Annotated in this window: 34 protein-coding genes, 1 tRNA gene and 1 pseudogene; 18 read left to right on the top strand and 18 right to left on the bottom strand. The window is 68.6% G+C overall.

The window, feature by feature from the left end:
- Nucleotides 1-672: 672 nt before the first annotated feature.
- The 3 genes from RU01_RS23345 to RU01_RS09575 are packed head-to-tail and all read left to right on the top strand — an operon-like array spanning nt 673 to nt 3,749.
- Entirely contained in the window at nt 673-1,191 is a 519-nt protein-coding gene (locus RU01_RS23345; RefSeq protein ID WP_042574318.1) for a restriction endonuclease, read from the top strand.
- The gene (locus tag RU01_RS23340) at nt 1,169-1,687 is read left to right on the top strand and encodes a helicase-related protein (protein WP_042574317.1); all 519 of its coding nucleotides are present in this window, start codon (nt 1,169-1,171) and stop codon (nt 1,685-1,687) included. The genes RU01_RS23345 and RU01_RS23340 overlap by 23 nt, the downstream gene beginning before the upstream one ends.
- Before the next feature lies 1 nt (nt 1,688).
- The gene (locus RU01_RS09575) at nt 1,689-3,749 is read left to right on the top strand and encodes a heavy metal translocating P-type ATPase (protein ID WP_082043008.1); all 2,061 of its coding nucleotides are present in this window, start codon (nt 1,689-1,691) and stop codon (nt 3,747-3,749) included.
- A gap of 102 nt (nt 3,750-3,851) precedes the next feature.
- On the opposite strand, the gene RU01_RS09570 is transcribed toward RU01_RS09575, so the two are convergent.
- Nucleotides 3,852-4,487: a DUF305 domain-containing protein gene (locus tag RU01_RS09570; RefSeq protein ID WP_042574315.1), complete on the bottom strand. Its 636-nt coding sequence runs from the start codon at nt 4,485-4,487 to the stop codon at nt 3,852-3,854.
- Between the two features lie 84 nt (nt 4,488-4,571).
- Nucleotides 4,572-5,000: a hypothetical protein gene (locus tag RU01_RS23135; RefSeq protein WP_162245349.1), complete on the bottom strand. Its 429-nt coding sequence runs from the start codon at nt 4,998-5,000 to the stop codon at nt 4,572-4,574.
- Nucleotides 5,001-5,096: 96 nt separating this feature from the next.
- Between RU01_RS23135 and RU01_RS09560 the strand changes: the two genes are divergently transcribed.
- From RU01_RS09560 to RU01_RS22825, 4 genes are all read left to right on the top strand, one after another.
- A complete protein-coding gene (locus tag RU01_RS09560; protein ID WP_371829995.1) occupies nt 5,097-5,423 on the top strand; it encodes a hypothetical protein in 327 nt (108 codons plus the stop codon).
- A gap of 278 nt (nt 5,424-5,701) precedes the next feature.
- Nucleotides 5,702-6,607, top strand: a complete 906-nt coding sequence (locus tag RU01_RS09555; protein WP_229746301.1) for a LysR family transcriptional regulator — start codon at nt 5,702-5,704, stop codon at nt 6,605-6,607.
- A 69-nt stretch (nt 6,608-6,676) separates the two neighbouring features.
- A complete protein-coding gene (locus RU01_RS09550) occupies nt 6,677-7,849 on the top strand; it encodes a TDT family transporter (protein ID WP_082043007.1) in 1,173 nt (390 codons plus the stop codon).
- A gap of 247 nt (nt 7,850-8,096) precedes the next feature.
- Complete coding sequence (locus RU01_RS22825) at nt 8,097-8,249, top strand: hypothetical protein (protein WP_156148856.1); 153 nt, start codon at nt 8,097-8,099, stop codon at nt 8,247-8,249.
- Between the two features lie 28 nt (nt 8,250-8,277).
- Here the strand turns inward: RU01_RS22825 and RU01_RS22085 are convergent, their stop codons facing one another.
- The 3 genes from RU01_RS22085 to RU01_RS09530 all read right to left on the bottom strand — a co-directional run bounded on the left by RU01_RS22085 (nt 8,278) and on the right by RU01_RS09530 (nt 10,569).
- Entirely contained in the window at nt 8,278-8,913 is a 636-nt protein-coding gene (locus RU01_RS22085) for a uracil-DNA glycosylase (protein WP_162245516.1), read from the bottom strand.
- 419 nt (nt 8,914-9,332) lie between these two features.
- Nucleotides 9,333-9,404 (bottom strand) — tRNA-Thr (locus tag RU01_RS09535).
- Between the two features lie 25 nt (nt 9,405-9,429).
- Nucleotides 9,430-10,569, bottom strand: coding sequence for a GGDEF domain-containing protein (locus RU01_RS09530; protein WP_042574313.1), 1,140 nt, complete (start codon nt 10,567-10,569; stop codon nt 9,430-9,432).
- Between the two features lie 245 nt (nt 10,570-10,814).
- Between RU01_RS09530 and RU01_RS09525 the strand changes: the two genes are divergently transcribed.
- Entirely contained in the window at nt 10,815-12,284 is a 1,470-nt protein-coding gene (locus tag RU01_RS09525) for a threonine/serine ThrE exporter family protein (RefSeq protein WP_442970492.1), read from the top strand.
- A gap of 3 nt (nt 12,285-12,287) precedes the next feature.
- Here the strand turns inward: RU01_RS09525 and RU01_RS09520 are convergent, their stop codons facing one another.
- From RU01_RS09520 to RU01_RS09505, 4 genes are read right to left on the bottom strand one after another with little or no spacing between them, the layout of a single operon-like run.
- The gene (locus RU01_RS09520) at nt 12,288-12,536 is read right to left on the bottom strand and encodes an MbtH family protein (protein ID WP_027506921.1); all 249 of its coding nucleotides are present in this window, start codon (nt 12,534-12,536) and stop codon (nt 12,288-12,290) included.
- Nucleotides 12,533-13,903: a lysine N(6)-hydroxylase/L-ornithine N(5)-oxygenase family protein gene (locus tag RU01_RS09515; RefSeq protein ID WP_082043004.1), complete on the bottom strand. Its 1,371-nt coding sequence runs from the start codon at nt 13,901-13,903 to the stop codon at nt 12,533-12,535. Before RU01_RS09515 ends, RU01_RS09520 begins: the two co-directional genes overlap by 4 nt.
- Before the next feature lie 33 nt (nt 13,904-13,936).
- Nucleotides 13,937-29,956, bottom strand: a complete 16,020-nt coding sequence (locus tag RU01_RS09510) for a non-ribosomal peptide synthetase (RefSeq protein WP_042574311.1) — start codon at nt 29,954-29,956, stop codon at nt 13,937-13,939.
- Between the two features lie 21 nt (nt 29,957-29,977).
- Complete coding sequence (locus RU01_RS09505) at nt 29,978-30,790, bottom strand: alpha/beta fold hydrolase (protein ID WP_042574310.1); 813 nt, start codon at nt 30,788-30,790, stop codon at nt 29,978-29,980.
- 147 nt (nt 30,791-30,937) lie between these two features.
- Here RU01_RS09505 and RU01_RS23130 point away from each other — a divergent pair, with 147 nt between their 5' ends.
- From RU01_RS23130 to RU01_RS09495, 3 genes are all read left to right on the top strand, one after another.
- The gene (locus RU01_RS23130) at nt 30,938-31,111 is read left to right on the top strand and encodes a hypothetical protein (protein ID WP_197074725.1); all 174 of its coding nucleotides are present in this window, start codon (nt 30,938-30,940) and stop codon (nt 31,109-31,111) included.
- Between the two features lie 72 nt (nt 31,112-31,183).
- Nucleotides 31,184-32,677 (top strand): trehalose-6-phosphate synthase, encoded by a 1,494-nt coding sequence (locus RU01_RS09500; RefSeq protein ID WP_082043003.1) that lies wholly within the window; start codon nt 31,184-31,186, stop codon nt 32,675-32,677.
- A 70-nt stretch (nt 32,678-32,747) separates the two neighbouring features.
- Nucleotides 32,748-33,446 carry an FAD-binding oxidoreductase gene (locus RU01_RS09495; RefSeq protein ID WP_231568654.1) on the top strand — a complete coding sequence of 233 codons (699 nt, stop codon included), beginning with the start codon at nt 32,748-32,750 and terminating at the stop codon, nt 33,444-33,446.
- A gap of 3 nt (nt 33,447-33,449) precedes the next feature.
- On the opposite strand, the gene RU01_RS09490 is transcribed toward RU01_RS09495, so the two are convergent.
- From RU01_RS09490 to dnaK, 4 genes are read right to left on the bottom strand one after another with little or no spacing between them, the layout of a single operon-like run.
- A complete protein-coding gene (locus tag RU01_RS09490) occupies nt 33,450-33,875 on the bottom strand; it encodes a heat shock protein transcriptional repressor HspR (RefSeq protein WP_042574307.1) in 426 nt (141 codons plus the stop codon).
- Nucleotides 33,875-35,059, bottom strand: a complete 1,185-nt coding sequence (gene dnaJ, locus RU01_RS09485; protein ID WP_042574306.1) for a molecular chaperone DnaJ — start codon at nt 35,057-35,059, stop codon at nt 33,875-33,877. Before dnaJ ends, RU01_RS09490 begins: the two co-directional genes overlap by 1 nt.
- A gap of 38 nt (nt 35,060-35,097) precedes the next feature.
- Nucleotides 35,098-35,664, bottom strand: a complete 567-nt coding sequence (grpE, locus tag RU01_RS09480) for a nucleotide exchange factor GrpE (RefSeq protein WP_442970491.1) — start codon at nt 35,662-35,664, stop codon at nt 35,098-35,100.
- Between the two features lie 44 nt (nt 35,665-35,708).
- Complete coding sequence (gene dnaK / locus RU01_RS09475) at nt 35,709-37,553, bottom strand: molecular chaperone DnaK (protein WP_042574304.1); 1,845 nt, start codon at nt 37,551-37,553, stop codon at nt 35,709-35,711.
- Between the two features lie 444 nt (nt 37,554-37,997).
- Between dnaK and RU01_RS09470 the strand changes: the two genes are divergently transcribed.
- Nucleotides 37,998-38,837, top strand: a complete 840-nt coding sequence (locus RU01_RS09470) for an ABC transporter ATP-binding protein (protein ID WP_042574303.1) — start codon at nt 37,998-38,000, stop codon at nt 38,835-38,837.
- Nucleotide 38,838: 1 nt separating this feature from the next.
- Entirely contained in the window at nt 38,839-39,969 is a 1,131-nt protein-coding gene (locus RU01_RS09465) for an ABC transporter permease (protein ID WP_042574302.1), read from the top strand.
- 5 nt (nt 39,970-39,974) lie between these two features.
- Here the strand turns inward: RU01_RS09465 and RU01_RS09460 are convergent, their stop codons facing one another.
- Nucleotides 39,975-40,691: an SDR family oxidoreductase gene (locus RU01_RS09460; protein ID WP_042574301.1), complete on the bottom strand. Its 717-nt coding sequence runs from the start codon at nt 40,689-40,691 to the stop codon at nt 39,975-39,977.
- Between the two features lie 150 nt (nt 40,692-40,841).
- Here RU01_RS09460 and RU01_RS09455 point away from each other — a divergent pair, with 150 nt between their 5' ends.
- Nucleotides 40,842-41,663: a hypothetical protein gene (locus tag RU01_RS09455; protein ID WP_042574300.1), complete on the top strand. Its 822-nt coding sequence runs from the start codon at nt 40,842-40,844 to the stop codon at nt 41,661-41,663.
- 24 nt (nt 41,664-41,687) lie between these two features.
- Here the strand turns inward: RU01_RS09455 and RU01_RS09450 are convergent, their stop codons facing one another.
- Nucleotides 41,688-42,902 carry a lipase family protein gene (locus tag RU01_RS09450; RefSeq protein WP_082043030.1) on the bottom strand — a complete coding sequence of 405 codons (1,215 nt, stop codon included), beginning with the start codon at nt 42,900-42,902 and terminating at the stop codon, nt 41,688-41,690.
- A gap of 286 nt (nt 42,903-43,188) precedes the next feature.
- Here RU01_RS09450 and RU01_RS09445 point away from each other — a divergent pair, with 286 nt between their 5' ends.
- A complete protein-coding gene (locus tag RU01_RS09445) occupies nt 43,189-43,746 on the top strand; it encodes a hypothetical protein (protein ID WP_042574298.1) in 558 nt (185 codons plus the stop codon).
- Between the two features lie 3 nt (nt 43,747-43,749).
- Here the strand turns inward: RU01_RS09445 and RU01_RS09440 are convergent, their stop codons facing one another.
- From RU01_RS09440 to RU01_RS23335, 3 genes are all read right to left on the bottom strand, one after another.
- Entirely contained in the window at nt 43,750-45,219 is a 1,470-nt protein-coding gene (locus RU01_RS09440) for a dynamin family protein (protein ID WP_042574297.1), read from the bottom strand.
- A complete protein-coding gene (locus RU01_RS09435; protein ID WP_042574296.1) occupies nt 45,216-47,111 on the bottom strand; it encodes a dynamin family protein in 1,896 nt (631 codons plus the stop codon). The genes RU01_RS09440 and RU01_RS09435 overlap by 4 nt, the downstream gene beginning before the upstream one ends.
- A gap of 161 nt (nt 47,112-47,272) precedes the next feature.
- On the bottom strand, nt 47,273-52,813 hold the full coding sequence (locus RU01_RS23335; RefSeq protein ID WP_052493200.1) for an IniB N-terminal domain-containing protein: 5,541 nt from the start codon (nt 52,811-52,813) through the stop codon (nt 47,273-47,275).
- A 308-nt stretch (nt 52,814-53,121) separates the two neighbouring features.
- On the opposite strand from RU01_RS23335, the gene RU01_RS09420 reads away from it, so the two are divergent.
- The 3 genes and pseudogenes from RU01_RS09420 to RU01_RS09410 form a co-directional block, all read left to right on the top strand.
- On the top strand, nt 53,122-54,924 hold the full coding sequence (locus RU01_RS09420) for an Hsp70 family protein (RefSeq protein ID WP_042574295.1): 1,803 nt from the start codon (nt 53,122-53,124) through the stop codon (nt 54,922-54,924).
- Nucleotides 54,921-56,861 (top strand): LuxR C-terminal-related transcriptional regulator, encoded by a 1,941-nt coding sequence (locus RU01_RS09415; protein ID WP_052493199.1) that lies wholly within the window; start codon nt 54,921-54,923, stop codon nt 56,859-56,861. Before RU01_RS09420 ends, RU01_RS09415 begins: the two co-directional genes overlap by 4 nt.
- Nucleotides 56,858-57,671: pseudogene (locus tag RU01_RS09410) on the top strand (hypothetical protein); the annotation flags it as partial. The gene RU01_RS09415 and the pseudogene RU01_RS09410, both read left to right, overlap by 4 nt.

Below are 57,671 nucleotides of genomic sequence, written 5' to 3'. Positions count from 1 at the left end.
GTATCGCTGAAGTGGTGAAACGAATGGTCAGAACGAGCTATCTCGAAGCATTTCTGCTGGTTCAATCCCGAAAGGAGGCTCTCGATATGCCCCTGAACCGAAGACCGCTCGCTTACAAGGCTTCGACGGCCCGATCAGGTGAATTCACCTGGACTCACGAAACCCGGTCTGAGCTGCGCGTTCGTCCATCAGCGTCCGCCCCGGTCCACCTCCGTCCGTCCCGACTTGTGACACTCTCGTGACACCGAGAATCCCCTACGTCGAACTCGACTAGTCCGTATTACCCTGGTGGACATCGTATCTCGTTGATCGACAAAGCAGCAGACGCGGGTCCAGCCGCATGACAGTTGCGGCCACGCGTCAATGAGTCGCGACTCGGCTTCACGATCGCGTCACTAGCAAACGCGGCTGAACGAAGGCCCACACCGGCCGAGTGCAATGCGTGGGAACGACCTCACCTCCGAGGACAACCCGCCAAGCTCGACCGGAGGTCTGCCGGAGCCGCAGAGGACGCTCGTCGGAAGCACTCGCGCCAGCTCACTCAACTAGTTTGATCCGCGCAACTCCTGGGTGGTGTGGCGCAGGATCTGCGCCCTAACGGTCCCGAGGAGTCATTCGAGTAGTTACGCGAGGGCGACAAACCAGTCGGTACGGCCAGCTGAAGTTCTCGGAATGGGCACATTCGCTGCCCTTTACGACACCTGCTCCGAAAACAATCACATCCGAGGCAGGCAGTTCGAGCGCATCTGCAAGTGGTACCTCGAGAACGACCCGTACTACCGACACACGGTTCGGGAGGTTTGGCTGTGGGATGACTGGGATCACAGGTGGGGCAGCGACGCCGGCATCGACCTCGTGGTCGAGGACAGTGTCGGGAAGGCCTGGGCGGTGCAGGTTAAGGCGTACAGCCCCGATCACGCCGTCACGAAGCGCGACGTCGACAAGGTCCTCTCCGAGTCGTCGAGGAAGTGGTTCGACTATCGCCTTCTCATCGCTACCACGGACCGGTTACACCACAGCCGGATCGGGCTGGCCGAAGCCATGCGCAAATATGACCTCCGCCGGGTCATCGCTTCCATTCGCGGGTGCTGCGAGCACAGAGATTCGCCGCCGAGATGCCCGACGTTCTCGACTGGATGCCTGCAGAAGAACGACCGTCCGGAACATTGTGACCGGGTTCGCCTCCGGTGATATGTCGTCCGTTGAACGCCACGTGAAGCTTCAGCGTCTCCGCCAACTCGACGACGACGAACGCGGCGTGCTGGCCAACGCCAGATGGCTCGCCGAGGGCGTCGACGTCCCCACCCTCGACGGTGTCGCCTTCATCGACCCACGAGGCTCGGAGGTCGACATCGTTCAGGCGGTCGGGCGGGCAATCCGGTTGGCCGAGAGCAAAACCGTCGGCACCATCGTGATCCCGGTGTTCATCGATACTGCCGCAGAAGGGTGCGGAATCGCGTCAGCTGCACGATCCGATGCGTGCAGGAACCGAGACCGAGTGAGACGGCACACCTTCCCACAGCCGACCGAGCGGCGTATGGTCTTGACTACATACCCCCTGGGGGTATCGACGCGGAGCAGGACACAGCGGGTAGCCGACCGCAGCGATGCGATTGACTACGGCACGTCCGAATCTCCGACCGGTACAGGGCATCGCACAGCAACACCTTTGAAATTGAGGAATTGACATGATCGAGTCATCACCGGCCACCGTCCGGACGGACAGTTCGCACGATCACGACCATCACGACATGGCCGGCGGCCACGGAGGCCACGGCGATCATGCAGGCCAGTTCCGCAGGTTGTTCTGGGTGATGGTCGTCTTGGCGGTTCCGGTGATCGCAGCGTCGGACATGTTCGCGATGATCCTCGGGTATTCACTTCCGCACAGCTCCTGGATCGGGTGGGTGTCCCCCGTGCTGGGCACAGTCATGTTCGTGTGGGGTGGCTCCCCGTTCCTCACCGGTGCCGTCAGCGAGATACGCGGCCGCACACCGGGAATGATGCTGCTGATCGCGTTGGCGATCACCGTCGCGTTCGTCTCGTCTCTCGGTGCGAGTGTCGGTCTACTCGATCATCAGCTCGACTTCTGGTGGGAGCTGGCACTGCTGATCGTGATCATGCTGCTGGGGCACTGGATCGAAATGCGCTCACTCGCGCAGACGACGTCGGCCCTGGACTCGCTGGCCGCGCTGCTCCCCGACACCGCGGAGCGGGTCGACGCCGATGGTGAGGTGACCGTCGTGGATCCGGCGCAACTGCAGGTCGATGACGTGGTGGTCGTGCGCCCCGGCGGCCGGGTCCCGGCCGACGGTGTCGTCGTCTCAGGGGCCGCGAGCATGGATGAGTCGATGATCACCGGCGAGTCCCGCACCGTGCGCCGCAGCGACGGGGACACCGTCGTCGCCGGCACTGTCGCCACCGACTCCGGGATCCGCGTGAGGGTGTCCGCCATCGGCGAGGACACCACCCTCGCCGGCATCCGGCGCCTGGTCAGCGACGCGCAGAACTCGTCGTCGCGGGCGCAGCGGATCGCGGACATCGCCGCGGCGTGGCTGTTCTGGTTCGCCCTCGGCGCCGCCGTTCTCACCGCGGCCGCCTGGACCCTCCTCGGCTCCCCCGACGACGCGGTCGTCCGCACGATCACCGTCCTGGTCATCGCCTGCCCCCACGCGCTGGGCCTGGCGATTCCGTTGGTGGTGTCCATCGCGACCGAACGTGCCGCACGCGGCGGCGTCCTGATCAAGGACCGCCTCGCGCTGGAGTCGATGCGCACCGTCGACACCGTGCTGTTCGACAAGACCGGCACTCTCACCCGCGGCGAACCCGCCGTCACCGACGTCGAGGCCGTGGACGGGCGCACCGTCGAGGAGGTTCTGGCGCTGGCGGCAGCTGCGGAAGCGGATTCCGAGCACCCGTTGGCACGCGCGATCGTCGCCGCTGCTGAGGGCCGTCGGCTCGATATCCCGTCTGCGCAGGACTTCCGGTCCTCACCTGCGGTCGGGGTGTCCGCGGTCGTCGACGGCGCCGCCGTACGGGTGGGTGGTCCGGCGATGCTCGAGCAGGAGCGCCGGGCCGAGCTCGGTGTGGCCGATCGGTGGCGGCGGGACGGGGCGATCATCCTGCATGTCGTCGCCGACGGCGCCGTGATCGGAGCGCTGAAACTGGCCGACGAGATCCGCCCCGAGTCCCGCGCCGCGGTGGCCGATCTGCACGCCCAGCGGGTGCAGGTGGTCATGATCACCGGCGACGCCGACGCGGTCGCCGCCTCGGTCGCCGGTGAGCTCGGTATCGACCGCTACTTCGCCGGGGTGCGCCCGGAGGACAAAGCGCAGCGGGTGGCGGACCTGCAGGACGAGGGCAGGAAGGTCGCGATGGTCGGTGACGGTGTCAACGACGCCCCCGCCCTCGCCCGCGCCGACGTCGGCATCGCCATCGGTGCAGGCACGGATGTGGCGATCGCGTCCGCGGGGGTGATCCTCGCCAGTGACGACCCCCGCTCGGTGCTGTCGGTGGTCGATCTCTCCCGCGCTGCGTACCGGAAGATGAAGCAGAACCTGTGGTGGGCCGCCGGATACAACCTGCTCTCCGTGCCCTTGGCGGCCGGTGTGCTCGCACCCATCGGGTTCGTACTCCCGATGTCCGTGGGAGCGATTCTGATGTCCCTGTCGACGATCATCGTCGCCGCCAACGCCCAACTGCTCCGTCGACTCGACCTCCGGCCCGGCACTGGTACCCCGCGGGACTGACCTGCGGCCCTCCGATACGACGCAGCCCCGCACCGACATCGGTGCGGGGCTACGTCGTTCGTCGAGCAGGACCCGAAACTGCGGTACCGGCCGGGTTCTCGGTCAGCCCAAGAGCTGCTGCATGCGGGAGATCTCGGCGTTCTGCGTCTCGACGATGGTGCGGGCCATCGCGACCGCGTCCGTGTTGGAGCCGTCGGCGATCTCCTTCTCTGCCATCGCGACCGCGCCCTGGTGGTGGGCGATCATCATCGTCAGCCACTGGCGGTCGAAGTCAGCACCCGACGCGGCCATCAGCGAGTCCATGTCCTGTGGAGTCATCATCCCGCTGCCCGATCCGTGGTCCATACCCTCCATCGAGCTCGCGTCCGACGACGGCGCCGGCTGACCCCACTGCACCAACCACGACGTCAACTGCTCCATCTCGGGTTTCTGGGCGGCGGCGATCTCCCCTGCCAGGGCGACGATCTCCGGGTTCGTCGTGCGCCCGTCGACCATGGTGGCCATCTCGACGGCCTGCGCGTGATGGGGATACATCATCGACGCGAACATGACATCGGCGTCGGTGAAGTTCGCTGCGGGATCCGCGGACTGCGCCGACGAGGACTCCATCGAGGTGGACGAGCCCATCGAGTGGCCCTCCATCGACGTGCCCGATCCGTCGTCGCTACACCCTGCGAGGAGGGCGATGCCGACCGCCGCGGCGGCGAGGACGGTGGTTGTTCTTCTGTTGATGCGCATGGAAGTACTCCTGAGGTGTGACGAACGAGAGACGAGGTGGATCTGCCTGCGATCCGCCGGAGCACCGTGGCCCCGGACTCCCCGTCACACCCGAAGAAATACCGACTTGTCCAGTGAGTACACCGCCCACGGGGGCGCACGACCTGCCCGAGCCACGATCGCGACAACACGGTCGGACGCGGTGTCCAGTGTCGGCATGGACTCGGCGGTCACGGTCGGCACCGACATCGCAGGGAAAGACGTGACCGTCCCGATGCACGGATGCACCATGTCGTGACCGCTCGGGCACGGCACGTGCGCCGCCGCCGTCTCGGCGTCGACGGTGTGTGTGTCAGCAGAGTGATGGGCGACCACGCTGTTCGGCTGCCCTGGTGCGGGCATCGCGTCATGGGCCGCGGCGGTGGGGACGGGCAGGGTCGTGTGCATCAGCACCACGCCGAGCGCGATCAGAACCGTCCGAAGCACCGAGAGCGCAGACGAGGCCGACGATCGTCGCCGAGCACCGTCACGCACGTTGCCACCGTACCAAGCAATACCCCCTACGGGTATCACCGAGGCCGAAGGCAGATCCTGACGCGCCGCCGACTCGGCACACAGATCATGGATGTCATGGCCGCGGCGATGGTGCCGGTCATGATGGCCACTCTTGCCGTCGTCGTGGCGTCGCAGATCGACGCAGTCCGCTCCGAAGGCTCCCAGCTGATTGCCGCGGTGCCGATCTTCGCGGTGCCGATCTTCGTAGCGTTCCTGGTCATCATGGCGGTTGTCGGATGGGCGACGGCCAGAGTGACCCGCCAGGACGTCCCGGATGCTCGGGCCTCGACCTTCTCCGGCGCCACCCGATTTCGTTGGTCGTACTGCCGCTGGCGCTCGCGCTGCCACCAGCACTGTCTCTTGCTGCCGTGGTCGTGGTGTCGCAGACACTGGTGGAGCTGATCGGAATGGTCGCCTACGTCCGACTCATCCCCTGCCTTGTCCCAGCTCACGCTGCGAGAGCACCGGTGAAGTTCGAAACAACTCGCACGAACCAAGGCAATCCCGGGTGACGAGAATTGGATAAGTGCAGGTGGCGTCAGTGAGGGTGAACGAACCACGGGATCCAGTGCCGCGACCCCGTTCCACTTCCCGCGAGCACTGAGCTCGAATGGGGACTTTCCCGTCAAACGCGCCCGTGGCCCCGTGCCCACTACGATCGCAGTCTCTACGCTGGCACCGTGCCCCTGCCGACCCATGTGACCGACCTGATCAGCTACGAATTATTGCTGTCCGTCGCCGAGCTGGGAAGCATCGGACGCGCAGGGGCTGCGCATGGCATGTCGCAGCCAGCGGCGAGCGCACGCCTGAAAGCACTCGAAAGCCGCGTCGGGGCAGCACTCCTGCATCGCGGGCAGCGAGGTGCCACCCTCACCGCAACCGGCGAACTGGTCGCCGGCTGGGCCGAGCGCGTCATCGCCGAAGCCGCCGAGCTCGCCACGAGCATCGCAATGCTGCGCACCGACCGCCACAGCCACATTCGTATCGCCGCGAGCCTCACCATCGCCGAATACCTCATACCGCGATGGCTCATCACACTGCGCTCCCACGACACTTCCATCACACCGACTCTCACCTCCGGAAACTCTGTCGACGTAGCCGCATCGGTGCTCGACGGCCGCGCCGACATCGGATTCGTCGAAAGCCCCGATCTGCCCAGCGGACTCCACTCGAAGGACGTTGCCCGCGACGAACTCGTCGTCGTCGTCGCCCCCGATCATCAATGGGTTCGACGAACGATCACGGCGAGCGAACTGGCCGCGACACCGCTGGTCACCCGCGAACCCGGGTCCGGCACACGTCTCGCGCTCGAACGTGCGCTCCGGACTGCAGGCCCACTCGCCGCGCCACTGCTCGAGGTGTCCTCCACCACTGCCATCAAAGCTGCCGTCATCGGCGGCCTCGCACCGGCCGTACTCAGCTCCCTCGCGGTATCCGCCGAGATCGCCGCCGGAACACTGGCCCGCGTTCACACAGAGGGGCTCGACCTGCGCCGGTTCCTGCGTGCCGTGTGGCCCGCGGGCCGTGAACTGCGAGGACCGTCGAGCGACCTGCTCGTCGTCGCCCTCAGATCCCCGCAGTCATAACCTGAGGTTGGGACCGGCCAGGTAATCGGTGTCTACCGGTGACGACTGTGTGCGAGGACGCTGGAAGTCATGACCACGACAGCTCTGCACCGCTCCTCCATCACGTCTCGGCGCGGCGACGATACCGAGCGGCCGCGCAAGTGGCCGGTGCTCTCCGACCTCGACCACCCGAGCCAGATCTTCGAACACATCACCCCCAACTGGTTCGCCTCGGTCATGGGCACCGGTATCGTCGCCAACGCCGCCGCCACCCTGCCCGCCCACATCCCCGGACTGCACGTGTTCGCAACGATCGTGTGGATCGCAGCGTCGGTCGCCTTGATCACACTCTCCGGTGCCTTCGCAGTGCACTGGATCCGACACCGGCAGTATGCGCGTGAGCACGCCGCGCATCCGGTGATGGTGCAGTTCTACGGCGCACCCCCCATGGCGCTGCTGACCGTCGGTGCCGGGACGATGCTGCTGGGCAAAGACGTCATCGGAGCGGTGCCCGCAACCGTGATCTTTGCCGTCTTGTGGACCGCTGGCACAGCCCTCGGGCTGATCACCAGCATTCTCGTGCCCTACCTGATGATCACCGCCCACGATCACCAGACCGCCGTCGCACTCCCGGCGTGGTTGATGCCCGTCGTACCGCCGATGGTGTCCGCCTCCACCGGTGCGCTGCTGCTCCCTCATATCGCGGACGGGCAATGGCGCCTGGCCATGCTGTCCGGTTGCTACGCGATGTTCGGGCTGTCACTGATCATCGGAATGCTGACCATGACGCTCATCTACGGACGGCTCGTCCACGGCGGAATCCCGCCGGTCCAGGCAGCACCGACGGTGTGGATCACCCTCGGCATGATCGGTCAATCGATCACCGCCGCGAACCTGCTCGGCAACGATGCACCCTTGGTGTTCACCGGCGAGACCGCCTCCGTCGCAACCGGCCTGCACGTGTTCGGCATTCTGTACGGACTGATCATGGGCGGCTTCGGCGTCTTGATGTTCATCCTCGCAACCGCCCTCACCATCCATGCCGCCCAGAAGGGACTGACATTCTCACTGACCTGGTGGTCGTTCACCTTCCCCATCGGCACGTGCGTCACCGGTGCCACTGCCCTCGGCGGCACTCTGGGGTCGGCCGCGGTCGAGGCCCTTGCAATCGGACTGTATGCGGCCTTGCTCGCAGCCTGGGGCACAGTCGCCGCCCACACTCTCCGCGGCAGCGTCCAAGGAAAAATTTTTCAACCCAGCTGAACCGACCGCGGGTAGTACCCACTCGGAACGCTGATACCGAACGAACGGCGTCGATCGATGAACACACCGAATGCAGACACACCGACTTCCGATACCCCGAGACGGGGCCGCCGCGGACGCATCTGGGCACGAGTCACCGAAAATTATCTGGCCTGGCTGTTGCTGATGGCGGGAACAGCTGCTGCGGGGCCCTTCTCACTGCCCTCGCCGGCGGGAGGGCTGGACCGTCGTCGCAGCGATCGCGACAGTGGTGCTGTTCGCGGGATGTTGGTTCTCCTATCGAGACGGTGCACGCCGGGGTGTCGCCGAACAACACATTGTCCAGTACCACCCCGACAGCCCGGACGAGGTGATCGACATCGACACCAACACCGGCGAACGCCAGCCCCACCAGGACTGACCGGTCGGAGGCAGCAGCACGATCCGCCCTACCTCAGCACAGTGCGGGGTTCAGGTGCCTTCTCCAGGTGCGTTGCGACCGACAGTGCTGCGTTGATCAACCGCTGGCGAGCAGCCGCCGGTGCGTGTGCGTTGCGAGCCGAGGGGTGCGGTGCCGCAATCACCGGGAGGAGGCGGGTGGGAGCAGATGCAGTGATGACGCGCATGTAGCCATCGAGAGCCTTCGCACCGAGAACGAAAACCACCTCCAGTTTCGGCAGCAAGGCCATGAGCTCGCCGACATATGGGCCCGCCTCACCGAGAACGGATGCCGTCGGCGATACCGGATGACCGGCGTCGTCGAGCACTGCCCACGGCACAATATTCCACTTGACGCACTGCACCCGGTCGATACCCGCGTCGGCGAACACCGATTTCAGCACGGGGTTCGTTCGATCTGGATTGTCGAACGAACACATGTTGGTCCCGCCCGGACGCATCGTCTTCGGCCCCGGAGACTCCAACAGCACCAGACAGCGAGCCGCGTCACCGCCGTCGTCGGGATCGAACAGTGGAATGGACCGTGCAGTGTCGATCCTCCATCGCAACACCGACGCATTGAGTGACCGGACCGGGGCATCGTGCGCTCGGGCATGCTTTCCGGACCACACGTCATCATCTGTCATACCGCCGCACTCACTGCTGACCACGCCACACGCACTGCTGGCCATGGGGAAACGCACCGTGAGCCGTAGACGCCAGCTCTCGGTGGCTCGCCTCGACGACCACTGCTGAGCGTTCGACGACTCCGCTGCCTGAACACACCTGTCAGATAACCACGACAGGTCGTGTGATGCCTGTTGTACCCGTCTTCTCATCGACTTCGATTCCAGATCGGGTCGGTTAGGGTACCCGCGTCCACCGAACGAGTTACGGATGAGTTGTGACAAGTCGTGACATCGAGCCGGATTTCGGTAGTTTTCGCAGGTGGCCGGACGGCCCTGGACCGTGGCGGACCTGCACGGACGTACCCGGGGGAAGTCGTGAAACGAGAGGTCAGATCAGGCTATTTCGGAGCATTCGTGCTGGTCAGAGGCATATCGAGAGCCTCCTTTCGGGATTGAACCGAAGACCGCTCGCTTACAAGGCGAGTGCTCTACCACTGAGCTAAGGAGGCATGCCCGGCGTACCGGGCGCCACCATCATAACGAGAGGCCTTCCTGCCGGCGCCCGCCCACCCCGTCGGTCCCGGAGCCGGCGACGCTGACCCTGTTCCCGCCTTGCCGCTTCGCCTCGTACATGGCGGTGTCGGCGCGGTCGAGCAGGCTGTTGAGCATCACGGCGGTGTCGCCGCGCGCCGTCGACAACGGTAGGGATGCCACCCCGATGGAGGCCGAAATGGGGGTCTCGTCGTCGTCTCGATGAATGGCGTGAAGGAGGTCCCGGGCGACCGCCGGCCCCCTCGACTCGTCGCCGACGACGACCACCAGGAACTCCTCGCCGCCGATGCGGGCGGACACGGCGTCGAACGACACTCGACCGATCCGTGCGGCCGCGCGGCGGAGAACATCGTCTCCGATGGTGTGGCCGAAACGGTCGTTGACCGACTTGAACGCGTCGAGGTCGAGACAGATCGCGGACACGACGGTGACGTCGTCGGCCGGGGTGAGCCGCGCAGTCCGGACCATGGATTCGACGTCCACGAGCATCCCCCGGCGGTTTCGCAGGCCGGTCAACTGGTCGTAGAAGGCACGGGCCGCATCGTCACGCAGTGCCGTGAAGAAGAAGTGGTTGAGAGAGGACGCCGCGAACAGGATCACGAGGACGGTGATGAGCGTGGACACCGCGGCGGACAGCGTCACGGTCGTGTCGACCACCAGGCGGGTGAACAGGCACAGCGCGACACCGAGAGCCAACAGTTCGTGGGCCAGGAACACCCGCACGCCGTGGAAGGCGTTGGCGTAGTTGCCGACGGTGACCAGCAGGGCGGCCGACATCACGACGATCTGTGAGGGCGGGAGCGCGAGGAGCACCGCCGCGATGCTCAGATCGGCGATGACGACGAAGCGCAGCGACCACTCTTCAGTGAAGAAGTGGCCACGTGCCCACGCCACGCCGAGCACCACCGACACGATCGTGCCGACGATGAACACCCACCACGGTCCGTCCGCTTCGCCCGAGGACAGCGAGGTCACCAGGTCCGCGGTGGTCTTCCCCGCGACGAGAAAGCACGCCGCGGCAATGAGGTAGGGCGCCGTCCGAAGGTAGGCGTGGGACCGGTGGTAATTGGCGACCCACGCGTAGTCGATCTCGGACGACCACCACTCGCGGAGAACACGCACTCGAACCAGCCTTGCATCGTGACGGACAACGGTGACGGGGGTCCCCACTCCGTCGCCTCGAATGGTATGCACGCAATGCCCGGTCGACACCATCAATGCCGGATAATGGCCCACATACTGTGGTTTTCACGGTCTTCACGATTGTTTCCACGATGCCACCTCGTGCAGGGAACACCCGGGGTCACCCGGTACCTTCGTCCTCGAACCACCGGACACGACAGCGGACCGAGAGAGGTATGAGCTTCCTGCAGGGCTTCACATCGACGTTACGACGCATGACGGGCGAACGACGCGCCATCGTCGACACCCCGGCGGGCGCACCCAGTCCGCTCCAGCCCATCGACCTCATGGACGACGCGAGCGTCGCCGAGGTGCTCGACCTCGCAGTCCGCGTCGGTGAGGTGACGCTGGCGGCCGGAACGGGTGCTATCGACACCGCGGCACAGGTACAGTTCATCGCCTCCACGTACGGCCTGTCGCGCTGCGACGTGGACGTCACGTACAACTCGATCGTCATCAGCGCTTACCGGGGGCCGACGCTGCCACCGGCGAGCACGATGCGCATAGTTCACTACCGCTCGATGGATTTCACCCGCCTAGCCGACGTCGACGCTCTGGCTCGCAAAATCCGTATGGAGGTGCCGACGCCGGCCGCCGCTCTGGCCGAGCTCAAGGAGGTCATCACCGCGCCCCACCCGTACAACCGGTGGATCGCCACGCTGGCATGGTCGGGAATGGCTGCCGCGATCTCGGTGCTCCTCGGCGGCGGTGTGCTCGTCGCGGCGGTGAGTTTCTTGACGACGATGGTGATCGACCGTGTCGGGCGCGTGCTGAACCGTGCCGGTCTGCCGTTCTTCTTCCAGCAGGTGGTGGGTGGGTTCATCGCCTCGGCGCCGGCGATCACGCTGTACAGCTTCCAGGATCAACTGGGCATCTCGATCTCGCCGTCGCAGATCATCGCGGCCGGCGTGACGGTGCTGCTGTCGGGGTTGTCGCTGGTGGGCTCGGTGCAGGACGCCATCACGGGCGCGCCCATCACCGCCGCCGCCCGGTTCTTCGAATTGTTGATGATGACGGGCGGCATCATCGCGGGCGTCGCTACGACGTTGCGGCTGGCCGCGATGCTGGGAGCCGAACTACCCATCCTGAGCAACGTCGCGCTTCCCGATATCGCGCAGGTGCCGACCAAGGTGCTCGCCGGCGCGTTCGCCGCGCTGTTCTATGCGCTGGCCTGCTACGCGGAACGCAGGGGCCTCACGGCAGCGTTCATCGGCGGATTCGCCGGAGCTCTGGTGTTCCTCGTCGCGCAGCAGGTGGGCTTCGGGCCGGTGCTCTCGTCCGCGGTCGCTGCGACAGTGGTCGGGTTCGCGGGTGGTCTGATGGCACGCCGGGCGTTGATTCCGCCGCTGATCGTCGCCGTCGCCGGCATCACGCCGCTGCTTCCCGGCCTGTCGGTGTACCGAGGACTGTTCGCGCTGCTCAACGATCAGACCTTGCTGGGACTGAGTGCCCTGCTGGCCGCCGTCGGTACCGGTGGTGCGCTCGCGGGAGGAGTCACGCTGGGCGAATGGGGCGCACGGACACTGCGCAGGCCCCGGATAGTCGAACGCACCGAGTCCCTGCGTCGACCCATCATGAGAATGGGCCGCGCGGACTCGGTGCGGTCGAAGCTTCCGATCAAGAACCGTCGGCGTACCGAACGGGAGTGGAAGTAGAGATCAGGAAGGGTTCTCGACGCGGTGGCGACCCGCCGCGTCCTCTTCCATGGCCTCGCGGAGGCTGCGGGGACGCATGTCGGTCCAGTTCTTCTCGACGTACTCCAGGCACGCTGCGCGGCTCTCCTCGCCGAACACGACGCGCCAACCCTGGGGCACCTCGGCGAATGTGGGCCACAACGAGTGCTGATCCTCGTCGTTGACCAACACGTAGAAGCGTCCGTCTTCATCGTCGAACGGGTTGGTGCTCATCTTGCCTCGCTCACTGCAAAAGTCGGTGCCGGGCGATCCCGGCGGGCATTGTCCGTGTCGTCGCGGCTCGCCGCGTCGTCCGTCGAACCGCTGTCGACCCTAGCAAGGACCGCGGCTCCGGCACGCCTCGCAACGATCGAGTCGAGAATTTCTCCTGACCTGACGGCCACATTCGAGAGCAGTGACGACGTGATTCCGTGTGTCGTCTCCGTTCCTCCCTGCAGGTAGACGGCAGGTCCGTCCGATGTGTCTTCCCCGGACAGCAGCCGGTAATCCCGCGTGACGACGCGAGGAGCGTCGTCCGCCGGGGCGAGGTCGCCGAGCAACGACCGCAGCGGGGCAGGCCGGAAGCCGGTCGCGAGGACCAGGGCGTCGCACACGAGCGTGTCGGCGATGCCGTCGATGGCGTCGCGCACTGTGACCTCGATACCGTCGGCCGACTCGGCTACCGCCTCGATGGTCGAGGCGCGGCGCATGAACAGACGACGGTGGCCGCTGACGCGCTCGGCGTACTCGGTGCGGTAGAGCTCCTCGATCAGCTCGAGGTCGACGACGGAGTAGTTGGTGCTGCGGTGCAGCGCGATGAGCCGCTCGCGCTCGTGCGCGGGCGCCCGGTGCAGCTCGTCCACGGCGGAGGGATCGAAGATGCGGTTGGCGTAGGGGCTGTCGTCGGCGGGGCTGTAGCCGTACCGGGAGAAGACGCTGTGCACCTCGGCGTGCGGGTAGTGCGCGTGGAGGTACTGGACGACCTCCGCGGCGGATTGGCCCGCACCGAGAACCGCGAAGCGGCCGTGGGTGGGCTGGGGCAGCTCGGCCATCCGGGGCAGGAAGTCGTGGTTGTGGAAGCAGCGAGCGGACAGCCGCGCCCACTCGGGAACGCGCTGGGTCAGGCCGGCCCCGACCGCGACGTTGCGCGTCTGCACCACGGTGCCGTCGTCGCATCGCACGGTGAGGATGTCTCCGTCGGCGGCGATGTCGGTGACGGAGGTGCCGAAGCGCACGTCGGCGTCGACGCGGTCGGCCGCCCAGCTGAGGTAGTCGTGAAACTCGTGACGCGTCGGGAAGAAGGTCTGGTGGTTGACGAAGTCGACCAGACGCCCCCGCTCGAACAGGTAGTTGAAGAACGTGAAGCCGCTGCGCGGGTTGCGGAACGTCACCAAATCCTTCGGGAACGCGATCTGCATCGTCGCGCCGTCGAGAAGCATGCCGGGATGCCACCCGAAGCTGTCCTGTCGTTCGACGAACAGGGCGCGGACACGCTCACTCTCGGCACAGACGGCGTTGTGTTCCTCGATGGCGATGGCCAGCGCCAGGTTGGCGGGACCGAAGCCGACGCCGACAACGTCCATCATCTCTGGTGCGCTCATGTCCGCGAGCTTAGCTTAGGCTGTGCTCACTCACTAGAGCTTACTCGCGGAGTTCAGGTGCAGAGTGAGGCGTTGCACGAACCGACCGATCGCCCCGCGATCACTCCCGGCCGGGAACTGCACCTGCGCGAACAGCGCACCCTCCCCCGCCGGCTCGTGGACGCTGAACGTCAGGTCCGCCCGAGGCCGACCCACCGGAACCGGCAGCAGCGCGGCGCCCGCATCCCCGAGGTCGGCGACGTGGTGGTGGACCATCAGGAACTGCGGACGACGCAGGTTCGACAGACCCGCCGCGTCGACGATGTCGACGTACGAAGGCCCCGAGCGGTCGAGCCCGGCGACGGTCTCGGCCTGCACGCGCGCCGCGACGGTGGCCAGATCGCCATTCGTCGACGTGCACACAGGGATCAGATCGCTGAACGCCCCGACCATGGCGTGCGTGTCCTCGTGGTCCCGGCCGGCGACGAGAGTCGCGACGACGATCTCGTCCCCCGCCCCGACGTCGGCGAGCGCCAGGGCGAACGCCGCGTGGAGCACGGACACGAGACTCACTCCCGGCACACCGGCCAACTCCGCCCGCAGGGATGCGTCGATCTCGACGGCCATGGCGTCGGATCCCGACTCCCCCACCGTGAACGGCAACGGGGCGCGTCCCGGTGCCGACGCCAAGGCCTCGGACCACGCATCGACGGTGCCCGGCGACGCCTCTCGGCGCTCGTTCGCCCACACCGCCACATCGCTGTAGCGGAGCGGGAGCGGGTCCGCCTGGTCGCCGCCCGCGACAGCACTCATCAGATCTGTCAGCAACGGCACCACGGACCACTCGTCGACGGCCCAGTAGTGCATGACCACGAGCAGCAGACGTTCCCCTGACTCATTGTGCAGCAGCACCATTCGCACGCCCGGTCGCCGCTCGAGGTCGAGAGGCTCCTGCGCGATCTCGAACGCCCGACGTCGGATGTCGTCCTGCGCGACGTCGGCGGTCTCCAGCCGCAGCGGATCCCCGAGGGCCGATCCCTCACCGGGGACCAGCACCGAGTGCAACGGTTCGTGTCGAGCCGCCACGGCGTCCACCGCGGCAGCCAGGATCGACTCGTCCACGTCGGGCACCTCGATCACCAGCGCATGATCGGCGAGAACCTGCGCCCCGCCGCCGAGCAGGACACTCTCCTGCATCGGCGACAGCGGGACGATTACCGGCCGCTCGGCTCGTGCCGACAGGCGTGGCCCGCCTCCCTGCGTACGACCCGAGATCCTCTCGGCCAGAGCGCGCACCGTCGGAGCTTCGAACACGTCGCGCACCGTGATGTCGACGTCGACACTCGATCGGACGGCCGATACCCACTGCATTGCTGCCATGGAATGCCCACCGAGAGCGAAGAAGTCGTCCTCCGTGCCGAGAGACTCAAGACCCAGGATCGACGCAGCCGACGAGACCAGCGCCCTCTCGACATCGTTCTCGGGTGCCCGTCCGCCGACGACCGCCGACCACTCGGGCTGCGGGAGCGCTGCCCGATCGAGCTTGCCGTTGGGCGTCAGGGGCAGCGTCCCGTCGACCACGACGACGAGGGTGGGCACCATGTAGTCGGGAAGACGCGTCGCGGCGTGAGCGCGCACGTCGTCCCCGTCCAGGTGCCCCTGCCCGGTAACGTATCCGACCAGACGGCTGACGCCCGACGACTCGTGCACGACGACGGCGGTCTGATCGACACCCTCGAACGACGCCAGGGCAGCCATGATCTCGCCCGGCTCGATGCGGAATCCGCGCACCTTGATCTGATCGTCGGCGCGGCCGAGGAAATCGAGATTGCCGTCGGCACGCCACCGCGCACGGTCGCCCGTGCGGTACATCCGGCCGCCGCCGAGGACGTCGGCGACGAATCGGTGGGCGCTGAGCCCGGGTTGCCCCAGGTAACCGCGGGCCAGACCGCGCCCGGCGATGTAGAGCTCACCGGAGACGCCGACGGGAACGGGCCGCAGCCGGTCGTCCAGGACGTAGGCGCGCTCGTTGGGGTCGGGCACGCCGATGGGCACCGACGACGTCCAGCCGGGCTGCGCCTGCCACAACGTGTTGTTGACCGTGGCCTCGGTGAGGCCGTAGGCGGCGAGGAGGTTCAGATGCTCCGACCACGCCGAGATGACCGCGGGCGGAACGGTTTCGGTTCCCACCAGCACGGTGCATCCCTCGGGCAGCGCACACCCGGGCGGAAGCGCCGCCATCAACGACGGCGGGATGATCGCGTGCGTGACACCGTGCTCGGCACAGAAGTCGGTGAGCTCCGGACCGGCCACGCGTGAGTCGTCCGGAACGATCACGAGGCGCGATCCGGTGCACAGTGCCATCGCGAGTTCGAACACGGCGACGTCGAAGCCGACGGATGCGAACTGCAGGACGACCGATCCTTGCGTCAACGCCATGCGGTCCTCGGCCGTCGCCACGAGGGACGAGATGCCCTCGTGCGGCACGAGGACGCCCTTGGGTCGACCCGTCGATCCGGAGGTGTAGATGACGTACGCGGCGGACTCGAGGGACGCCGAACGAGGGGGAAGTTCCCGATCCGTTGCCGACACCGATTCCAGCAGAACATGATCGATGCCCGACGGCACCTGATCGGACACAGCGGCCGTGGTGAGAATCGCCTGCGCGCCGGCGTCGGCAACCATGTAGTCGAGCCGATCGGACGGGTGTTTCAGATCGAGTGGCAGGTAGGCGGCACCCACGGCGAGCACGGCCATCGTCGCGGCGATCGTGTCGACCGACCGCGGAACAGCCACGCCCACGATGGACTCCGCGCCGATGCCTCTGTCCTGCAGGGCCGCAGCGATGTCTCGGACACGCGCGTGCAGCTGACGGTAGGTCCAGGTGGTGCGCTCGTCGACCACCGCCACGGCGTCCGGAGTGGTGTGCACCCACCGGAGATAGGAGTCGAACAGCGACTCCTCCGGAACGACGCGGGCCGTGTCGTTGAACTGCGTGACGACGCGGTCCCTCTCGCCCGGCAGGAAGATGTCGACGTCGTCGACGCGGACGGTGGCATCGTCCGCCATCGCGGTGAGCACCGCTATCTGGCGCTCGGTGATCGTCTCGGCGGTGCCCTCGTCGAACAGGTCCTCCGCGTACTCGAGCTCGAGCACGAGTCGATCGGACGTCAGGTCCTCGGTGTAGTTGAACACCAGATCGAACTTCGCCGGCGTCATCAGCGTCGCATCACCGTCGGCCATCGGGCCGGTGTGGTGACTGATCATGACCTGGAACAACGGATTCCGCGACATGCTCCGCTCCGGCGCCACGCGTGCGACGACCGCGTCGAACGGCACGTCGGCATGGGAGAAGGCGGCAAGGTCGACAGCACGGGCATCGAGGACGCTCTCCTCCAGCGTGCGATCACCGGACACATCGGACCGCAGCACCAGCGTGTTGACGAAGAACCCGACCAGTTGATCGAGGCCCTCCTCCCCGCGGCCGGCGACGGGTGCGCCGAGCACGATGTCGTCGGACCCTGTCATGCGGTGCAGCAGCACCGACGCGGCGGCGTGCACCGTCATGAAGACGCTGGCATCCGTGCGACGACCCAACGCTCGCAGCCGGCGGACGACGTCCGGGTCGATCTCTCGCCGGATCACCGACCCGCGGTGGCTCGGGCGCGGCGGCCGCGGGCGGTCGGTCGCGAGCTCGATCTCGTCGGGCGCACCGGCCAGAGCGTTCTCCCAGTACGCGAGTTGACGTCCGGCCAGCGACTGCGGATCGGACGGTTCACCGAGGAGCTTTGCCTGCCACAACGCGTAGTCGGCGTACTGGACGGGCAGCGGTGGACGGGTGTCCACGGCGCCTGCCAGGCGCGCCGCATAGGCCGCCATGAGGTCCGCCAGCAACGGCCGGTCCGACCACTCGTCGGTCGTGATGTGGTGCAGCACCAGGACGACGACGCATCCCTGCTCGACCGTCACCACCGCCGCGCGGATCGGGATGTCGCGGCGCAGGTCGAACGGTCGCTGCACCATTTCCGCGACGATCGGCGCGGGATCACCGTCGTGGAACGCCACGGACGGCGTCGCATCGGTCAGAACACGCTGTGCGAGAACGCCGTCGGTGTCGTCGAACACTGTTCGCAGGCTTTCGTGACGGTCGATCACATCACCCAGCGCCGCCGCGAACGCCGACGGGTCCACCCGCTCCGGGAGCGGAACGACGATGGGGAAGTTGTACGCGGCCGAAGCCGGATCGAGTTGATGCAGCAGCCACAACCGTTGCTGCGCAGCGGACATCGGAACCACCGCCGGCCGCTCGACGGGCCGGAGCACGGGCCGGTCGTCGCGACGTCGACCGTCGACGACGACAGCGAGAGCTGCGACCGTCGGTGCATCGAACAGGTCGCGAACAGCCAGCTCACACCCCAGAGCGGTCCGCGCGCGACCGATGACGCGAGTGGCCAGCAAGGAGTGGCCGCCGAGATCGAAGAAGTCGTCGTGGATGCCGGTGCCGACGCGGCCCAACACGTCGTCGAACACTCCGCACAGCGTGCGCTCGGTCTCGGTGCGCGGCGGCGTGGCCGCGGTGTCGACCTCGTCCGGCGCCGGCAGCGCCGCGACGTCGAGCTTGCCGTTCACCGTCATCGGGAATTCGGACACCAGGACCACCGCGGGGACCATGTAGTCGGGAAGCACGGCAGCACAGGATGTCCGGACGGAGTCGGCATCGTCCGCGTCCACGTACGCCACCAGACGCGCGAGTCCACCGGGACCGGTCGACACGACGACGGCAGCGCGGCGCACTCCGTCGAGAGCCGTCACGACCGAGGCGACTTCACCCGGTTCGACGCGGTGCCCGCGGATCTTGACCTGGTCGTCGGTGCGTCCGAGGTAGTCGATGAGCCCGGTCCGCGTGCGGCGCACCAGGTCGCCCGTGCGATACATCCGGGAGCCGTCACCCGAGGGGTCGGCGACGAAGCGGTCGGCGGTCAGCCCGAACCGGTCGGCGTATCCGCGAGACAGTCCTGCTCCCGCGATGTACAACTCCCCCGCCACACCGTCCGGGACGGGCCTGAGCCAGCTGTCCAGGATGTGCGCGCGGGTCGACCGGATGGCCGTTCCGACGGTGGGCGTGGCACTGTCGTCGGTTCCGGCACCGAGGGTGTTGATCGTGTACTCGGTGGGTCCGTACAGGTTGTAGCCCAGCACGCCGTCGGTGTCGCGCAGAGTGTTCCAGACGTCGTCGCCCACCGCTTCGCCGCCGAGCAGCACCAGCGCCGGTCGGTACCCGTCGAGAAGACCGGTGTCGAGAAGCAGGGCCGCGTAGGTGGGAGTCACGTTCACGACGTCGATGCGGTGAGCGTTCCCGTACGCCACGAGTGCCTCGGCGTCGCGTCTGAGCTCCTCGTCGGCGACGTGCACCTCATGGCCTTCGACCAGCCACAGCAGTTCTTCCCACGACATGTCGAAGGCGAACGACACGGTGTGGGCGATACGCAGAGTTTTTGCACCCGCCCCGGCCACGACGGGATCGAAGATCTCGCGCTGGTGGTTGAGCTGCATGTTGGTCAGACCCCGATACGGCGTGACGACACCCTTGGGCGTGCCCGTCGATCCCGAGGTGTAGATGACGTAGGCCGGGTGATCGAGACGTCCCGGCGAACCGGGGACGAAGCGGCCCAGTTCGGCTGCCGTCAGGGGTGTGTCGTCGAGCTGTTCTCCGAGCACCACGAGGCCGGGCCGACCCGACAACCTGGCGGCGACCGCGGACGTGGTGAGAATGCAGAGTGGTCGAGCATCGTCGAGAAGTGCGTGCACCCTCGCGTCGGGATGGTCCAATTCGATGGGCAGATACGCCGCTCCCGTGCGCAACACGGCGAACAGTGCGACCACCATGTCGAGGCTGCGCGGAATCGCCAGTGCCACGACGGTCTCGGGTCCGGCACCGCGCCCGAGAAGCATGCGCGCCACACCCTCGATGCGAGAGGCCAACTCGGCGTAGGTGAGCGAGTCCGATCCGGCGACGAGCGCCACCGCGTCCGGTGAGGCCTCCGCCGTCCGGAGCAGCATCTCGGTGACCGTCACGTCGGGAACACTCTCGAGGTCCGCGGAGTCCCTGACCACCGGCGTGACGACGGAGTCGGCGCCACGGTCGGCGTAGGTCGACAGCAGGTCGACGAACTCGTCGGTCACCAGGTCGACGCGCTCGACGTCGATGGCCTCCGGCCGGTACTCGACCGTCACGGCCAGCCGGTCCCCCGGCGTCACGACGACGGTGAGCGGGTAGTTCGTGTGGTCGATGCTGTCGCTGCCCTCGACTCCGTGCGCGGCGTTCAACGCCGACGCCGAGTCCTGGTTCACGAAGTTCTGCACCACGCACAGGGTGTCGAACAGGGTGCGGTGCGGGGACACCTCGATGATCTCGGCGAGGCCGAGGTAGTCGTGCTCCATCGCCTCGACCCGCTCGTTCTGCATGCGGCGCACCAGCCCGTCGATGCTCTCCCGAGGATCCAGCACGGCGCGCACCGGGACCGTCGACAGGAACATGCCGGGCGCGCTGTCCAGACCGTCCACCTCGGGCGGCCGTCCGGCGACGGTGATACCGAAGACGACGTCGGTCCGACCGGTGGCCGACGAGATCGCCAGTGCGAGTGCGGCGGTGACGACGGCATTGAGGGTGACGCCGCGCTCGCGTGCCGCACCGACGAGGGACGACGAGGTGTCCTTGTCGAGTTCTGCTCTGCGGCGCAACGGGATTCCGACGGGTGGCGCGAGGCGGTGCGCCAGCAGCGTCGGCTCCTCGAGACCACCCAGAGCGGTCGCCCATGCACGCCGCGCCGCATCGCGATCACGCGAGGCGAGCCACGTCAGGTAGCGCGCGAAGGTGGTGTCGGGCGTGCTCGGCAGGTCGGGGTTCTCGTAGCGCGCCAGCAGTTCGCCGACGACCAGTCCGTTGGACCAGCCGTCCCACACGAGGAACTGTCGGTTGATCACCACCCGGTCGCGCCCGTCCGGCAGGCGGAGCAGCAGCACTCGCCACAGTGGCGGCGACGCGAGATCGAACGGGGTGTCCCGGTCGGTCTGCATGATCTGCTCGGCCTCGGTCTCGCTGTCGACGGACACGTCCCGGACCGGGACGTCGTAGCGTGCCGACACCACCTGCACCGGTACGCCGGCTGCTGTCTGCGTGAACCCGGTACGCAACTGCGGATGGCGCCGCGCCACTGCCGTCGCGGCCGCCCGCAGACGTGGCAGGTCGAGTCGGCGTCCGAAGTCGAGGGCGAATTGCGCGGTGTAGATGTCGCGCTCACCGGCCGTGAGGCTTTCGAAGACCAGACCCTCCTGCAGCGGGGTCAGCGGCCAGACTGTCTCGACGGATTCGCCCAGCGCCGTCAGATCGTCCTGCGTGACCTGCGCGAGGGGCACATCCGAGGGCGTCAGAAGGGGTGGACCGGTGTGTGTCGCCGCGGCGTCAACGAGCTCGTCGAGGGCGCGGGACCACTCCGTGGTGATGGTGTCGATATCGCTGCGCTGCAGATGCATCGACGACCACGCGAACGCTGCCGACAGGACGTCGCCCTCGCACACCACGTTGATCACGAGGCGGTAGGGCCCACCCATGTCGGGGTCGGGATCCGTGCGCAACGGTTCCGGTGCGCGGTCGAACGGCGCGGTGCCCGCAGCGGGCACGCGGCCCAGGTAGTTGAGGAGGATCTGCGAGCGCTCGCCGCGGGCGAGAACCGCTGCGGTGCGGGCATTCCCGTACCGGAGGAGGCCGTACCCCAGACCGGCGTCGGGTGCCTCCCGCAGCGCCTCCTTGGTCTCGAGCAGCACAGCCGTCGGATCGGTGCCGGCACGCAGTCGCACCGGCGCGATCGAGGTGAACCAGCCCGTCGTACGGGTCAGGTCGGCCCCGCCCTGATCGGTTCGACCATGGCGCTCGAGATCGACGAGCACATCGTGGTCCAGCGACCATCGCGTCAGAGCAACCCGGAGCGCCGCGGCGATCACGTCGGTGACGTCCGCCCCGACGAACGCGGGGACAGCTCCGAGCACCGCGGACGTGGCATCGGGAGTGAGGTCGATACGGACGACATCGCCCTGTCCGACCACGGCATCCCCGTCGTCCGGGCCCAGAGAGGCACCGGGCGCGGTGACCGCGGACCAGTACGGCAACTCGGCGAGACGCTCCGCGCTGTGGGCACTCTCGTCGAGAAGGCGCCCGTAGGAGCGCAGCGAAGTCCGCACGCGGGCCGGCGCCGGGTCCTGCCCGCTGTCGTACGCGATCCAGGCCAGCGCCAGGTCCTCCAACAGAATCGACCAGGACACCCCGTCGACGACCAGGTGGTGCGCGACCAGCAACAGGCGCCCGGGATCGGCACCGCGGTCGAACCACACGACGCTGAGCACGTGTCCGTCCGCCGGGGCGAGTCGATCGGCCGCAGCATCGGACTGCTCGGCGACCAGGTCGGCGAACGCGTCGTCGATCGGTCCCGTGGCGTCGATACGCAGAACCGTGGTGGGGGCGTCGGCACGCACGGCGGTGGTCCACACACCGGGCGCATGCCGCGTGAGGACGGTGCGCAGACTGTCGTGGTGCGCGACCACCGCGTCCACGGCGCGCTGGGGCGCCGTGGGCAGCGCGGGTGCGGGGACCACGATCAGCGATGCCTGATTGAACCTGTCGGTGCTGCCGGACCACTCGGAGAGTCGATGGACCACCGGCAGTGCGCGGAGCTCACCGACGCCCGACTCGACCGCCGCCGCGGCGGGTTCCGGCGCCTGCACCTCGGCGACACCTGCGAGCGCCCGAGGCGTGCGCTGCTCGAAGACGTTGCGGGCCGTGATCTCGAGACCACTCCCGCGTGCGAGGTTGACCAGGCGGATGGCGAGGATGCTGTCGCCGCCGCGGGCGAAGAAGTCGTCGTCCGCGGACACGGTCTCGCCGCCGAGAACGGTGGAGAAGTGCCCGCACAGTACAGCGACGGGTCCGCTCGACGCGGCGTTCTCCTGTGGGGCCGCGGGACTGGCCAGTGACGCGAGAAGTGCAGCGCGGTCGAGCTTTCCGCTCGGACCCGTCGGCAGGTCGGCGACGACAGTGAGCGTGGTGGGCACCATGTGCTCGGGCAGCATCGCGGCCAGGTGGGCACGGATCTCGGTCTCGGGAGCGGAGGCGACGACGAAGGACGCGAGCTGCGCCGTTCCGCGGTCGGTGCGCACCACCGTGGCCGCGCGCTCGACGCCGGGATGGGACCGGAGCGCGGCATCGATCTCGCCGAGTTCGATACGGAATCCTCGGACCTTCACCTGTGAGTCCGCGCGTCCGAGGTACTCGAGTGTGTCCGCGCAGCGGCGCACCACATCGCCTGTGCGATAGAGCCGTTCGCCCGCGGGTCCGGCGACGAATCTAGTCGCGGTCAGAGCCGGACGTGCGAGGTATCCGCGGGCGAGTTGTGGACCGGACAGATAGAGCTCACCCGTCGTACCGGCCGGGACGGCCCCGAGCCACCCGTCCAGCACCCGATACCCGACGGCGGGCAGAGGAGTGCCGATGGGAACGACATCGCCGTCGATGCCCTGGACGCCGAGGGCTGCCGTCACGTCGACTGCCGCCTCGGTGGGTCCGTACAGGTTGTCGAGCCGGACGTTCGGGAGCAGTTGGGCGACCCGGCGCGCCGACTCGGCGGGCAGCGCTTCACCGCTGCAGACGACGACGCGCAGCGACGTGCACGAGGACACGTCCGGATCGGTGAGGAACGCGTCGAGCATGGACGGAACGAAGTGGATCCACGAGATCGACTGTGCGCGGATTACCTCGACCAGGCGCGCCGTGTCGCGGTGCGCGTCGGGGTCGGCGAGCACCAGGGTCGCCCCCGAGACCAGCGGCCCGAAGAACTCACTGACCGACACGTCGAAGCTGGACGGGGTCTTCTGCAGCACGCGGTCGCCGACAGCCAACGGCGTGGTCTGCCGCATCCACTCGAGCCGCGGCACGATGGCGCTGTGCGGCACCACCACTCCCTTGGGCAGACCGGTCGAACCCGACGTGTAGATGACGTACGCGGCGTCCGCCGGGGCAGGCGACGCGAGCAGGGCGGCGGCGGGCAGTTCCGCGAGGTCGCCGTCGAGAACGAGGACCGGGCGTGCGTCCTCGACCATGAACGCCAAGCGGTCGGCGGGGTATCCCGGATCGAGCGGCAGGTACGCGGCGCCGGTCTTCACGACGGCCAGCAGTGCGACCACCAGGTCGACGGACCGTGGGAGCGACACGGCGACGACGGCGCCGGGGCGCGCACCGCGTTCGACCAGGGCTGCGGCCACGCAATCGACCCGCGCGTGCAGCTCCGTGTACGTGAAGGAGTGGTCACCGTGGACGAGGGCGACCGCGTCCGGTGTCGCGACGAGCTGATCGTTCAGCAGGTCGACCAGCGTCCGACTCGGGACCGGATGCGGCCCTGCGAGTTCGGTCGGGTCCGTCGCACTCCGGATCTCGGCGAGACGCGTGTCGCCCGGGGCGGTGGCCACAGCGACGATGCTGTCGACGAGCGACGTCGCCATCGAGTCGGAGACAAGGGCGGCGTCGTACTTCAGTTCCAGCGTCAGTCGATCACCGGGAATCACCATGAGAGTCAACGGATACGGCGAGTTCTCGTCGACACGGACGCCGGTCAGCGCTATCTGCCCGGTCGGGTCGGTGACGGCTGTGGTGCCCAGGGGGTAGTTCTCGACGACCACGAGCGAGTCGAACAGGGAATCGACACCCGTGACGCGGCGCAGCGCCGGCACCCCGAGGTGATGGTGACCGAGAAGGTCGGCCTGCTCCTGCTGCCACCGCTGCACAGCGGTCGCGACGGTGTCCTCCGGCCGGAGACGCAGGCGCGCCGGAATGGTGTCGATGAACAACCCCACCATGCCCTCGATACCGGGCACCGGCGCCGAGCGACCCGCCACCGTCGATCCGAAGACGACATCGCGGCGCCCGGTCACGCGGGCAAGCGACAGCCCCCACGCGCAGTGCAGCATCGACCCCAGAGTCACTGCGGCGTCGCGGGTCCTGTCTCCGATGGTTCGGGTGACCTCCGGCGACAGCTCCACACGGACGGTGCGGGTTCCTGTCCCGGACGCGCCGAACGCGGGCACGGGAACCGACTCCTGCACTCCCTCCAGCGCCTCGCGCCACACTCGGGTCGACGCCTCGGTATCGCGGCTCACCAAGTGGCGGACCCAGGCGGCGGGCTGGGTGACGGGCGGCAGTGGAGAAGTCAGAGGTGTGTACGACGCGAGCATCTCGCGCACCATGATCGGGATGGACCAGCCGTCGGCGACGATGTGGTGGATCGACTGCACCAGCGACCACGACGTGTCGTCGTGGCGCACCACCGCGTACCGCACCAGCGGCGCGGACGTCAGCGGGAGTCCGGCGCGACGCTGATCGGCGAGGACGTCGTCGACGCTGCCCGTCTCGACGGAGAACGGCACGTCCACCCGGGAGTGCACCACCTGCACCACACGGCCGTCCTGCAGCGGGCGGAAGCTGGTGCGCAGCGACGCGTGGCGTGCGACGACGCGTTCCAGGGCGGTCCGCAACAGATCCGGCTCGAGTGGTCCACCGAGGCTCAGGACTTGCTGCACCACATAGGGATCGGTGTCGTCGAAGGTGCTGTGGAAGTAGATACCTTCCTGCACCGGCGTCAGCGGCAGCACGTCCTCGACGTCGCTCGGAAGCGACGACAGGTCGGCGTCCGTCAACGCTGCGAGGGGGAAGTCGCCGGCAGTGCGTCGCGCCGACGGGGCGGCCGCCGCGAGACGAGTCAGTGCGGCCGACCATGCGTCGACGAACGACTCGTCGACCACGCCGGGCACGCGTCGCAGAGTCGTCGTCACCCGGCCGTGCGACTCCAGCACGTCGAGCGTCAGGGCGTGCGACGTGGGCCGGTCCGGGTCCGCTCCACCGGTGAACGTCACTCCGCTGTCGCCGCCGCGGCCGAGGTAGTTGATCAGCACCCGCGGGGGATTCGCGGCCGCCAGGTCTTGCGTGAGGTAGCGGAGCGCACCGTAGCCGAGTCCCGAGTCCGGGCCGGCGCGCAGATGGTCCCGAACCTGCAGCAGCACATCGGCATCGGACAGGTCCCCGGTCGGAACCACGACGGGCCGCACGGTGGTGAACCACCCGACGGTGCGGGACAGGTCGAGCGACGGGTCACCCAGCGCGTCGACGTCGCGGCCGTGGCCTTCCACCTCGACCACGATCGACGGAGCCGAATACCCGTCCCAGGATGCGAGGGCGACGCCCAGTGCCGCGAGCAGCACCTCGGTCGGACCGGTGCGATACGCCGCCGCGACGTCGCCCAGCAGTGCACTGCTGTCGGCCTCGGACGCCGTGACCACATGGGTCACCATCGTGCCGTCGGTGTCGACGGCAGGATCGAGTTCCCGCGTGCCGACGGTGCCGCTCACGGTTCCGAGAACGTCGCGCCACCAGGGTAGTTCTTGATTCCATCGGCCCGCGCGGGCGGAACTGTCGAGCACGTCGGCCCAGCGTCGGACGGACGTCGTCACCGGAGGCAGTGCCGGCTCGCGCCCCTCCACCATCGCGGACATCGTCGCCAGCAGATCGCCGAGCAGGATGCGCCACGAGACACCGTCGACGACCAGGTGATGCACGGCCAGGACGAGCACGTCGTCGCCGAGCGACGCCGCCACCATGCCGCCGGGACGCTCGTGCGCCAGGCGAGCCACGGTCTCGTCGGTCGACGTGCCGTTCGAGATCTCCACCGGTTCGTGTGTGTCCGGGACGGTGAGGGCGCCGTCGCGCCACACTGCCCGCAGCGCCGGGTGGTGCGCGACGACATGGCGCACCGCCGCCCGGACGACATCGCGGTCGATGTCCGCCGGCACGGGGATACGAGCGGTCTGATGGAAACCGCCGAGGCGATCGTCCTGGTCGAGGACACGAGCGACGATGGGAGTCGTCGCCACGAGCCCCGTGGGATCGTCGTCGACCACGACGAGATCGGCAGGGGCAGCGGCGGCGATGGCCTCGGCGGTACGGAGCGTGAACACCTCACGCGGGCCGATCGCCAGACCCCGTGCACGAGCCTGCGCGACGACAGTGAGGGCCACGATGCTGTCGCCGCCGAGTGCGAAGAAGTCGTCGGTCACGCCGACGCTGTCCACGCCCAACGCCGACGCCATGGCTTCGCACAGCACCCGCTCACGCTCGGTGCGCGGCGCGACCGCTTCTCCCCTGGCCTGTTCCGGATCGGGGAGCGCTCGGCGATCGACCTTGCCGTTGGCCGTGGTGGGGAACGCGTCCAGGACGACGAAGGCGGACGGCACCATGTATTCGGGAAGCAACCTCGCGCAGTGCGCACGGAGAGCATCCACGCTGACGCCCGGAGCGATGACGTATCCGACGAGAGATGCTGCGCCGCTTCCGGTCCGACGGACATCGACCACGGCGCGGCGGACACCGGGGCACGACGCCACCGCGGCCTCCACCTCCTCGAGTTCGAGGCGCATGCCGCGGATCTTCACCTGATTGTCGACGCGTCCGAGGAAGTCCAGCGTGCCGTCCTCGGTCCAGCGTGCGCGGTCACCGGTGCGGTAGAGGCGCGCACCGTCGTCCGAGAACGGGTCCGCCACGAATTTCGACGCGGTCATCTCGGGCGCACCGACGTACCCGCGACCGAGGAGGAATCCCCCGGCGTACAGCTCGCCGCCCACTCCGACGGGCACCGGCCGCAGAGCCGAGTCCAACACGTACAGCCGGGTATTCGGGTTGGGTCTGCCGATGGACGTCGCGATGCGCGGCGCATCGCCGGTGTAGATCACGTGCGACACACCGATGGTCGCCTCGGCCGGTCCGTACCCGTGGTACAGCGTCGTCGTCAGCTGGGATCGAAAGCGCGAGAACAGTTCCGGTGTCAACACCTCACCGCCGCACCACACGTGCCGCAGTCCCGACAGCGACCCGTCGGTGTCCAGCGCGAGCAGCGCGTCGAGCATCGACGACACCAGGTAGACGAACGTGACGTGGCGCCGCGCGATGATGTCGAGGAGGTAGAGGCCGTCGCGTTCACCGCCGGGCTCGGCGACGACGAGCGTGCCGCCGGACAGCAGCGGCAGCAGGATCTCGTTCACCGAGATGTCGAACGACAGCGGAGCTTTGAACAGTGACGCGTCACCGGGCCCGAAGCCCAACACACGATCGCGCTGCCAGGTCATCCGCGCACAGATGGCCTCGTGGCGGATCATCGCGCCCTTCGGCGTTCCGGTACTGCCGGAGGTGAAGATGACGTACGCCAACCGTGACCCGTCGATACGCAGGTCGGGAGCCTGCGCCGAGAAGCCGTCGAATCGCCAGTCGTCCAGATCGACCGTCCACTCGTCGGATCCACCCAGCACGATCGCGGTGCGGGAATCGCGCTGCACACGGTCCCGGCGATCCTGCGGCCACTCGGGGTCGAGCGGAACGAAGGCACCGCCGGCCACCATCGCGGCGAGCACTCCGACAACCATCTCGAGGGAACGTGGCATCGAGATGGCAACCACGCCTTCGGGTTCCAGTCCGGCGGCCAGGAGGGCGTTCGCGAGCTGGTTCACCGTCGCACCCAGCTCCGAGTACGTCAGCTCCTTCTCGCCCAGCACGACGGCGAGCGCATCGGGAGTGGCTGCGACCTGCGCGGCGAACAGTTCGGGCACGGACGCCGAGACCGACGGCTCTGCCGTGTCGTTCCATTCGTGCACGACCCGGGTACGGTCGGCGGCCGACATCAGGTGCAACGACGACAACGTCGTGTCGGGATGCGCCAGAACCTGATCGAGAACCAGGCCGAACCGGTCGCGGTGCCCGATCAGGGCGTCGTGCGCACCGGGCCGTGACCGCAGGTCGAAGACCAGCGACTCGTCGTCGCGGCCACCGGTGACCGTGACGTCGAGATCGCGCACCGGGCCGGTCTCGAGGCTGCGCATGTGCGCCGGGAACCCGCCGACGTCGATGCCGTGCTGCACCATCAGGACGTTGATGCCCGGACCGTGAACCAGACGGTGAGGATCGTCCTCGCGCAGTGCACGCACGATGTCCTCACCGCGGAACCGGCCGTGACGCACCGCGCCGATCGACGCGCGTTCGAGTTCCCTGGCGACGTCCGCGACGGTCATCGCCGGGGTCAGCTGCAACCGCAACGGAAGAATGGTCGACGCCATGTACGGCGTCGTCCGCGCACGCCTGCCCACACGGGCAGTCGACGGCAGGGACACCATCAGGTCGTAGGTGCCGGTCACGGCGGCCAGGTACGCCACCCACACGGCGGGGGCCAGCCGGGTGCGGCGGATGTCGTGCTCCTCGCCGTACGCGTACAGCGGCGCCAGGCGGCCGGAGGGTGCCGAGACACGTTCGGTGACGGCGGAGCCGGTGTCCGGGACGTCGGGCAGCAGCAACGGCGGCTCGGGGGCATCGGCCAACCGGCCGATCCAGTACTCGCGGTCGCGTCGGAAAGCATCCGACCGGCGGTACTCGGCATCGGCGTCGACAAGCGGTTCGAGGGCCCACGCCCCGGGGGCTGTCCGGCGACTCGGATCGGCGTAGCGCGCGCGGACCTCGTTGAAGATCAGCGACATTCCGAAGCCGTCGACGACGGCGTGGTGGTAGCGCTGATGCCAGAGAACGTGGTCGTCGGCCAGCCGGAGCAACGCGGTTCCGAACAGGTCTCCCGCGCCGGTCGTGTCCGCCGACGCGATGTCCGCGGCGATCCATGCTTGCGCCTCGGCCATCGGATCGGCCGCCGAACGCAGATCGACGAGCGCTACCGACCACTCGTCGTCGTGCACGCGGTGTTGGACGGGCTGCTCGCCGCTGAAGTCGAAGCGGACGTGGACGGCGTCCGACTCGGCGATGACCGAGCGGATCACCTCGCGTGCGTGGTCGACGTCCAGCGGGCCGGTGATCTCGACCTGCAGCGAGATCACGAAGTCGGTGCGCTCACCCAGGAAGTGCTGCGCGGTCCAGACCTCGGCCTGCGCGGTGGTGAGCGGAAGCGTGGAGATTCGTGGCAGCGCTTCGCCGACCGTGACCCGTTGCATGAACGTAGGCTAACCTAAGACTCACTCCTGCAGGAAAGACAGGATGGCCGCATTGACCTCGTCGGGCTTCTCGAGATAGCCGTAGTGCCCGGCGTCGGCGATCTCCACGTACCGGGCTCCGGGAATCAGGTCGGCGACCTCCCGCGACAGGTACGCCGGGATCATCCGGTCGTCCGCGAACCCCAGCGACAGGCACGGAACTGTCACCGCGCGGTACGCCTCGCGGCGGTCGAACGTCTCGTCGAGGGAAATCTGAGCGCGCTGGCCGGGAGTGAGCGGCTGCACCGAGAATTCGAACAGGTCCAGCCAGTCGCGAGCCTTCGCGTCGTCGGACAACGATGCCGGGGACAGGTTCAGCGCGGCCGTGACCGCCGCGGCGTACTTCGCGGGGAGCTTCACGCCGCTGTCCGCCAGTTCCCTCTCGCCGGCACCGAGCACCTTCTGGAACGCGTCGAGCCGGGCGTGACCGGCCGCGAAGATGGCCTTCGAGACCAGGTCGGGCCTGGTCAATGCCAGTTCCTGGGCCACCCGCGCACCCATCGAGGTACCGACGACGACGGCTTTCTCCGAGGCGTCGGACCGCAGGTACTCGATGAGCGCCGCGGTGTCCGCGACCAGATCCTCGATCACCATGCCGCCCGCGCTCTCGTCGGTCGGTGCGATACCGCGATTGTCGAACGTGCAGACCCGGTATCCCGCGGCCGTCAGCGCTGGGACCTGGTGGAGTTGCCACACGCGGCCCGGGCTGCCGGTCCCCATCACCATGACGACGAGCGGACCCTTGCCCGTCACGGTGTAGTTGAGGCGGATGCCGTTGATGGTGCCGATGGGCATGACGGGGTCCTTCCGGTGATGCAGACAGTGTTCCGGTGGACGCTACCGGGCGTGACTTTGCAGGGGATGCGCCACTTCTCCTAGTCTTGACGTGCGGCCCGACCGGGATCGCCGACGAGCCGAACCACGAACACGACGGAGAAGCACATGGCCGCGGATACCACCGAGACGACAGACATCGCCGACGAAGAGATCGAAACCCTCACCGAGGAGACCGCACGCATGGCGCGTCGCGTCGTCGCCGCCTACGCGACCGACGCCGACGAATGCCGCATGCTGCTCTCCATGCTGGGCGTCGCACCCCCCGCACTCACCGAGTAGGTCCGCCGGCGGGTGTTCACCCCGCCGGCATCGTCATCAGGTTGGCGATCTCCGAGCGGGGTACGCCCACGAGTGACAGCGTCTCGCCCAGACAGAGGATCATCAGTGACCGGTGCAGGTTCGGATTTCGTCGTCGTCGCCAACAGGTTGCCCGTCGACCTCGATACCGCGCCCGACGGGTCCCGTCGATGGAAGCGCAGCCCCGGCGGTCTGGTGACCGCGCTGGAGCCCATCCTGCGCAGCAACAACGGCGCGTGGGTGGGTTGGCCGGGCGTCCCGGACGTCGACGTCGAACCCTTCGAGGACGACGGCCTGGAACTGGTTCCTGTCCCACTGTCGGCCCAAGAGGTCGCCGACTACTACGAAGGCTTCTCCAACGCCACCCTGTGGCCGCTCTACCACGACGTCATCGTGCGTCCGGTCTACGACCGGGCCTGGTGGGACGCCTACGTCGAGGTCAATCGCCGCTTCGCCGAAGCCACGTCGAAGGCCGCCGCGGAGAACGCCACGGTGTGGATCCAGGACTATCAGCTCCAGCTAGTTCCCAAGATGCTGCGGATGCTGCGGCCCGATCTGACCATCGGCTTCTTCCTGCACATCCCGTTCCCCCCGGTCGAGCTGTTCATGCAGATGCCGTGGCGCACAGAGATCGTCGAAGGCCTCCTGGGCGCGGACCTCATCGGATTCCACCTGCCGGGTGGAGCCCAGAACTTCCTGTACCTCTCCCGCCGCCTGGCCGGGCAACCCACCTCGCGCGGCACCGTCGGAGTGCGCTCCAAGCTCGGTCTCGTGCAGGTGGGCTTCCGCTCCGTACGCGTCGGCGCGTTCCCCATCTCCATCGATTCCGGTGACCTGGACGAGAAGTCGCGTCGAAAGCCGGTCCGGGACCGCGCCAAGGAGATGCGTAAGGAGCTGGGCAATCCGAAGACGATCATGCTCGGCGTCGACAGGCTCGACTACACCAAGGGCATCGACGTCCGCCTCGAAGCGTTCCTCGAGCTGCTGGCCGAGGAGCGCGTCGACCCCGAGGACGTCGTGATGATCCAGGTGGCCACACCGAGCCGCGAGCGCGTCGAGAGCTACAAGCAGATGCGCGGTGAGATCGAGAGCATGGTGGGGCGCATCAACGGCGAGTTCAGCCGCGTCGGGCACCCCGTCGTGCACTACATGCACCGGCCCATCCCCCGCGACGAACTGATCGCCTACTACGTGGCGGCCGACGTCATGCTGGTCACGCCGATCCGCGACGGCATGAACCTCGTCGCCAAAGAGTACGTGGCGTGCCGCAGCGACCTCGGCGGATCGCTGGTACTCAGTGAGTTCACGGGCGCCGCAGCTGAATTGCGGCAGGCCTACCAGTGCAACCCGCACGATCTGAACAGCGTCAAGGACGCCATGATCGCCGCCATCGAGCAGGACGCCGAGGCGGGCCGACGCAACATCCGGGCGATGCGTCGACAGGTTCTCGCCCACGACGTGGACCGGTGGGCGCGATCCTTCCTCGCCGCACTCGGCCGCACCGGCGAGGACGACACGAGCCAGATGATCACCAACCGGGACATCTGATGCACGGGAACCTGCGCTAGTGGCCGAAGCCCAAGTGGTGCAATGCCATCGGCTTCGACGCGATCTACTGGTGGTGCGACTCGTCGGCGATGTCGTGGATTTCGAACCGGGGCAGTCGGTGGCCGTGACGGTGCCGTCGTCGCCCCATCTGCCGCGGCGCTACTCCCCCGCGCTGCCACCGTCACGAGACGGCAAGTACGAGTTCCACATCCGTGCCATCCCGGCCGGGTGGGTCAGCGGCGTCATCGTCAACGACACGCGTGAAGGCGACATCTGGACGATCGACGACCCCGCGGGCGATCTACGGGTGGACGACACGGACGACGACATCGTCATGGTCGCCGGCGGAACGGGCCTGGCACCGATGCGAGCACTGCTGCTCGACCTGGCTCGCCGGCCCCGACCTCCCCGAGTGCACCTGTTCGTCGGGGGACGCTCGCCCCGTGACCTCTACGCCGCGGACATGCTGTCGCTGATCGCGCGAACCGCGGACTGGCTCACCGTCATTCCCGTCGTCGAGAAGATGACGGACCCGATGTACCGGGACGAATACTTCGATGCCGCCGAGACCCGTCGCCTGCAGACGGCACCCGACACCGGCTTCGGCGCCGGGGACTATCTGCAAGGGCGCGTCGGCGAAGTGGTCGCGCGACGAGGGCCGTACCTGTCGCAGCGGGTCCTGGTATGCGGGTCCCCCGCCATGTCCGCGTTCACCCTGCGAGCCCTGACAACGACAGGAACACCCGTGGCGAACATCCGCCACGGGTGATTGTCATTGCTGTCGTGGGTTTCTGGGCTTCCAGACCACCAGCGCGTTGCTCCGCACCGGAACCAGATCGCGTCGATACCCGGCGTGAACCTGCGCGAGTTCCGACGCCATCTCGGTGATGCGCGCCTGCAGCGCCTCCACCTGGTTGGTCAGCTCGATGATGCGCTTGATGCCGGCGAGGTTGACACCCTCGTCCTGCGAGAGACGTTGCACCTCACGCAGAAGCGCGACATCGCGCGGCGAGTACCGGCGGCCACCGCCCGTCGTACGGAACGGTGTCACCAGCCCCAGGCGGTCGTACGTGCGCAGCGTCTGGGCATGCATGCCGGCGAGTTCGGCCGCGACCGAGATGACGAAGATCCGTGCATCCGGGTCGGCGCCCGCATCACGCGGCTGCTGATCCGTGGGACGATCCTTCTCCCCGGCCATCAGGCACCGGGCCAACCGGATCGAGGATCGAAACCGCTCGCCTTCTCCGCCGCGGCGTACGTCTCCAACGCCTCCCGTGCAGCGTCGTCCAGCTCGGACGGCACCGCGACCTTGACGGTGACCAGCAGGTCACCCGTCGCCGTCTTCTTCGGTACGCCGCGCCCCTTGACCCGGAACGTGCGCCCGTCGACCGTGCCGGCCGGAACCTTCAGTCCCACACGGCCGTCGAGGGTCGGGACGGACAGGGTCGTTCCCAGCACCAGTTCGCTGTAGGCGACGGGGACGGTCAGCGTCAGATCGTCCGCCGTGCGGCCGAACACCGCGTCGGGCCGAACGTGGATGGTGACCAGCAGGTCTCCCGCGGCAGCGCCGCGAAGTCCCGCCTCGCCGCGACCCGCGACGCGTACCCGCTGCCCGTCGGTCACACCGGCCGGCACCCGCACCGTCACCGAGCGGGTGCGGTTCTGCACACCCGTGCCGCGGCAGTCCGCGCACGGATCGTCGATGATCGAGCCGGTACCGCGGCAGTCGTCGCACGGCTCGCTGAAGCCGAACGCACCCTGGTTGCGGCTGACCACACCGGCACCGTTGCACCGCGGGCAGACCCGCGGGCTGGTGCCCGGCTTAGCTCCACTGCCGTGGCACGTGGTGCACGACGACGGGCTCGTGATCGACAGGGGCACAGAGGTTCCCACTGCCGCATCACGGAAGTCGAGCGTCACCTCCGCGGCGAGGTCGCTGCCCCGACGCGGTCGCGACGACGATGCCTGCGTGCGGCCGGGGCCGCCGCCGCCGCGGTTGAACAGTCCTCCGAAGAGGTCGCCCAGATCCGCTCCTCCGTTGGCGCCTCCGAAGAGGTCACCCACGTCGAAACCACCGGACGTTCCGCCGCCACCGAAGTTGGTTCCGCCGCCGGGCGAGAACCCACCCCGGCCGAAACCACCACTGGCGAACAGCGATCGAGCTTCGTCGTACTCCTTGCGCTTCGCAGTGTCGGAGAGAACCGCGTTGGCCTCACTGACCGCCTTGAAGCGCTCCTCCGCCTTCGCATCCCCCGGATTGGAGTCCGGATGGTTGTCGCGCGCGAGCTTGCGGTACGCCTTCTTGATCTCGTCCTGCGTCGCGGAGGAGGAGACACCCAGCTCCTTGTAGAAGTCCTTCTCGATCCACTCCCGTTGGCTCACCGGTTGCCTCCTCCTTCCACGTCACTCACTGCCGAGAACTATGCCTGGTCGGACGCCGCATCGGCGCCTGATCCGTCGACGACGGCAACCATGGCGGTGCGCAACACTCGGTCGCGCGCCGTGTAACCCCTGCGGAAGACACTGCCGACCACAGGATTCGAACCATCACCCTCGTGCTGCACAGCCTCGTGCAGAGCGGGGTCGAACGCGTCGCCCTCGGCGCCGAAACCGACGACGCCCTGAGCGGTGATGACGGATTCGAGCTTGTCCGCCACCGACTTCAGCGGCCCCTTCTCGAGGTCACCGTGCTGACGCGCCCGGTCCAGATCGTCGAGCACACCGAGCAACTCGGCCAACACCGACGCCTTGGCATTGTCTATGTCCACCTGCTTGTCCCGTGCGACGCGTCGCCGATAATTGGCGAACTCCGCACTCAGACGTTGCAGGTCGGCCGTGAGCTCCGCCTTCTCGTCCTTCTCCGGCGCGGCGTCGGCCTCGGGGCTCTCGGCTTCGAGAACCTCAGGCTCGCCGGACTCTGCGTCTACCGGGTCCGAATCTCCGCCGGGCTGGGGCGCCGTGGCGGAACCCGCGAGGGATTCCTCCACGGCGGGATCCACGTCCGGAACGCCGTTCCCGGTGTCGTCAGCACTCACTTCTTGTCCGTGTCGACCGGCTCGTCCACGACCTCGGCGTCGACGACATCGTCGCTACCGTCGGTCGGGGCGGCGCCGTCGGCACCTGCTCCGTCGGCTGCTGCCGACTCGTACAGTGCCTGACCCAGAGCCTGCGACTCCGTGCTCAGCTTCTCCACCGCTGCCTTGATGGCGGCGATGTCCGTGCCGTTCAGAGCGGTGCGAGCCTCGGCGATGGCCGACTCGACCTTCTCCTTGGTCTCCGCAGGAACCTTGTCCTCGTTGTCCTTGACGAACTTCTCCGTCTGGTACACGAGCGACTCGGCCTGGTTGCGGGTCTCGGCCTCCTCGCGACGGGTCTTGTCCTCCTCGGCGTGAGCCTCGGCGTCCTTGACCATGCGCTCGATCTCCTCCTTGGAGAGGCCGGAGCCCTCCTGGATCTTGATCGTGTTCTCCTTGCCGGTGCCCTTGTCCTTCGCCGTCACGTGCACGATGCCGTTGGCGTCGATGTCGAACGTGACCTCGATCTGGGGAACACCGCGCGGTGCGGGCGGCAGCTCCGTCAGCTCGAACGAGCCGAGAAGCTTGTTGTGCGAGGCGATCTCGCGCTCACCCTGGAAGACCTGGATCTGCACCGACGGCTGATTGTCGTCCGCCGTGGTGAAGGTCTCGGACCGCTTGGTCGGGATGGTGGTGTTGCGCTCGATGAGCTTGGTCATCACGCCACCCTTGGTCTCGATGCCGAGGGACAGCGGCGTGACGTCGAGGAGCAGAACGTCCTTGACCTCACCCTTGAGCACACCGGCCTGCAGTGCGGCGCCGACGGCCACGACCTCGTCCGGGTTGACGCCCTTGTTGGGCTCGCGTCCACCGGAGAGCTCCTTGACCAGCTCGGACACTGCCGGCATACGGGTGGAGCCACCGACGAGCACGACGTGGTCGATGTCCTTGACCGCGATACCCGAGTCCTTGACCACGGCCTGGAACGGCGCACGAGTGCGGTCGAGCAGGTCGGAGGTGATCTTCTGGAACTCGGAACGGCTGAGCTGCTCGTCGAGGAACAGCGGGTTCTTGTCGCCGTCCACGGTGATGTACGGCAGGTTGATCGAGGTGCTCTGGCTCGAGGACAGTTCGATCTTGGCCTTCTCCGCTGCCTCACGCAGGCGCTGGAGAGCCATCTTGTCCTTGGTCAGATCGATACCGTTCTGAGCCTTGAACTTGTCGACGAGCCACGTGACGATGCGCTCGTCCCAGTCGTCGCCACCGAGGTGGTTGTCACCGGACGTGGCGCGGACCTCGACGACACCGTCGCCGATCTCGAGCAGGGACACGTCGAACGTGCCGCCACCGAGGTCGAACACGAGGATGGTCTGTTCCTTCTCGCCCTTGTCCAGGCCGTACGCCAGCGCAGCCGCGGTGGGCTCGTTGACGATGCGCAGGACGTTGAGGCCGGCGATCTGGCCGGCTTCCTTCGTGGCCTGACGCTGTGCGTCCTCGAAGTACGCGGGAACGGTGATGACGGCGTCCGTGATCTCCTCGCCCAGGTACGCCTCGGCGTCACGCTTGAGCTTCATCAGAGTGCGGGCGCTGATCTCCTGCGACGTGTACTTCTTGTCGTCGATGGCGACAGTCCAGTCCGTACCGATATGGCGCTTGACCGAGCGAATCGTCCGGTCGACGTTCGTGACGGCCTGGTTCTTCGCGGACTGACCGACGAGGACCTCACCGTTCTTGGCGAACGCGACGATGGACGGGGTGGTGCGTGCACCCTCGGAGTTGGCCACCACGACCGGTTCGCCGCCCTCGAGGACTGACACGACCGAGTTGGTGGTCCCGAGGTCGATTCCGACGGCACGAGCCATTTGTAACCTCCTGATAGATGCTGCAGATGTTTCGAAAGGCGTCTGCCTGAGCGAACTGGACTCAAGTTTGCCTTCCGGATCCTCGACCCGTCAAGTTGTACTTGAGTGACCCACGCTCAATGGCAGTCGTACGGCTCAACGGAGGGGTGCGCGAGTTTGTTCCCGTGGCGTCCGGGCGTGCTCGAGCGTCCACGAGTCGACCGATTCCCCGACGATGACAACGAGTTGTGGACACTGAGGCACGGTGGGTGCATCTGGTTGCACCCGATCGCACGCTTTTCTACCGAACGGCAGATTCCGGCGCGATTGTGTGCAGAAACGTGCACGAGCGTCCAGAAGTCGACCGGATCGACGGGATCCCGTCGACGACAGCCAGTTGTGGACACTCAGGCACGGCCGACACGTGCACTTCGCCCGAGCGCCCCGGCAGTTAGGGTCCACGGCATGTCCCTGACGGCCCGAGGTCTCACCCGCACGTTCGGACGCCACACAGCGGTCGCCCACGCCGACGTCACGCTGACTCCCGGCAGGGTGACCGGGCTGGTCGGACCCAACGGCGCCGGCAAGACGACACTGCTGCTCATGCTCGCCGGCCTCCTGGCTCCCGACTCCGGAACCCTCCAGTTGGACGGGTCGCCGGTCGAGACGGTCGCACTTCGGCGGGCCGTGGGGTGGATGCCGGACGTGTTCGGCACCTGGGACAGCCTGACCGCGTCGGAGATCCTGTCGACGTTCGGACGGTTGCACGGACTGTCGTCGCAGGACGCTCGTGCCCGCGCCGCCGAACTGCTGCAGCAGGTCCATCTCGACGACCGCGCCGACCGACCTGCCCACGAGTTGTCCCGCGGTCAGAAGCAGAGGCTCGGCTTCGCACGCGCACTGGTGCACAGTCCACGACTACTTCTGCTCGACGAGCCGGCGTCCGGCATGGATCCGCGCTCGCGAGTCGAACTGCGTGACGAGATCCGACGCCTCGCCGACGGAGGATGCGCCGTACTGGTGTCGTCCCACATCCTCACCGAGTTGTCCGAGATGGTCGACGACGTGATCGTCATGACCGACGGCCGCACGCGGGACTCCGCGCCGCCGGTCGAGCGTTCGTGGCGTGTGCGGGAAGCCGGTCGTCCCGCGTCCTCGGCGACGATCCTGCACTTCCCCGACGAGGAGGCCGCTGCGCAGCATCTGCGCACCCTGGTGGAGTCGGGCGCGCAGGTCGCCGAGTTCGCTCGGGTGGACTCGCAGCTCGAGGACACCTACCTCGCACTCGACGCGGACAGGACCTGACATGGCGGCACGGATGAGTAGCTGGTGGTCGGTGGTCGGCGTGCTGATCGGCCTCGAACTCCGGCAGCGACTGCGCACCACCCGGTGGCGCATCACCCTGGCCGTCACGTTCACGGTCATCTCGCTGGCCGTGTTCGGGTCGATGTACCTGGCACTGTCGGTGGACGAAGCCGATGCGAACTACGACGGCTGGGCGCGCAACCTCTACGCGGTGGTGCTGGGAGTCGAGCTGTTCCTCGGCGTGGTACTCGCCCCCACCCTCACTGCGACCTCGATCAACGGTGACCGCAAGGACGCGACGCTCGCTGTGGTGCAGGCGACGCCGATCAGCCACTGGCAGTTGGCCGTCGGCAAGCTTCTCGGGTCGTGGGTGTCCTGCCTCGCGCTCGTCGCCGTGGCGTCGCCGTACCTGGTGTGGGGCATCGTCGCCGCTCCGTACGGCGTGGGCATATCCGTGCTGGGCGTGATCGTTCTCTGCCTGATCTTCCTGTGCTACTGCGGGATCGGGCTGGGGTACTCCGCGCTGACCGCTCGGCCGGCAGGTTCGGCCGTCCTGACGCAGGCCACCGTGTTCTTCCTCGTCCTGGGCCTCCCGGCGCTGTTCGGCCTGCTCTATACGACGACTGCCGAGGACCACGTCGTGGTCGAAGCCGACTACACGTACGCCGACGACGCCACGTACGACTCCTTCCCGGAGTGCCGCGACGTGACCGCCGTCCGCAGCTACAACCACACCGAGCGGATCTGGTGGTTGCTGGCACCCAACCCGTTCCTCATGCTCCCGGATGTAGTGGCGGCGCACGACAACCCGAGCGTCCGAGTCTGGCCGACGGACCAGCGTCCACCCGACCCCAGTGTGGCGAGGCCAGTAGCGGAACTGTTGTCGACGGCGAGAACCGGGCCCTATGTCGCGGAGCCGACCTGCGCGGAGTCCATGTCTACCTACAGCTCGGACGGATCGATCACCGGCTTCTACCAGAAGCAGGTCGCCTTCGAGTCTGCGGACGTGGGACGAAGTTGGTACCTCGGGTTGGCCGTCAACGTCATCCTGGGAGCTTTGGGACTCACGGTCGCCGCGCGCCGACTTCGCGTTCCCGCCCGCACCCTGCCGAGGGGCGTGCGGATCGCCTGAGGCGCTCAGCTCAGCCGTCCGCCCCCGTCGACGTGGAGGGTGGTTCCGGTGACGAAGCCGTTGGTGAGTGCGAGAAGTACTGCAGCCGAGACGTCGTCGAGTCGGCCCACTCGCCGAGCGGGGTTCTTCGCGGCGGTGGCCTCGAACATCGCCTGCTTGTCGTCGCCCATCCCGTCCCAGGCGCCCGAGTCGACGATGCCCGGCGAGACGGCGTTCACGCGCAGTGGCGCGAGTTCCACCGCAAGGGCCTCCGCGAGGACAGCGACAGCACCGTTGGTGGTGGCCATGACAGCGAGGCCCGGCGCCGGCTTCCATGCGGCGACACCGGAGAAGAAGACGAACGAGCCGCCCTCACGCAGCACGGGCGCGAAGTGTTTGGCCAGCAGGATCGGGCCGATCACCTTGGCAGCGAAGGCGCCCTCGACGGCGGCACGATCGAGCCCTGTGACCGGTCCGTTGGCGTGGTTCGCCGCGAGCGACACGACGTGATCGAGAGGTGCGAGTGTCGTGACGGCGTCGGCGATGGAGGACTCGTCGTCGAGGTCGAGGTGCACCGCCGAGGCGCCCGAACCCAGTTCGGCGACCGTGTCGGCGAGCGATTCGGGTCGCCGTCCCCCGAGCACGACCTCGGCACCGGCCGCGATGGCGTCCTCGGCGATGCGACGCGCGATGCCCGACGAGCCGCCGACGAGCAGGATCCGGGTGTTCTGCAAGGTGCTCATGTCGTGTGTCCCTTCCGCAGCCCCGTCTCTCGCGGCCACGGAAGGTTCAGCGCACCGGGCCCGCAGCATCATCCCGTCGCGCTATCGATTGTTCCGCGCCTTGCCATCAACGAAAGCTATGGCAGGAGCAAGGCGGCATAATCGACCAGCATGACGTTCGACGAGGTGGCCGACGAGCTGTACGGGCTGGACCCGTCCGATTTCGTCGCCGCGCGCACCGACCGGCAGAAGCAGGCGCGTTCCGACGGCGACAAGGCCCTGGCCAAGCAGATCGGTGCGCTGCGCAAACCGACGATCGTCGGGTGGGTGCTGAATGTGACGGTGCGCGACGCGGACGACGATGTCGCAGATCTTCTCGACCTCGGGGAAGCCTTACGGGAAGCGCAGCAACATCTTTCGGGCGCCACCCTCCGCACGCTGACGAAGCAGCGGCAGCGCGCCGTGCGTGCGCTGGTGAACCGGGCCGCAGAGATCGCGGAGGATCGCGGTCACCCGATCGGCGAGGACGTCGTCCGCGAGGTCACCCAGAGCTTGAATGCGGCGCTGTCCGATGCGGACATCGCCGACGAGGTGCGGCGCGGCCGGATGTTGGGGGCCGCCGAGTACAGCGGCTTCGGCCCGATGGGGCTGGTGTCCGTCGACTCCGAACCCGCGAAAGAACCCGAACCCACGAAAGAACCGGAACCCGAACCCGACGACACCGCCGAACGGGAGAAGGAAGAGCAGCGAGCCCGCGCACAGGCGGAGCTGGACGACGCCGAGGCAGCGCTGCAGGACGCGACCGACGCCCTGGACAAGGCCGACCATCGCGTCGCCGAGCTGAAGGAGTCGGTCGACGCCCTCACCGAGCAACTCGAGAAGGCACGCGAGGACCTGGAGGCGGCGCAGGACGCGCGTTCCGAGGCGGCGTCGGAGAAGGACGCCTCGACCGCGAGGGTCCGGAACGCGACGAAGCGCCTCGATCGACTGTGATCGAGGCGCTTCGGCGGTGACTGGTCAGGCGCAGTTGCCCGCTGTGGGGACGTCGCGGAACCGTGCGTCGAGCCAGTTGGTGCCCGCGCCCAGTCCGATGAAGTCGGGCAAAACGTGGCCGAGCGCGAGTCCGGGGAGGAAGAACGGCAGCTGCTGAGTGTTCAGCTGGACGTTCGAGCCCTTCCCACACCAGGTGGCGGCCAGGTCGACGGCCTGGCCGTGCGGAACGATGTCGTCGCCCGTCCCGGTGTCGATGTAGACCGGCGTGGTGGGCGTGCGGTTACCGATCTTGTTCTCGGCCAGAACTGTCTGCGCCTCGGGAATCCGCTTGAGGTAGTCCGACAGTGACTCGCCGGTGGTGATCCACTCGTTGGTGCGGTGGAAGCCCACGGTGAGTGCACTTTCCACGACGCACTGATTCTCGAGTGCCGCCAGCGCAGCCTTGCCGGCCGGGTTGGTCGACGCGTCGATGATCGGGCCCAACTCGGGATTGGACCGGCGCAGACCGTTGAGGGTGTAGCCGATGACACCGGTGAGGATGGTGCCGTCGACCTGTGCCAGCGTCGCTGCCAGATCGGCAACGGGCGCACCGGCGTAGGTGCCCTTGATGTCCAGCTCCGGTGCGTACTCGGGAGCGAGCTCCACGGCTGCAGCCACGGCGCCGCCGCCCTGGGAGTAACCCCAGAGGCCCACCGGGGAGTCGGGTCCGACCTTGGTGTTGCCCAGCTGCTGCGCGGCGCGGGCCGCGTCGAGCACCGCGTGCGCTTCTGCGGCGCGGTTGACGTAGGTGTGCGCGCCCGGCGTGCCCAGTCCGTCGTAGTCGGTGATGACGACGCCGTAGCCGCGGGCCAGCAACGCGTAGGTGGAGAGCAGCTCGTACTCGACCATGAGTCCGAGCACCGGGGTGTAGGTGAGGACGTTGTTCAGCTGGTGCGACGGCGCGCACTGGTCACCCTGACCGTGCGTGCCGGGGGCGATGACGACCACGGGCCGGGGTCCCGGGCCCGTCCACTCGGCGAACGGATCGATGTAGGTGCCGGTCACCGCGACCGGAGCATCGTTCGCGTCCTGCGAGCGGTACATCAACCGCGTCGCACTGCCGGGGATCCCGCCCTGCGGCAGGGGCAGCGACAACGCCAGGTTGGACGGCCCGGTACGGATGAGGTCGCCGTCGTTGCCTGCCGGGAGGGGGCTGGGCGGGGTGTAGAAACCGGAGGCGGGGCCCGGAGGCTCCGCCATGGCGGTGGGCGTGCCGGCTCCGAGGAGTCCGACACACAGGGCGAGGCCGAGGCCCGCGATACGTGACTTACGCACTGACGTTGCATCCCATCGAGAACGGGGTCGACGGCAATGAGAGCGCCCACCCGGCGGAACAGATAGATGTGACCGTAAGTGATGCGCACCACTGAACGAAACCGCGTCCGGGGCCGTCACAGCATTCTGGGCCGCATCCATCCGACACACCCGGACCCTTGTGGTCGAGCACGATCGGCAACGGACCAATCGGACGCACTAGCCTTGGCGTATGAGTGATCCGGAAGATGCGGGCGTACCGACTCCACCCAAGCCGCCCAGGCCGTCCGTACGGGTCACCCCGTTGCGTGACCCCGTTCCCGACGAGCGGCCCCGTGCCGTCGACCTCGCAGTGGCGCTGTGGTCCCTGTGCCTCGTCGCCCTCGTCGCGACGGCCGCCCTCCTCGCGCTCGACTACCGCGGCCTTCGCGACCGCCTGACCGACGTGCTCACGGCCGAGACACCCGGAACGACGGCAGAGGACATCGACTCCACCGTCATGATCACGCTGATCGCGGGAGCCGCCGTCGCGGTCGTGGTGCTGCTGGTCGGACTGTCGGGCATCCTGCAGATCCGCGGACGACGCCCGTCCGGGCGCTCCACTCTGACCGTCACCGGTGTCGTCACCGCAGCGGGAGCCGTCGCGTTCTGGATCGCGGTGTCCGACGCCCTGGTCCAGCCGACCACCTGGGCGCCGTTCGTCGTGGCGGGACTGGCTGTGTTGGCTACCGCGCCGCTGTACGCCCCGGCCGTCGGAAAGTGGTTGTCCGCCGCACCGGCGCGACGCTGAGCGTCACATCCTGTCGAGCTCCGCGAGAATTCCCTCGGCGCTGCGCGCGGCGATCTCGCATGCACGCACGGTGAACCTGTCGAGCAACGGATGAGCGGCGCGTGAGCGCCAGGTGCGGACCGCGTCGAAGGCCGTCTTGCGCTGCAGTTCGACGGAGTCGTCCGGATCGAGGCCGAGGCGCGTGGCGGTGTCGATGCCACCGGAGCCGATCAACCGACCCAGCTCCGCCTTCTCCTGCTCGGGCAGCCGGACCTCGCGGGCACGCAGTTGACCCAGCAGCCGCAGTTCCCGAAACCCGTGCACGTCGGACAGGGTGTAGCCGACCTCGTCGATGATCGCCCGCGATCCCGAGGCCGGCGACGCCCGCAGCACACGCTCGAGCGCCACCAGTGCCGAGTGCGCCTTGAGCTGATCGGCGCGTTCCCCGAACTGCACGTCGATGATGTGCCGGAGTTCGTCGAGTCCGCTGCGCTCCACCAGTTCTCGCGCCAGCGAGGGCGAGTCGCGGGTTCCCATCCGGATCAGCGTGACGGCCATCCGGATGCCGAACAGACCGAAGCGGTCGACCAGACCGGCGCGCGTCTCGGCGTCGACCGGAAGGGGCATGTCCGGGCGGGCGAATCTGTCCGCGGACAGCATCGCGAGCTGCAGATCGTCCGGTGGTGCGTCCGCCAGCGCGACGAGAGCGGCGAACTCGCTCTGCCGCAACGTCCGTGCCCCCAGCGCGAGCAGTCCCGCGACCGGCACGACGGCCTGGCAGAGCCCCGTCTTCTCCAGCTCCACCGCGAAGCGCGAGGCCACTTCCTTGGCCGACATCATCGCGTCCATCCGGCCGGCACCGACCTCGTCGGCACGGGAGACGACACCGACGACGCCGAGAGGACCGGAGTCGCCACCGACGGCGTCGTTGATGCGCGTGAGGAACGACGTGTCCGACGAGCTCAACGTGCGTAGGAGGTACACGACGGCGTCCGCACCGGACGCGGCGTCGTCGGGAGTCAGCATCGCCAGTGTCCGCTCGGAGACGTCGCGGGACAGCGACGACGTACCCGGCGTGTCGATGATGGTGTTGCGCGCCAACGTTCGCGCCGGCCACTCCACATCGAGCCGGTCGACGCGGTCCGCGGTCAGGTCGCCGAAGTCGAACGACAACCGTCCTCCGCGGCGCAACACGGGAATGCTCATCGAGTGCTCACCGTCGTACCGGGCGGTCACCGACGGCGAGTTCCCCCGCCGGTACCACGTGACGACGCGGGTGCACTCGGTCGCGTCGGTGGGTGCGATGTCCTGGCCCACCAGAGCGTTGAGCAACGTGGACTTCCCCGCCTTCAGGGATCCGGCGAGGGCGACGCGCAGCGGTTCGTCCAGCCGATCGGCGCAGACGCGCAACGCATCCCGGACATCGGGCGAGTGCGCGTACTCCGCCTGGGCGGCGACGACGAGTTCACGGGCGCGGTCGAGGGTGACACTCACGACGCCGGTCCGATCTCGGCCGTCTTGTCCTGCGCTGCCGCCTCCACCGCTTCGGGATCGAGCCGCTGGGCCACCGACCGCAGGGAGGCGATCTTCTTCAACGTCTGCTCCAATTCCGCTGTGCGCGTGCTGCGTTCGGAAGTCGCCACACTCGCCGACTCCTGGGCGGCGCGCAACGAGTCGCTCACCGAGCGCATCGTCTGGTCCGCCATCTCCGTGAAGTGGTCACGCAGGAGTCGCTGCACCTGCCGCAACCGGTCCTTCGATTCCTTGCCCACCTGGAAGCTGACGTCGTCGGTGAACTTGCGGATGGCCACCTTGGCGTCGGCACGCCGTTTCAGGACGCGGGACTCCTTGTCGTCCTTGTACGCCTTGCTGCCCAACAGGACTCCGGCACCGAGGGAGATCGGGTTGAGCAGGGCCAGGCCCATCATCGTGGTGATGAGGCCGAACATCAGCACACCGCCGTAGGAGCCGCGCATGCCGACCAGCACCTTGGACGTGATGCCCATACGGCCTGATTCGAGGTCGCCCAGCGAGGTCACCGGGTCCATGACACCGTCGATGTCGGAGATGTTCACGGCGGGCAGATGGGCGTCGGCAGTCTCGGCGAAATGTCGGGCCACCGTCTCGGCCAACCACAGTGACCGCTCGTGCGCCCACACGAAGTTGTCCCCGACAGCCGAGGCGATCTGGTCCTCGAGCCACTCACCGATCTGCGGCCAGTCCTTGCCGGGGTCTCCCCCGTCGACGGCCTCCTCGGCCTCGCGGGTGATGACGCGCAGGCGATCACGCAGATCGTGGTCGATGTCGGACGCGAGGTCGGTGATGCCGTCGTTCAGCGTCTGCTGCCACTTGCTGCTGCGCTTCTGCATCTCCTCGGCGCTCGCCCGCGCACGCTGCAGACCCGCGACGGCCGCGGCAGCGGCCTCCGGGTCGCGCAACGCGGCGAGTTCACTGCCGAGCGAGAGGGCCAGATGCTCGGAGACGGAGCGGACGTCGAGCGCGACCGCCTTGCGCGTCAACACATCCGCACGCTGGACGACGCCGCGCAGGAAGTCGTACAACGCCGGGAACCCGGCTTCCTTGTCCAGCGACTCGTCCTTCAACCGCAGAGCGTGCGAGCGGAGCATCGACGAGATCGGCATCAGCGGAACGTCGACACCTTCGCGGGCGAGGTGTCCCCGGTCGGCGTCGACGATGCGTCGCCAATGCGGGTAGAGGTCGGTCTTGGTGATCAGGCACGCGACCGCGGGGCACAGGCTGACCACCTGGCGCAGGAAGGCGACCTCGGGTTCGGTGAACTCCTGACTCGAATCGGACAGGACCAGAACGGCGTCCGCCGACGTGACCAGTCCGAGAGTGCTGTTGGCATGGGGATTGCCGTGTCCGCCGACGCCGGGGGTGTCGATGACGACGAGCCCGTCCTTCAGCAGCGGACTCGGAACCGAGATCTCGAGGCGGAGGATCTCGCGTCCCTCGGCGCGGGGATCGGCAGGCGTGACGGCGTGGATGTCGGCCATCGGCACCTCGATCCGGACGGGGTCCGAGCCGATCTCGGCGATCACCAGCTCGGCGCGCTCCGTCTCCGCGTAGGCGACCATCGTGGGGACGGCCGTCGTCTCGTCGTCGCCGACGGAGCAGACGTCGAGCCCCAGCAGCGAATTCACGAACTGGCTCTTGCCCTGTTTCAACGGTCCCACGACGACAATGCGCAGACGGGGATCGAGCACGCGCTCACGGGCCGCGGACAGTCGATCCACCAGGTCCCGACGCCCCGACGTACTCGCGATCTCGCCCATGCGCGAGAGCAGTTCCGCCAGTTGTCCTGCCTGTGTCGCGAGCGAGGGCGACGGTGCGGCCTGTGACGCAGGCTGAGCGGTGTTCTGCATGTGGTCCCGATCTGTGTGCGGTAGCAGCGGTCGAGCGAATGACGCGAACAGTAGTGAGAGATCACCAACACGGTAAGCGCCGACGACCCCGTACGCATAAGCGCGTACGGGGTCGTCGGTGTTACATCACACCGCTGCGTCGAGGCAGCGGGGCGTGTCGATCAGTTGTCCTGGCCGAAGTCCAGCACGTTGTCGACGGCGGAGTCGGCCTCGGGGGCCTCGTCCGCGCCACCCAGTCCGCCACCGAGCGTGTCGGTCAGACCGCCGGTGAGTCCGTCGGTCACACCGGACACCGTGCCGGTGAGGCCGTCGGAGACGTCGCCCGCCGCGGCGGCCGGGCCGTCGAACGCACTCTCGGCGTCGACGTCCTGCCACGAGGTGGCCTCGCCGGCGATGTCTCCGCCGAGTCCACCGTCCGTCGTGACAGCTCCCAGTGCGTCTCCGGTGACGTCGGCGACGGCACCGAGGCCGAGGCCGTCGGACGCTCCGGCGACACCGCCCAGAACGGCGTCGGTCGAGTTCTGGAACTGGCCGACCGCGTCGGCGGTGGCGTCGACGCCGCCCTCGAGTGCGCCGGTGAACTCGGAGGTGTTGTCCAGTCCGCCGGTGAACTCACCGTCGGGCGAGATCTCGAAGCCACCGAAGACTCCGCCGGTGCCCTCTGCCATGCCGGTCAGGCCGCCGGAGAGCTCGGATCCGAGCTGAGCGCCGCCCTGTGCGACGTTCGACAGGCCCAGTCCCAGCCCGGTGGCCAGGCCACCGCCCAAGTTGGCGACAGCACCCGCGACGGCGTCGGGGTCGGTGACCGCTCCGCCGACTCCGGTGAGCGTGCCGTCGAGGCCACCGGCCACGGCACCGGCCGCACCGAGTCCGCCGGTGAGGGTGGTCAGGGCGCTGAGTCCACCCTCGAGGCCGGTGTTCGCGTCCAGCAGTCCGCTGATCGGCAGGCCGTCGGCGGACAGTTCCCCGCCGGCCGCCAGTGCGGTGTCGAAGGCCGCGTCGAGCATCGTGGTCAAGTCACCCGTGGCGCCGAGTGCGGTGCCCAGTCCGGCCACCGGATCGGCTCCGCCGGTCACGTCGAGCAGTGCACCGAGTGCGGTACCCAGCTCGGCTCCCGCGGTGCCGCCGACTCCGAATGCGGCACCCAGCGTGGCGGGCAGGTCGCCCAGTGCTGCGGTGTCGAGGCCGCCGGTCAGGCCCAGCGCCGTGTTCAGCGCGGTGCCGAATCCGCCGACCAGGTCGGTGTCGAGGTCGAGGACTCCTCCGACGTTCAGGGCATCACCCAGGGCGGCGGAGACGATGCCGCCCAGGTCGCCGGCCAGCAGACCGTCCGCGTCGAGATCGGCGAGGACGGTTCCGCCCAGGACGGTTCCGAGAGCGCCACCCAGGCCTGCTGCGGCTGCGCCACCCAGTCCGAGTGCCGCCGCCAGGCCGGTGCCGAGGTCGAGGTCCGTGTCGGGCAGGCCGACGCCGGTGACGAGTCCGAGGCCGGTCGACAGGGCGCCACCGAGCAAGCCCGCGAGGTCGGCGTCCAGATCCAGATCGGGTGCTGCGCCGAGCACTGCGGCGAGTGCAGCGTCGACGTCGAGCCCGCCGGCCAGCAGTGCGCCCAGCTGAGCCTGCAGGTCGGCCGTCAACGAACCACCCAGAGCGGCACCGAGGGTGGCACCGATGGTCGCAGCGACGTCGCCACCCGCGGCGAGTGCGCCACCGAGAGCTGCGCCGACGGTGCCGGCGATGTCGGCGGAGAGGAGTCCGTCGAGGTCGAGCGCGCCGCCCAGGCCGAGGGCCGTGTTCAGCGCTCCGGCCAGAGTCGCTGCACCCTCGCCGGTGATGCCGAGTGCGCCCGCGATGGCGGCACCCAGATCGGCGCCCGCCGTCAGATCGGTGACTCCGGAGAGGACACCGCCGAGGGCGAGACCCAGGTTGCCGGCAGCCTCGCCGCCGAGTCCCAGGGCCACACCGAGTGCGGTGGACAGCTGAGCTGCGATGTCGCCGCCCAGCAGAGCCTGCAGATCGCCGGTGAGCAGTCCGCCGGCGCCGAGCACCGCGCCGAGTGAACCGGCGAGCCCGCCCACGAGGTCGAGATCGAGCAGACCACCGAGGTCCGCCACACCGCCCAGGTCGACGAGGCCACCGAGTCCGAGGGCGCCGCCGAGGACGGTCGTCAGAGCGGCGTCGAGGTCGATTCCGCCGCCGAGCAATCCGGCCAGCTGTGCACCGAGATCACCCGAGAGGACGGTTCCGAAGACGCCGCCCAGGGCAGCGCCGACGTTGGCGGCCAGCGGGCCACCGGCCGAGAGTGCGGCGCTGAGCGCTGCACCGAGAGTGGCGGCGACATCGGCGTCGGCACCGAGGATCGCGGTCAGGTCGAGGCCTCCGGCTGCTCCGAGCAGTGCGTCGAGAGCACCGGACAGAGTCGCTGCCGCGCCGCCGCTGACACCGAGTGCTGCGGCGAGGACGGCACCGAGGTCGGCGCCCGCGGACAGGTCGGTGACGGCTCCGACGAGCCCACCGAGGGCAAGTCCGAGGTTGCCGCCCAGCTCTCCGCCGAGTCCCAGGGCCCCGGCGAGCGCGGTGGACAGCACGGCCGTCAGGTCGCCGCCGAGGAGAGCGGTGAGGTCGACGTCCGCGAGACCGCCGACGCCCAGAGCGGCAGCAAGGGTGGTTCCGAGCGTGCCGACCAGGCCGGCGGCGACGTCGGCACCGATGCCGAACACGCCGTCGAGATCGAGTGCACCGCCCAGGACTGCCGTCAGTGCGGCGCCGAGGTCTGCGCCTCCTGCCAGCAGGCCGGTCAGCTGTGCACCGAGATCGGCGCCCAGCACCGCGGCCAGGGTGGTTCCGAGTGTGGCGCCGAGTCCGGCGGCGAGCTCTCCGCCGAGTCCGAGTGCCGCGGACAGTGCGGCCGTGACGTCCGCGCCGCCTGCGACACCGAGCACGGCGTCCAGGGCAGCAGCAAGCTGAGCGGTGATTCCGCCGGTCAGGTCACCGTCGAGGCCGAGTGCGGCCGTGAGGGCTGCGGCCAGGTCGGCGCCGAGGACACCGTTCAGGTCGAGACCGCCGGTGATGGTGCCGAGGACGCCGCCGAGGGCGAGACCGAGGTTCGCGGCCACGTCGCCGCCGGCTGCGAGGGCGGTGGCGAGCGCCGCGGACAGCTGTGCGGCGAGGCCGCCGGTCAGCAGACCCGCGAGGTCGGCGTCGAGGAGTCCGCCGGCGCCGAGGACGGCGGCGAGCGAAGTTCCCAGCGTGGCGACGAGGTCGGCTCCGAGGCCGACGACTCCGTCGAGTCCGAGGACGCCGGTCAGGTCGAGTGCACCGCCGAGGATGGTGGTCAGGCCGGCACCGAGGTCCAGGCCACCGGCGAGCAGGCCGACGAGCTGTGCGCCGAGGTCGGCCGACAGGACGCCGCCCAGCACTGCACCGAGGGTGGCGCCGAGGTTGGCGGCGACTGCTCCGCCGGCGGCGAGTGCGCCGGACAGTGCGGCGCCGAGGGTGGCGGCCAGGTTCGCGCCACCGAGGATGTCGAGGTCGCCGAGCAGATCCAGATCGCCCGCCAGTCCGAGGACGCCCTGGAGTGCAGCGCCGAGCTGTGCGGTCAGGCCGGCGGCGAGTCCGCCCGTGAGACCGGCGCCGACACCGAGTGCACCGGTGAGCGCAGCGGCGAGAGTGGCTCCGAGGCCGGCGACGGCGTCGATGTCCAGGCCGCCCGCGACGTCGACGAGTCCGGCGAGCACGCCGCCGAGGGCGAGGCCGAGGTCACCGGCGAGGTCGCCGCCTGCTGCGATCGCTCCGGACAGTGCCGCGGCGAGCTGGGCGCCGAGGCCTGCGCCCAGGAGTGCGGTCAGATCAGCGCCGAGCAGGCCGCCCGCGCCGAGGAGTGCTTCGAGTGATCCACCGAGGGTGGCGAGGACGCCGGCGCCGAGGCCCAGCGCGCCGTCCACATCCAGCAGAGCGGCGACGTCGAGCAGGCCGCCGAGGCCGAGTGCGCCGTCGAAGATGGTGGCCAGAGCGGCGCCGAGGTCGATCTCACCTGCGAGCAGACCGATGAGCTGTGCGCCGAGATCGGCGCCCAGCACTCCGCCGAGCACAGCGCCGAAGGCTGCGCCGAGGGTGCCCGCGACGGTGCCGCCGGCGACGAGAACGCCGCTGAGGGCGGCGGACAGGGTTGCTCCGAGAGCCGCGGCGATGTCCGCGTTGCTCGCGAGCAGCGCGGCGAGATCGAGGTCACCGGCCAGTGCGAGAACTCCGTCGAGTGCAGCGCCGAGCTGCGCGCCGAGTCCGGCACCGAGGCCGAGGGCTCCGGCGAGAGTGGCACCGAGGGTTCCTCCGACGCCGAGGAGGGCGTCGAGATCGAGGGCGCCGGTCGCGCCGGTGACAGCTCCGAGGAGCAGTCCGAGGGATGCACCGAACTCACCGGCGATGTCGCCGCCGGCTGCGAGTGCGGCACCGAGAGCTGCGGAGAGTTCGCCGGTCAACGTGCCCGCCAGAGCGGCGACGACGCTGGTGTCCAGCAGAGCGGTGAGAGTCGCACCGAGGCCGCCGGCCACGTCGACGACGGCTCCGAGAGCGCCGCTGAGTGCTGCCGTGACGTCGGCGGTCGCGCCGAGTGCGCCGGTCAGAACCGTGCTGATAGAGCCTGCGACACCGAGTCCTGCGGTGAGGGCTGCGGCGAGGTCGGCACCGATGGAACCACCCGTGGTGATGGCGGCACCGAGAACGCCGCCCAGTGTCGCTCCGACGTTGGCGCCGAGAACGCCGCCGACAGCGAGTGCGTTGGAGAGGACGCCGGACAGTCCGACGACGGCGTCGAGATCGAGGCCGCCGGCGACACCGAGCACGGCGTCGAGCGCTGCGGCGAGCTGTGCACCGACACCGGCGCTCAGGCCCAGCGCCGCGGTGAGGGCACCGGCGATGGTGGCACCGAGCTCGACGATGGCGTCGAGGTCGAGGACGCCGCCGAGTGCGAGGACTGCGTCGAGTGCCGCACCCAGTGCCGCGCCGAACTCTGCTGCGAGGTCGCCGCCGATCGACAGGCCGTTGGCCAGGACGAGCGCGAGGACGGTGGTGAACTGGCCTGCGATGTCGAGATCGCCCAGGTCGATGAGGCTCAGGTCGAGTCCGCCGAGCAGATCGATGTCGCCGATGCCGCCGAGGTCGAGGGAAGCGAGGTTCAGACCGCTGAGATCGAGCGAGGCCAGGTTCAGGCCGCTCAGGTCCAGATCACCGAGGTTCAGGTTGCCGATGTTGCCGATGCTCCCGATGGCCAGTCCGCCACCGATCAGGGTCGGGCTGAAGTTGAAACCACCGACGTTGAACCCACCGAAGTTGTTGCCACCGAAGTTGTTGTTGCTGAAATTGCCGTTGTTGTTGTTGTTCCCGACGTTGTTGACGCCGCCGAACGTGACGTTGTTGCCGCCGAAGGTCGCGTTGTTCCCGCCGAACACGGTGCTGTTGTTCACGCCGCCCACGGTGACGGTGCTGTAGTTGTTGCCGGCGTTCACGATGGAGGCCAGGCGCGATCCACCCGCGAACAGTCCGGACTCGGCGACCATCGGTGCGACGGCGACGATGTCGGAGTGGCACACGTCCGGCAGGCCGGCAGCGTTCAGGGATGCCTGCGGGTTGGCGCAGTAGGCAGCGGCGGCTTTGTCGTCGCGGAGAAGGCTGAGGATGAAGTCGAGAACGGCGTTGGTGGCCATCGTGAATCTCCTGTGTGTTCGGGGTTAGCTGGTGAGCCGGCGATCAAGCCGACGGGTGCGGCTCGTTGTCACCAAAACTAGGGCGATCCGTGACTTCTCCCAACGGGGCACAGCCCCCTTCCTCCACCCCGGGGTTCGCACCCGGACATTTCGGGGGAACTAGGGGGCATAGGGGATCGTCCCGCTCTAGAGTTGTGAGGAGTAACGAATCGGCCCCTCGCGACGACGTCATGCGTGGACGGCACTCTCGCACCCGGGAGAACGCGGTCCGACACACCGGTAAAAGCAGTGGAAACGGAGTCGGCGTCATGGCTGCAGGTCTGGGAATCGAAGTCGGGTCGAGTAGTTCGACCGCCGTGGTCGTCGACGGGCCGGGACGGCTGGACGACGCGATCACCGTCGTGCGATCGACCGCACTGTCCGTCGCGCCCGACCGTGCACCCGCGCTCGCCGCGCCGGGAACGGTCGACAGTTCGTTCCTCACCGGATACGCCGGACGCGTCGGCGATCCGGTTGCGTTGGTGACCGACGACGGCCGCAGTTACACCGGCGACGAGCTGTACGCGACGACGCTCGAATGCCTCGTCGACGAGGCCCGCGCTGCCGGTGCGGCCGAGAACTCCGCCATTGTCGTCACCTATCCGACGGCATGGCCCGAGTACACGGTCGACCGTCTCCGCAACGCCGCCGCGCGCCACGGACTGACCGACGTCACCTTCGTTCCCGACGCCCTCGCAGCCACGGCCTGGATGCAGCAGACCTCCGACGCCGTCGACGACGGCATCGTCCTGGTCGCCGACCTGGGCGGCAGCGCCCTCACCGTGTCGGTCGTCCGCACCGGCGCCGAGTCGGCGATCCTCGGACGCGGCGCACGCACCGAGGACGTCAGCGGCGCCCACATCGACCAGATCGTGCTGGCGCACGTCCTCGACAACATCGACTCCTCGTCGATGGACCCCTTCGAACCCGCCACGGTCGACGCACTCACCGCGTTGCGGGCGCAGTGCGCGATCGCCAAAGAAGCGTTGTCCTCCGACACCGAGACCGTGGTCCCGGTTCACCTGCCCGGCATCGATACCGACGTCCGGTTGGTCCGCTCCGAGATCGAGGAACTGCTGCGCGAGACGTTCGACGACGTCACCCGCGTCGTCGGTGATGCCCTACGCACCGCGGGTGTCGACCCGGAGTCGGTGGACCGTGTCCTCCTCGTCGGCGGCGGTGCCGCCATCCCGATGCTGACCGAGACCGTCTCCTCCGCACTGCGCAAGCCCGTCACCGTCGGGGCCAACCCGGCGGCGACGTCCGCGTCCGGCGCGGCTCTGCTCGCCGCCGAGGTCGCCTCGACATCCGCCGAACTGGACCGGGTGGGAGCGGGCGCCGCTGTCGTCGGCGCCGCAGCACTGGACGACGACGATGACACCGAACTCATCCCGCCGGTCACCGAGCGCCCCGCGTCGGCACGGACCAGCACGCCGGCGCCGGTGTCCCGCACGTCGTCGCACGCCAAGCCGGGCCCGTCCCGAGGCAAACGCATGGCCGTCATCGGCGGTGTCGCCGCGGCGATCGCTCTTCTCGCGGCGGGCGGTCTCGCCGCCGGCACCGGACTGGTCGGGGGCACGTCCGAGGACACCACCCCGGCCGGGACCAGCGCCGTGCAGCCCGCTGCCTCCGACGGCTCGGTAGCCCCGACGACCACCACGGTCGCCGGCGTCGATCCGGTCACCGGTCGCCCGCTCACCACCGGTGCGGCCGGAGCCTCCACGACCGGGGCTGCCGCCGTTCCCGGTGCTCCCGGTGCGGCGTCCCCCACGGCCGGAGCTCCCGCACCCGGAGCAGCCACGGTCCCCGGCGCCGCTCCCAATGCGAACGTTCCGAGTGCTCAGGTGCCGAGCGTGCAGGCGCCGTCCGTGCCCGCCTACACGCCCCCCGCATACACGCCCCCGGCCTACACGCCGCCGCCTCTCCCCGCGAATCCGCTGCCGGGCGTCGTCGGTGGAGTCACCGACGGCCTCGGTAACGTCGTCGGCGGTCTCGGGAACACGGCCGGCGGCGTCGTCGGAGGTGTCGGGAACGGACTCGGCGGGGCTCTCGGCGGACTCACCGGCCAGTGACCTCGCTCGACGAGCGGACTGCCCTGGAGACACTGCTGTCCTCGCGTGATCACACCGCTCTGGCGGTTCTGACTCTCGCGTCGGTAGGGCTGTCACCGGATCCGTACCTCGTCGCGGATGTCGCCTCCACCCCGCTTCCCGACGCGTCCGCCGCGGTCGAACGAGCATGGGGCTGCGGCGTCTTGAGCGAGACCGGCGTCCTGTCGGACTCCTCTCGTGAGGCCTTGCGTACCGTGATGGGCGAGCACGGCATGTTCGGTGTGCTGCGTCGATTGATCCGCGTGCAGGTCGAGCAGGGCGGCCCGACGGCGGAGCTGGCGGTGGCCGTCGCCACGGCCGGTGTCCGCGATCCACTGCTGGCGGAGCATCTGGTCTCGGCCGCGTCGACGGCGGATCATGCTGCGGCGCGCGCACTCTGGGACGCGGCTGTCTCGGCCGGCGCGCAGGGCGACGCCGTGGCCGTCGCATCGGCCGAGGCGTGCGTCGCCGACGGGGACCTCGATGCCGCCGCGCTCGCCGTGGATTCGGTGTTGAGTTCGGAGACGGCGTCGGTGCGCGATCTGCGCGCCGCGGTGAGGATCGCGGCGACCGTCGCGATGATGCGCGGCACCGCCTCTCACGCCGCGGACCTCTACCGGTGGCTCGGCCCCGAACGCGTCGGGCCGGACGCGTCCCACGCCGTCACCTCGCTTCTCGCCGTCGGTGACGTGTCCTGCGCCGTCGCCCTGTCGGCCAGTACGAGGCCCACCGCGGTGAGTTCTGCCCCGCCGACCACCGCGAACGCCCGATCTGGTCTCGTCGCCCGCGGACTGTTGGACTCGGTGCGCGACTCGTCCACCGCCGCCATGGGGTCGTTGCTCCGGGCGTCGTCTATGTCGGACACGGCCATGGGCTCACGCGCCGAGCCGGAGCACCCGTCGGCGATCGCTGCACTGCTCGCGTTGCACACGGGCGATCCGGGCACCGCAAGAGCTGTTCTGTCCGAGATGATCTCCGCGTGCGGGGAGTCGACACGCAGCCGACTATTGATTGCGTGGACGGCCCTGGCGTCGGGCGATACCGCCACGGACCACACGAGCGATCTGGATCCGGCCGACCTGTCCCAGCGGGATGTCCTGTCCTACTACGCTCTTCGTGTCGCGACGGCACGCCGCCGCGGCGACACGGGCGCGCTGATGACGGCATGGCAGGACGCGCGACGTACCGTCGCCGAAGCGGAACCCGACCTGTTCTCGTTGATTCCGCTCGGCGAACTGTGGCTTGCTGCAGTGCGTCTGGGGGACACCGATCGCATCTCCCACTCCGTCGCGTCGGCCACCGCACTCGTCGCATCGCTCGGGGAGCCGCCGACGTGGGCGGCGACCTGGCACTGGTACGGCATCCAGGCCGCCATTCTCGGCGGCACTCCGGCAGACCTGCTCCCCCACGCCCGCTCCCTCGGGTCGTTCTCCGACCGCAGTCCCTACGCCGCGGCGCTGGCGGCGGCGGGCAAGGCGTGGCTCCGCGTCCTGCAGGGCGAGCCGGATATGACCGAAGTCGAATCGTGTGCGCGGACCATCGCCAAGTTCGGACACTCCTGGGATGCCGCACGCCTGGCCAGCGATGCCGCCCTCCGCGTCGCGGACACCAAGGACGCGACCTCGCTGCTCCAGATCGCCCGTGACATGGGCAGCACGGCGGCCGCGTCCGAGCCTGCCGATCAGGGCGCAACCGTGGCGGGCGCGTTGACCGACCGCGAGGCGGAGGTCGCGCATCACCTCGTCCTGGGACTGACCTACCGGGAGATCGGCGCGCAGATGTACATTTCGGCCAAGACGGTCGAACACCACGTCGCGCGCATCCGGCGGCGCCTGGGTGCGCAGTCACGTTCACAGATGTTGTCGATGCTCCGTGCAGCCGGATACGCGGAGAGCAAGGAACGCCAGGACCGATCATGAGTACCGAGAACCGGCCGCAGTCGGACCGATCCGTCGGTCTGCACGTGACCGATCTGCATTCCACCGCTGTGGTCGTCGCGACCGGCTCGGGAGAACTGGTGCGGGTTCCGGTCGTCCACGACACCGTCCTGTACCTGCGCCCCGACGGCACGTCGACGCTGCGTCGGCCGGAGACCATGAGCACCGATATCGACGTCGTCGACAGGTTCGTCACCCATGTCGGCGATCCGGCCGGCGTCGTCTCGGCCCGCGGCGTACCGATGCGTGCCGAGGATCTGATGGCCACCGCGATGTTCTTGCTGCTCACGGACGTGTCCGACGCCGGTGAGGACGTCACCGGCATCACCGCCGGCGCCACCCACCCCCGCGACTGGTCCTCGGACCGTGTCGACGCGCTACGGGAATCTCTCGACTTCCTCGGACTGCGGCAGGTGTCGCTGCACCCCGAGTCGACGAGCGCATCCGCGACGCTCGGACATGCCGACTCCCGCCTCGCCTCCGCCGTCGTGGCCGCGCGTGCTGCGACAGGGGTGCCGGCCGCGCCGACGGACGCCGGTGTGCCCGCCCGGAAACATCGACGACTGGCCTTCGCGATCGCCGGCATGGGCATCCTGGCTGCGATCCTCGTCCTGGCAGCGGGCGTGACGTATCTGATGTCGGGTCGCACGACCACGACGGCGGTGCCCGTCGTGGAAAACGCCACCACGACGCAGACCACCACGACGACGCGGGCGGCCCCGTCGTCGAGCATCGGATTCCCGACGGTGGTGCCGGGTGTACCGGCGCCCGCCGTACCCACCCGCGCCCCCG

This window comes from Rhodococcus sp. MEB064 (assembly GCF_000834565.1).
GTDB lineage: Bacteria > Actinomycetota > Actinomycetes > Mycobacteriales > Mycobacteriaceae > Rhodococcoides.
The sequence above is the reverse complement of the archived record's forward strand: the minus strand, read 5'-3'. Positions and strand labels throughout refer to the sequence as shown.

Coding starts and splice junctions, on each gene's coding strand:
- RU01_RS09490 (WP_042574307.1), bottom strand. CDS start 33,875: ATGGCCGGGGAGAAGGATCGTCCCACGGATCAGCAGCCGCGTGATGCG.
- RU01_RS09515 (WP_082043004.1), bottom strand. CDS start 13,903: ATGAGCGCACCAGAGATGATGGACGTTGTCGGCGTCGGCTTCGGTCCC.
- RU01_RS09575 (WP_082043008.1), top strand. CDS start 1,689: ATGATCGAGTCATCACCGGCCACCGTCCGGACGGACAGTTCGCACGAT.
- RU01_RS09460 (WP_042574301.1), bottom strand. CDS start 40,691: ATGAGCACCTTGCAGAACACCCGGATCCTGCTCGTCGGCGGCTCGTCG.
- RU01_RS09435 (WP_042574296.1), bottom strand. CDS start 47,111: ATGCAGAACACCGCTCAGCCTGCGTCACAGGCCGCACCGTCGCCCTCG.
- RU01_RS09550 (WP_082043007.1), top strand. CDS start 6,677: ATGACCACGACAGCTCTGCACCGCTCCTCCATCACGTCTCGGCGCGGC.
- RU01_RS09465 (WP_042574302.1), top strand. CDS start 38,839: ATGGCGGCACGGATGAGTAGCTGGTGGTCGGTGGTCGGCGTGCTGATC.
- RU01_RS09560 (WP_371829995.1), top strand. CDS start 5,097: ATGGCCGCGGCGATGGTGCCGGTCATGATGGCCACTCTTGCCGTCGTC.
- RU01_RS09570 (WP_042574315.1), bottom strand. CDS start 4,487: ATGCGCATCAACAGAAGAACAACCACCGTCCTCGCCGCCGCGGCGGTC.
- RU01_RS09445 (WP_042574298.1), top strand. CDS start 43,189: ATGAGTGATCCGGAAGATGCGGGCGTACCGACTCCACCCAAGCCGCCC.
- RU01_RS23345 (WP_042574318.1), top strand. CDS start 673: ATGGGCACATTCGCTGCCCTTTACGACACCTGCTCCGAAAACAATCAC.
- RU01_RS09455 (WP_042574300.1), top strand. CDS start 40,842: ATGACGTTCGACGAGGTGGCCGACGAGCTGTACGGGCTGGACCCGTCC.
- RU01_RS23130 (WP_197074725.1), top strand. CDS start 30,938: ATGGCCGCGGATACCACCGAGACGACAGACATCGCCGACGAAGAGATC.
- RU01_RS09510 (WP_042574311.1), bottom strand. CDS start 29,956: ATGCAACGGGTCACGGTCGGCGAAGCGCTGCCACGAATCTCCACGCTT.
- RU01_RS09450 (WP_082043030.1), bottom strand. CDS start 42,902: ATGGCGGAGCCTCCGGGCCCCGCCTCCGGTTTCTACACCCCGCCCAGC.
- RU01_RS09470 (WP_042574303.1), top strand. CDS start 37,998: ATGTCCCTGACGGCCCGAGGTCTCACCCGCACGTTCGGACGCCACACA.
- RU01_RS09505 (WP_042574310.1), bottom strand. CDS start 30,790: ATGCCCATCGGCACCATCAACGGCATCCGCCTCAACTACACCGTGACG.
- dnaK (WP_042574304.1), bottom strand. CDS start 37,553: ATGGCTCGTGCCGTCGGAATCGACCTCGGGACCACCAACTCGGTCGTG.
- RU01_RS09420 (WP_042574295.1), top strand. CDS start 53,122: ATGGCTGCAGGTCTGGGAATCGAAGTCGGGTCGAGTAGTTCGACCGCC.
- RU01_RS22085 (WP_162245516.1), bottom strand. CDS start 8,913: ATGACAGATGATGACGTGTGGTCCGGAAAGCATGCCCGAGCGCACGAT.
- RU01_RS23335 (WP_052493200.1), bottom strand. CDS start 52,813: ATGGCCACCAACGCCGTTCTCGACTTCATCCTCAGCCTTCTCCGCGAC.
- RU01_RS09520 (WP_027506921.1), bottom strand. CDS start 12,536: ATGAGCACCAACCCGTTCGACGATGAAGACGGACGCTTCTACGTGTTG.